Annotated in this window: 55 protein-coding genes (2 of these 55 cut by a window edge); 24 read left to right on the top strand and 31 right to left on the bottom strand. The window is 56.9% G+C overall.

Features of this window, described 5'->3' with window-relative positions; all coding sequences use genetic code 11:
* The 4 genes from blrB to creD form a co-directional block, all read left to right on the top strand.
* Window positions 1-1,323, top strand: partial view of a beta-lactam sensor histidine kinase BlrB gene (blrB, locus tag AB5Y97_RS14080; RefSeq protein ID WP_368158215.1) — the 3' portion only. 99 nt of this gene lie to the left of the window's left edge; 1,323 of the gene's 1,422 nt are visible here — the last part of the coding sequence; its start codon lies beyond the left edge, outside the window; its stop codon occupies window positions 1,321-1,323.
* An 80-nt stretch (window positions 1,324-1,403) separates the two neighbouring features.
* A complete protein-coding gene (locus tag AB5Y97_RS14075) occupies window positions 1,404-2,198 on the top strand; it encodes an OXA-12 family class D beta-lactamase OXA-912 (RefSeq protein WP_040068451.1) in 795 nt (264 codons plus the stop codon).
* 83 nt (window positions 2,199-2,281) lie between these two features.
* Window positions 2,282-2,761: a DUF1566 domain-containing protein gene (locus AB5Y97_RS14070; RefSeq protein ID WP_144716045.1), complete on the top strand. Its 480-nt coding sequence runs from the start codon at window positions 2,282-2,284 to the stop codon at window positions 2,759-2,761.
* A 117-nt stretch (window positions 2,762-2,878) separates the two neighbouring features.
* Window positions 2,879-4,228: a cell envelope integrity protein CreD gene (gene creD, locus AB5Y97_RS14065; RefSeq protein ID WP_368158213.1), complete on the top strand. Its 1,350-nt coding sequence runs from the start codon at window positions 2,879-2,881 to the stop codon at window positions 4,226-4,228.
* 52 nt (window positions 4,229-4,280) lie between these two features.
* Here creD and glmU read toward each other — a convergent pair whose 3' ends face one another.
* The 15 genes from glmU to mioC all read right to left on the bottom strand — a co-directional run bounded on the left by glmU (window position 4,281) and on the right by mioC (window position 18,067).
* Window positions 4,281-5,642 (bottom strand): bifunctional UDP-N-acetylglucosamine diphosphorylase/glucosamine-1-phosphate N-acetyltransferase GlmU, encoded by a 1,362-nt coding sequence (gene glmU / locus AB5Y97_RS14060; RefSeq protein ID WP_368158210.1) that lies wholly within the window; start codon window positions 5,640-5,642, stop codon window positions 4,281-4,283.
* Window positions 5,643-5,735: 93 nt separating this feature from the next.
* The gene (locus tag AB5Y97_RS14055) at window positions 5,736-6,164 is read right to left on the bottom strand and encodes a F0F1 ATP synthase subunit epsilon (RefSeq protein ID WP_005339345.1); all 429 of its coding nucleotides are present in this window, start codon (window positions 6,162-6,164) and stop codon (window positions 5,736-5,738) included.
* Between the two features lie 18 nt (window positions 6,165-6,182).
* Entirely contained in the window at window positions 6,183-7,571 is a 1,389-nt protein-coding gene (atpD, locus tag AB5Y97_RS14050; RefSeq protein WP_005339344.1) for a F0F1 ATP synthase subunit beta, read from the bottom strand.
* A 33-nt stretch (window positions 7,572-7,604) separates the two neighbouring features.
* Window positions 7,605-8,471: a F0F1 ATP synthase subunit gamma gene (gene atpG / locus AB5Y97_RS14045; RefSeq protein WP_005339343.1), complete on the bottom strand. Its 867-nt coding sequence runs from the start codon at window positions 8,469-8,471 to the stop codon at window positions 7,605-7,607.
* 43 nt (window positions 8,472-8,514) lie between these two features.
* The gene (gene atpA, locus AB5Y97_RS14040; protein WP_005339342.1) at window positions 8,515-10,056 is read right to left on the bottom strand and encodes a F0F1 ATP synthase subunit alpha; all 1,542 of its coding nucleotides are present in this window, start codon (window positions 10,054-10,056) and stop codon (window positions 8,515-8,517) included.
* Between the two features lie 15 nt (window positions 10,057-10,071).
* A complete protein-coding gene (gene atpH / locus AB5Y97_RS14035; protein ID WP_005339341.1) occupies window positions 10,072-10,605 on the bottom strand; it encodes a F0F1 ATP synthase subunit delta in 534 nt (177 codons plus the stop codon).
* 13 nt (window positions 10,606-10,618) lie between these two features.
* The gene (atpF, locus tag AB5Y97_RS14030) at window positions 10,619-11,089 is read right to left on the bottom strand and encodes a F0F1 ATP synthase subunit B (RefSeq protein WP_005339336.1); all 471 of its coding nucleotides are present in this window, start codon (window positions 11,087-11,089) and stop codon (window positions 10,619-10,621) included.
* Window positions 11,090-11,143: 54 nt separating this feature from the next.
* Entirely contained in the window at window positions 11,144-11,386 is a 243-nt protein-coding gene (atpE, locus tag AB5Y97_RS14025; RefSeq protein ID WP_005307205.1) for a F0F1 ATP synthase subunit C, read from the bottom strand.
* Between the two features lie 58 nt (window positions 11,387-11,444).
* Window positions 11,445-12,227 carry a F0F1 ATP synthase subunit A gene (gene atpB, locus AB5Y97_RS14020; protein WP_005339335.1) on the bottom strand — a complete coding sequence of 261 codons (783 nt, stop codon included), beginning with the start codon at window positions 12,225-12,227 and terminating at the stop codon, window positions 11,445-11,447.
* 8 nt (window positions 12,228-12,235) lie between these two features.
* Window positions 12,236-12,646, bottom strand: coding sequence for an ATP synthase subunit I (locus tag AB5Y97_RS14015; RefSeq protein WP_019445506.1), 411 nt, complete (start codon window positions 12,644-12,646; stop codon window positions 12,236-12,238).
* Between the two features lie 190 nt (window positions 12,647-12,836).
* On the bottom strand, window positions 12,837-13,745 hold the full coding sequence (locus tag AB5Y97_RS14010) for a ParB/RepB/Spo0J family partition protein (RefSeq protein ID WP_267513758.1): 909 nt from the start codon (window positions 13,743-13,745) through the stop codon (window positions 12,837-12,839).
* A complete protein-coding gene (locus tag AB5Y97_RS14005) occupies window positions 13,742-14,545 on the bottom strand; it encodes a ParA family protein (protein ID WP_005357226.1) in 804 nt (267 codons plus the stop codon). Before AB5Y97_RS14005 ends, AB5Y97_RS14010 begins: the two co-directional genes overlap by 4 nt.
* A 26-nt stretch (window positions 14,546-14,571) precedes the next feature.
* A complete protein-coding gene (gene rsmG / locus AB5Y97_RS14000; protein ID WP_088868104.1) occupies window positions 14,572-15,198 on the bottom strand; it encodes a 16S rRNA (guanine(527)-N(7))-methyltransferase RsmG in 627 nt (208 codons plus the stop codon).
* Window positions 15,199-15,219: 21 nt separating this feature from the next.
* A complete protein-coding gene (gene mnmG, locus AB5Y97_RS13995; protein ID WP_088868103.1) occupies window positions 15,220-17,109 on the bottom strand; it encodes a tRNA uridine-5-carboxymethylaminomethyl(34) synthesis enzyme MnmG in 1,890 nt (629 codons plus the stop codon).
* A gap of 508 nt (window positions 17,110-17,617) precedes the next feature.
* Window positions 17,618-18,067, bottom strand: coding sequence for an FMN-binding protein MioC (mioC, locus tag AB5Y97_RS13990; protein ID WP_005355827.1), 450 nt, complete (start codon window positions 18,065-18,067; stop codon window positions 17,618-17,620).
* Window positions 18,068-18,463: 396 nt separating this feature from the next.
* Here mioC and AB5Y97_RS13985 point away from each other — a divergent pair, with 396 nt between their 5' ends.
* The 5 genes from AB5Y97_RS13985 (at window position 18,464) to fhuB (ending at window position 25,994) form a co-directional block, all read left to right on the top strand.
* The gene (locus AB5Y97_RS13985; protein ID WP_368158207.1) at window positions 18,464-20,560 is read left to right on the top strand and encodes a TonB-dependent siderophore receptor; all 2,097 of its coding nucleotides are present in this window, start codon (window positions 18,464-18,466) and stop codon (window positions 20,558-20,560) included.
* 79 nt (window positions 20,561-20,639) lie between these two features.
* A complete protein-coding gene (locus AB5Y97_RS13980; RefSeq protein ID WP_335844225.1) occupies window positions 20,640-22,286 on the top strand; it encodes a multidrug ABC transporter permease/ATP-binding protein in 1,647 nt (548 codons plus the stop codon).
* Window positions 22,287-22,332: 46 nt separating this feature from the next.
* A complete protein-coding gene (locus AB5Y97_RS13975) occupies window positions 22,333-23,097 on the top strand; it encodes an ATP-binding cassette domain-containing protein (RefSeq protein ID WP_335844226.1) in 765 nt (254 codons plus the stop codon).
* Between the two features lie 33 nt (window positions 23,098-23,130).
* The gene (locus AB5Y97_RS13970) at window positions 23,131-24,015 is read left to right on the top strand and encodes an ABC transporter substrate-binding protein (RefSeq protein WP_335844259.1); all 885 of its coding nucleotides are present in this window, start codon (window positions 23,131-23,133) and stop codon (window positions 24,013-24,015) included.
* Window positions 24,012-25,994: a Fe(3+)-hydroxamate ABC transporter permease FhuB gene (fhuB, locus tag AB5Y97_RS13965; RefSeq protein ID WP_368158204.1), complete on the top strand. Its 1,983-nt coding sequence runs from the start codon at window positions 24,012-24,014 to the stop codon at window positions 25,992-25,994. Before AB5Y97_RS13970 ends, fhuB begins: the two co-directional genes overlap by 4 nt.
* 418 nt (window positions 25,995-26,412) lie before the next feature.
* On the opposite strand, the gene AB5Y97_RS13960 is transcribed toward fhuB, so the two are convergent.
* The 4 genes from AB5Y97_RS13960 to AB5Y97_RS13945 form a co-directional block, all read right to left on the bottom strand.
* A complete protein-coding gene (locus AB5Y97_RS13960) occupies window positions 26,413-27,732 on the bottom strand; it encodes a type II toxin-antitoxin system HipA family toxin (protein ID WP_368158202.1) in 1,320 nt (439 codons plus the stop codon).
* Window positions 27,732-27,986 carry a helix-turn-helix domain-containing protein gene (locus tag AB5Y97_RS13955; protein WP_368158200.1) on the bottom strand — a complete coding sequence of 85 codons (255 nt, stop codon included), beginning with the start codon at window positions 27,984-27,986 and terminating at the stop codon, window positions 27,732-27,734. The genes AB5Y97_RS13960 and AB5Y97_RS13955 overlap by 1 nt, the downstream gene beginning before the upstream one ends.
* Window positions 27,987-28,155: 169 nt before the next feature.
* Entirely contained in the window at window positions 28,156-28,584 is a 429-nt protein-coding gene (locus tag AB5Y97_RS13950) for a DUF86 domain-containing protein (protein WP_042013332.1), read from the bottom strand.
* The gene (locus tag AB5Y97_RS13945) at window positions 28,577-29,026 is read right to left on the bottom strand and encodes a nucleotidyltransferase domain-containing protein (RefSeq protein WP_368158198.1); all 450 of its coding nucleotides are present in this window, start codon (window positions 29,024-29,026) and stop codon (window positions 28,577-28,579) included. Before AB5Y97_RS13945 ends, AB5Y97_RS13950 begins: the two co-directional genes overlap by 8 nt.
* 446 nt (window positions 29,027-29,472) lie before the next feature.
* Between AB5Y97_RS13945 and AB5Y97_RS13940 the strand changes: the two genes are divergently transcribed.
* Complete coding sequence (locus AB5Y97_RS13940) at window positions 29,473-30,090, top strand: recombinase family protein (protein WP_103251851.1); 618 nt, start codon at window positions 29,473-29,475, stop codon at window positions 30,088-30,090.
* Here AB5Y97_RS13940 and AB5Y97_RS13935 read toward each other — a convergent pair.
* Window positions 30,087-30,410, bottom strand: a complete 324-nt coding sequence (locus tag AB5Y97_RS13935) for a hypothetical protein (protein WP_103251847.1) — start codon at window positions 30,408-30,410, stop codon at window positions 30,087-30,089. The two genes, AB5Y97_RS13940 and AB5Y97_RS13935, sit on opposite strands and share 4 nt — an antisense overlap.
* A gap of 738 nt (window positions 30,411-31,148) precedes the next feature.
* On the opposite strand from AB5Y97_RS13935, the gene hsdR reads away from it, so the two are divergent.
* From hsdR to repC, 10 genes are all read left to right on the top strand, one after another.
* The gene (hsdR, locus tag AB5Y97_RS13930; RefSeq protein ID WP_368158196.1) at window positions 31,149-33,614 is read left to right on the top strand and encodes an EcoAI/FtnUII family type I restriction enzme subunit R; all 2,466 of its coding nucleotides are present in this window, start codon (window positions 31,149-31,151) and stop codon (window positions 33,612-33,614) included.
* A 120-nt stretch (window positions 33,615-33,734) separates the two neighbouring features.
* Window positions 33,735-35,222, top strand: coding sequence for an N-6 DNA methylase (locus tag AB5Y97_RS13925; protein ID WP_160836710.1), 1,488 nt, complete (start codon window positions 33,735-33,737; stop codon window positions 35,220-35,222).
* Window positions 35,222-36,973 carry a restriction endonuclease subunit S gene (locus AB5Y97_RS13920; protein ID WP_368158193.1) on the top strand — a complete coding sequence of 584 codons (1,752 nt, stop codon included), beginning with the start codon at window positions 35,222-35,224 and terminating at the stop codon, window positions 36,971-36,973. The genes AB5Y97_RS13925 and AB5Y97_RS13920 overlap by 1 nt, the downstream gene beginning before the upstream one ends.
* A 19-nt stretch (window positions 36,974-36,992) precedes the next feature.
* The gene (locus AB5Y97_RS13915) at window positions 36,993-37,700 is read left to right on the top strand and encodes a DUF3800 domain-containing protein (RefSeq protein WP_160836714.1); all 708 of its coding nucleotides are present in this window, start codon (window positions 36,993-36,995) and stop codon (window positions 37,698-37,700) included.
* Window positions 37,694-38,179 (top strand): hypothetical protein, encoded by a 486-nt coding sequence (locus AB5Y97_RS13910; RefSeq protein WP_202395029.1) that lies wholly within the window; start codon window positions 37,694-37,696, stop codon window positions 38,177-38,179. Before AB5Y97_RS13915 ends, AB5Y97_RS13910 begins: the two co-directional genes overlap by 7 nt.
* 395 nt (window positions 38,180-38,574) lie before the next feature.
* Window positions 38,575-39,357, top strand: coding sequence for a hypothetical protein (locus AB5Y97_RS13905; RefSeq protein ID WP_160836716.1), 783 nt, complete (start codon window positions 38,575-38,577; stop codon window positions 39,355-39,357).
* Between the two features lie 20 nt (window positions 39,358-39,377).
* Window positions 39,378-39,980: a hypothetical protein gene (locus AB5Y97_RS13900; protein ID WP_160836718.1), complete on the top strand. Its 603-nt coding sequence runs from the start codon at window positions 39,378-39,380 to the stop codon at window positions 39,978-39,980.
* Between the two features lie 234 nt (window positions 39,981-40,214).
* Window positions 40,215-40,550, top strand: coding sequence for a helix-turn-helix domain-containing protein (locus AB5Y97_RS13895; RefSeq protein ID WP_042864679.1), 336 nt, complete (start codon window positions 40,215-40,217; stop codon window positions 40,548-40,550).
* Window positions 40,537-41,409, top strand: coding sequence for a helicase RepA family protein (locus AB5Y97_RS13890; protein ID WP_368158189.1), 873 nt, complete (start codon window positions 40,537-40,539; stop codon window positions 41,407-41,409). Before AB5Y97_RS13895 ends, AB5Y97_RS13890 begins: the two co-directional genes overlap by 14 nt.
* A 25-nt stretch (window positions 41,410-41,434) precedes the next feature.
* Complete coding sequence (gene repC / locus AB5Y97_RS13885) at window positions 41,435-42,235, top strand: replication protein C, IncQ-type (protein ID WP_058056544.1); 801 nt, start codon at window positions 41,435-41,437, stop codon at window positions 42,233-42,235.
* Window positions 42,236-42,436: 201 nt separating this feature from the next.
* Here the strand turns inward: repC and AB5Y97_RS13880 are convergent, their stop codons facing one another.
* From AB5Y97_RS13880 to AB5Y97_RS13840, 9 genes are all read right to left on the bottom strand, one after another.
* A complete protein-coding gene (locus tag AB5Y97_RS13880) occupies window positions 42,437-43,576 on the bottom strand; it encodes a site-specific integrase (RefSeq protein ID WP_042865407.1) in 1,140 nt (379 codons plus the stop codon).
* Window positions 43,577-43,738: 162 nt separating this feature from the next.
* On the bottom strand, window positions 43,739-45,100 hold the full coding sequence (gene mnmE / locus AB5Y97_RS13875) for a tRNA uridine-5-carboxymethylaminomethyl(34) synthesis GTPase MnmE (protein ID WP_019445516.1): 1,362 nt from the start codon (window positions 45,098-45,100) through the stop codon (window positions 43,739-43,741).
* A 99-nt stretch (window positions 45,101-45,199) separates the two neighbouring features.
* On the bottom strand, window positions 45,200-46,846 hold the full coding sequence (gene yidC, locus AB5Y97_RS13870) for a membrane protein insertase YidC (protein ID WP_005355794.1): 1,647 nt from the start codon (window positions 46,844-46,846) through the stop codon (window positions 45,200-45,202).
* A gap of 5 nt (window positions 46,847-46,851) precedes the next feature.
* Window positions 46,852-47,100, bottom strand: a complete 249-nt coding sequence (gene yidD, locus AB5Y97_RS13865) for a membrane protein insertion efficiency factor YidD (RefSeq protein WP_010672280.1) — start codon at window positions 47,098-47,100, stop codon at window positions 46,852-46,854.
* Window positions 47,067-47,426, bottom strand: coding sequence for a ribonuclease P protein component (gene rnpA / locus AB5Y97_RS13860; RefSeq protein WP_026457269.1), 360 nt, complete (start codon window positions 47,424-47,426; stop codon window positions 47,067-47,069). The genes yidD and rnpA overlap by 34 nt, the downstream gene beginning before the upstream one ends.
* A complete protein-coding gene (gene rpmH / locus AB5Y97_RS13855) occupies window positions 47,426-47,560 on the bottom strand; it encodes a 50S ribosomal protein L34 (protein WP_005307156.1) in 135 nt (44 codons plus the stop codon). The genes rnpA and rpmH overlap by 1 nt, the downstream gene beginning before the upstream one ends.
* A gap of 270 nt (window positions 47,561-47,830) precedes the next feature.
* On the bottom strand, window positions 47,831-48,565 hold the full coding sequence (locus tag AB5Y97_RS13850; RefSeq protein ID WP_005339311.1) for an amino acid ABC transporter ATP-binding protein: 735 nt from the start codon (window positions 48,563-48,565) through the stop codon (window positions 47,831-47,833).
* Between the two features lie 12 nt (window positions 48,566-48,577).
* Complete coding sequence (locus tag AB5Y97_RS13845; RefSeq protein WP_013724235.1) at window positions 48,578-49,246, bottom strand: amino acid ABC transporter permease; 669 nt, start codon at window positions 49,244-49,246, stop codon at window positions 48,578-48,580.
* Window positions 49,247-50,005: an amino acid ABC transporter substrate-binding protein gene (locus tag AB5Y97_RS13840; RefSeq protein ID WP_005339308.1), complete on the bottom strand. Its 759-nt coding sequence runs from the start codon at window positions 50,003-50,005 to the stop codon at window positions 49,247-49,249.
* 311 nt (window positions 50,006-50,316) lie between these two features.
* Here AB5Y97_RS13840 and dnaA point away from each other — a divergent pair, with 311 nt between their 5' ends.
* The 4 genes from dnaA to gyrB all read left to right on the top strand — a co-directional run bounded on the left by dnaA (window position 50,317) and on the right by gyrB (window position 56,388).
* On the top strand, window positions 50,317-51,687 hold the full coding sequence (dnaA, locus tag AB5Y97_RS13835) for a chromosomal replication initiator protein DnaA (protein WP_005339307.1): 1,371 nt from the start codon (window positions 50,317-50,319) through the stop codon (window positions 51,685-51,687).
* Window positions 51,688-51,770: 83 nt separating this feature from the next.
* On the top strand, window positions 51,771-52,874 hold the full coding sequence (gene dnaN, locus AB5Y97_RS13830) for a DNA polymerase III subunit beta (RefSeq protein WP_005339306.1): 1,104 nt from the start codon (window positions 51,771-51,773) through the stop codon (window positions 52,872-52,874).
* 2 nt (window positions 52,875-52,876) lie between these two features.
* Complete coding sequence (gene recF, locus AB5Y97_RS13825) at window positions 52,877-53,980, top strand: DNA replication/repair protein RecF (protein WP_005339305.1); 1,104 nt, start codon at window positions 52,877-52,879, stop codon at window positions 53,978-53,980.
* On the top strand, window positions 53,977-56,388 hold the full coding sequence (gene gyrB / locus AB5Y97_RS13820; protein ID WP_005357188.1) for a DNA topoisomerase (ATP-hydrolyzing) subunit B: 2,412 nt from the start codon (window positions 53,977-53,979) through the stop codon (window positions 56,386-56,388). Before recF ends, gyrB begins: the two co-directional genes overlap by 4 nt.
* 119 nt (window positions 56,389-56,507) lie before the next feature.
* Here gyrB and AB5Y97_RS13815 read toward each other — a convergent pair whose 3' ends face one another.
* Window positions 56,508-56,885, bottom strand: coding sequence for a VOC family protein (locus AB5Y97_RS13815; RefSeq protein WP_201948080.1), 378 nt, complete (start codon window positions 56,883-56,885; stop codon window positions 56,508-56,510).
* 66 nt (window positions 56,886-56,951) lie between these two features.
* On the bottom strand, window positions 56,952-57,301 hold the 3' end of the coding sequence (locus tag AB5Y97_RS13810) for a helix-turn-helix transcriptional regulator (RefSeq protein ID WP_368158188.1). Its footprint extends 355 nt past the window's final position; the window shows 350 of its 705 coding nt (coding positions 356-705); its start codon lies beyond the right edge, outside the window; its stop codon occupies window positions 56,952-56,954.

Genomic DNA, 57,301 nt, shown 5'->3' with positions numbered 1-57,301 from the left:
GTGCGCAGCGCCACCGAGGATACTCTGGTAGACATGACCCAGCTGCTGGCGCCGCTCGCCCTCGATGATCTGAAAGAGGGCAATATGATGAACGGGCGGTTGGCCAGCGCCTTCGCCCGCCTCAACCAGAATCCCATCAATGCGATGATCGATGGCCACCTCAAGCAGCAGGCGGAGTACCGCATCTATGTCACTGACCAGAAGGGTATGGTGATTTACGACTCCGACGGCACGGATCTGGGCAAGGACTATTCTCGCTGGAACGATGTCTACCGCACCCTGCGCGGCCAGTATGGCGCCCGCAGCACCCGCACCGATCCCGACGATGCCGCCAGCTCGACCATGTATGTGGCGGCGCCGCTGCGGGAAGGGGCCGAGATCATCGGCTCCCTCACCGTCGCCAAACCCAACCGCACCCTGATGCCAGCCATTGAGCGGGGGGAACAGGAGCTGCTGCGGGCCGGCGGCCAGATGCTGCTCATCTCGCTGCTGATCGGCAGCCTGCTGGTGTGGTGGCTCAACCGCGCCATCGGCAAGCTGGTGCACTATGCCGACTCGGTCAGCAAGGGGGAGGCGGCACCGCTACCACGGCTGCACACCGTCGAACTGGATCGGCTCGGCCGCTCGCTGGAAACCATGCGCCACCAGCTCGATGGCAAAAGCTACATCGAAGCCTATGTGCACAGCCTGACCCACGAGCTGAAGAGCCCGCTGGCCGCCATTCGCGGGGCAGGGGAAATTTTGGCCGAAACGCCGCCCCCCGAAGTTGCCAAACGGTTTATCGGCAACATCAATCTGGAAACCGCGCGCATGCAGCAGCTGATCGAGCGAATGCTGCAACTGGCGCGGCTGGAGTCGGGGCAGGGGCTGGATCGCCAGTCGGTGGAACCGGCAAAACTGGGCAAGCGCACCCTCGACGCCCGCCAGATCATCGCCCAGCGTCGTCAGGTGGTGCTGGTAGCCGAGCTGGCCAGTGCGCCGAAACAGAAGTGGGATCCGCTGCTGGTGGAGCAGGCCATTGGCAACCTGCTGGATAACGCCATCGACTTCTCTCCCGCCAACGGGCAAGTCACCCTGAGCGGCAGCCAGCAGGAGGAGGGCTACTGTTTTCGGGTCACCGACAGCGGCCCCGGCATTCCCGACTACGCCCTGCCGCGCATCTTCGAGCGCTTCTACTCCCTGCCGCGCCCGGACAAGGGGAAGAGCAGTGGTCTGGGGCTCAGCTTCGCCCATGAAGTAGCCCACCAGCATGGCGGTCGTCTGACCCTGAGCAACCAGCCAGAGGGAGGCGCGCTGGCGGAACTCTGGCTGCCATTCACCTAGCCCCCCCGCAACTTCACATTCCCCACACAAAGCGGCATTAGACTGCCGCTTTCTCTCATCCATTTGCTCAAGGAAATGCTATGTCCCGCCTGCTTCTCTCCAGCCTGCTGGCTGCCGGTCTGCTCGCAGCCCTGCCTGCCTCCGCCGCCAGCGGCTGCTTTCTCTATGCTGACGGCAACGGCCAGACCCTCTCCAGCGAAGGGGACTGCTCCAGCCAGCTGCCACCCGCGTCCACCTTCAAGATCCCGCTGGCGCTGATGGGTTACGACAGTGGCTATCTGGTGGATGAAGAGCATCCGGCACTGCCTTACAAACCGAGCTATGACGGCTGGCTGCCCGCCTGGCGTGAAACCACCACCCCGCGCCGCTGGGAAACCTACTCGGTGGTCTGGTTCTCCCAGCAGATCACCGAATGGCTGGGGATGGAGCGCTTCCAGCAATATGTCGACCGCTTCGACTACGGCAATCGGGATCTCTCCGGTAATCCGGGCAAACATGATGGCCTGACCCAGGCCTGGCTCAGCTCCAGCCTCGCCATCAGTCCGGAGGAGCAGGCCCGCTTCCTCGGCAAGATGCTGAGCGGCAAGCTTCCGGTCTCTGCGCAGACCCTGCAGTACACCGCCAATATCCTCAAGGTGAGCGAGATCGACGGCTGGCAGATCCACGGCAAAACCGGCATGGGCTACCCGAAGAAGCTGGATGGCAGCCTCAACCGCGATCAGCAGATCGGCTGGTTCGTCGGCTGGGCCAGCAAACCGGGCAAACAGCTGATCTTCGTCCATACCGTGGTGCAAAAGCCCGGCAAGCAGTTCGCCTCCCTCAAGGCAAAAGAGGAGGTGCTGGCCGCCCTGCCTGCACAACTTAAAAAGCAGTGAGCTCGCTTCCCGCCAGATAAACCCCGATAACCACGGTCAGCCCACCAGCGATGGGCTGACCGCCATTCGTAAACGAGACAAACATGAAATTATTTCTATTGCTGCTCTGGCTTCCGGCCAGCATGGCGCTGGCTGCCTGTGATCTCTCCGACCGCCTGACGCGGCAGGGAGAAGTCATCCATGATCGGCTAAACCACCTCGAATGGCAGGCGTGCAGCCTAGGCAGCCAGTGGCAGGAGGGGAAAGGGTGCGTGGGCACACCGGCCCTGCTGACACTGCTTGAAGCCAAGGATGAAGCAGCCCGCCTTGGCGAGGGGTGGCGACTCCCCAGCATCGAGGAGCTCTTCACCCTGCTCGACGAAGATTGCCGGGCGCCAATGACAGACCCGCGTTTCTTCTCCGATATCCATGACAACGGGGAAAATGCAGCCCCCTACTGGACCTCCAGCTCCATCGAGGAGATGCCGGAACTGGTCTACTACATCGACTTTATACACGGGCTCATCGACGGCCATACCGATCGTTTCGCGCAAGCCGCTCGGTTGGTGCGCTCCCACCCCTGAACAATCCCACGGCGCCTGATGGCGCCGTTTTTCAACAGTTCACCGCCACTTCACACAAGCCCATCACCACTTCACGCCGGACTGACAGACTCACTCCATCCAACAAGGAGACGTGTCATGGTCAAACAGATATTCACCCACAAGATATTTCTGCTGCTGTTGCTCAGCCTGTTGTTGATGGTGCCGGTGCAATCCATCATGGAGCTGAACCGGGAGCGTCAGGCTTACCGCGCACAAGCCATCAAACAGATAATGGCCAGTACGAGTGGACCGCAGCGCCTAATAGGCCCCGTAATTGTCCTCCCGTATACAAGAGAGCTGATTCTGACCAATGGTAAGGAAACTCGGAGAGAGGTAGAGACACGCTACCGCTACCTCTTGCCAGAACAGTTAACGGCCACAGCGAATATGGAGGTAACACCACGCAAACTGGGGATCTACCAAGCCCAGCTGTATCAAGCTAACGTCACTCTAACCGGCCAATTACCAGCGGTCCCTGATTGGCAGCCACCACGTGACAGCATACCCGGCCAACCCTATCTCAGCCTAATCGTCTCCGACGCTCGAGGCATCATTCAGGTACCAACCATCACCTTCGCCAACGAGCTACTGACTGTCACCCCCGGTGCACGGCTTGGCAACCGCTCCGGCGTGCATGTCCCGCTAACCACCAAACAACAGCAAGGAGGGTGGTTCGATATAAAGATTTCCCTACAGGGTATGGAAAAATTCACCCTGATTCCGGTCGGTCGTGACAGCAAACTAACCTTGTCCGGTAACTGGCCCCACCCCAACTTCCTGGGCGATTTCCTGCCCACCACCCGTACAGTAAAAGATCAAGGTTTCAATGCTGACTGGCAGACAAGTTGGTTTGCCACAGATATGGAGAATCAGTTCCCTGACATGATCCAAAGCGCCTCCAAACATCTGCCCAGCTTCAGCGTCAGTCTGGTGCAACCGGTGGATCACTATCAGCTCAACGAACGGGCAGCCAAATATGCCCTGCTGTTTATCGGCCTCACCTTTATCAGCTTCTTCATGTTCGAGCTGCTCAAGGGGCTGCGGGTTCACCCGATCCAGTACGCGCTGGTGGGCATGGGGCTGGCCATCTTCTATCTGGTACTGCTGGCCCTGACCGAACACCTCGGCTTTGGGTGGGCCTATCTGGTAGCCGCGCTGGCCAGCGTACTGCTCAACGGTTTCTACCTCAGTCATGTGCTGGGTGGCCTGAAACAGGGGATCGGCTTCGCTGCGCTGCTCGGGCTGGTCTATGCCATCCTCTACAGCCTGCTGCAGGCCGAAGAGATCGCCCTGCTGCTCGGTGCCGTGCTGTTGTTCGCCACTCTGGCACTGATCATGATGCTGACCCGCAAGCTCGACTGGTATCAGGTGATGGACTACAGCGCACCCGCGACCACATGGGCGGCCCCCCAGTCATCGACCAGTGACACCAACCATCAGTCATAAGCCCAAAAAAACCGGCGCCATCAGGCGCCGGTTCTATTTTATTGATCGGGCATCACTTCTTCTTGACCGGACGAGCCCAGTTTTTGATGTGACGCTGGGGCACCCGGGTGATCACCAACTCGTTCTCGGCCACATCCTTGGTGATGGTAGAACCCGCCCCCAGAGTCGCCCCCTTGCCGATGCGCACTGGCGCCACCAGCTGGGTATCGGAACCGACAAACACATCATCCTCGATGATGGTCTGGAATTTGTTCACCCCGTCGTAGTTGCAGGTGATGGTACCGGCACCGATATTCACCCCGGCTCCGATCTCGGCATCACCCAGATAGGTCAGATGACCGCACTTGGAACCAACCCCCAGACGGGCCTTCTTCATCTCGACGAAGTTGCCAACGTGGGCATCCTGCTCCAGCACGGCACCCGGGCGCAGACGGGCAAACGGGCCGACCGAGCACTGATCCGCCACCTGAGCCCCTTCAACGATGGAGTAGGGCTTCACTTCGGTGTGATCGCCAATGACACAATCCTTCAGCACGGCACCGGCACCGATACGGACGTGGTTGCCGAGAGTTACCTTGCCTTCGATGATGACGTTGACGTCGATCACCACCTCTTCACCGATCTCGAGGGTTCCGCGCAGATCAAAGCGGGCAGGGTCAATCAGGGTGGCACCGGCGATCATCAGCTTCTCGGCCTGCATCTGCTGATAGCTGCGCTCAAGTTGGGCCAATTGCACCCGATTGTTGGCCCCTTCCACCTCGGCAGCATGATCCGGATGTACCGCTGCAATCGGACAGCCATCGCCGTGCGCCATGGCGATCACGTCGGTCAGATAGAACTCGCCCTGAGCATTCTTGTTGTCCAGACGGGAGAGCCAGCTGCGCAGCTGACCACCGTTGGCCACCAGCACGCCGGTGTTCACCTCTCGGATCGCCAGCTGTTCGGCGTTGGCATCCTTCTGCTCGACGATGCCAACTACCTGACCATTTTCACGGACGATGCGGCCATAGCCGGTGGGGTTGTCCAGTACCACGGTCAGCAGTGCCATCCCGTTTTCAGCCTTGGCAGCCAGCAGTCGCTGCAGGGTCTCGGGCTGGATCAGCGGGGTATCGCCGTAGAGCACCAGCACATCGTCTTCATCCTTCCAGAACGGGATGGCCTGGGCGACGGCGTGACCAGTCCCCAGCTGTTGCGCCTGCAGCACCCAGTTGACATCGGCCGCCACGATCCGCTCTTTCAGCAGTTCGGCACCGTGGCCATAGACCAGATGCAGCTGCTCGGCACCGACCTGACGTGCAGTATCGATCACATGGGAAACCATGGGTTTGTTGGCTACCGGGTGGAGTACCTTGGGCAGAACGGAACGCATACGGGTACCTTTACCCGCAGCCAGGATCACGACGTTGAGGGACATAATTTGGCCTTTGGAACATGAGAAATACTCGGCGGAGTCTATCCAACGGGTAAAAAAAAAGCGACCCGAAGGTCGCTTTTTACATCACCGTTATTAGCGGTAATTCTTTTTGACGATATCGATGACTCGCAGTTGAGCCATCGCCTTGGCCAGCTCGGTGGCGGCCTGGGCGTAGTCGATATCACCATGGGAGCTGTGGATCCGCTCTTCGGCTGCGCGCTTGGCTTCCTGGGCTTTCGCCTCATCCAAGTCGTCAGCACGAATCGCGGTGTCCGCCAGCACGGTCACGGATTCAGGTTGTACTTCCAGCATACCGCCGGAGATGTACAGCACCTCTTCAGTTCCGTTCTGCTTCACCAAGCGGACCAGGCCCGGCTTGATGGCAGTCAGCAACGGAGCATGACCGTGGCGGAGACCCAACTCACCTTCGGAGCCTGATACCTGAGCGGATTGCACGCGACCGGAAAACAGTTTTCCTTCGGCGCTCACCACGTCCAGGTGAAAGGAGATCATCTCTGCCATGGGCCCTCCTGTCGAGGCTTACAGTTTCTTGGATTTCTCGACGACTTCGTCGATACCGCCAACCATGTAGAACGCCTGCTCGGGCAGATCGTCATACTCGCCTTTCAGGATGCCCTGGAAACCACGGATGGTCTCTTTCAGCGGCACGTATTTACCCGGAGAACCGGTAAACACTTCTGCTACGAAGAACGGCTGGGACAGGAAACGCTCGATCTTACGGGCACGGGCTACGGTCAGTTTGTCTTCTTCTGACAGTTCATCCATACCCAGGATGGCGATGATGTCCTTCAGCTCTTTGTAGCGCTGCAGTACGGTCTGAACGCCACGAGCGGTCTCGTAGTGCTCTTTGCCAACCACCAGCGGATCCAGCTGACGAGAGGTAGAGTCCAGCGGGTCAACGGCCGGGTAGATACCCAGTGCCGCGATTTGACGGGACAGTACGACAGTCGCATCCAGGTGGGCGAAGGTGGTCGCCGGAGACGGGTCAGTCAAGTCATCCGCAGGAACGTAAACGGCCTGTACGGAGGTGATGGAACCGGTCTTGGTGGAGGTGATACGTTCTTGCAGAACACCCATCTCCTCGGCCAGGGTCGGCTGGTAACCTACTGCGGAAGGCATACGGCCCAGCAGTGCGGATACTTCAGTACCGGCCAGGGTGTAACGGTAGATGTTATCTACGAAGAACAGTACGTCACGACCTTCGTCACGGAACTTCTCGGCCATGGTCAGGCCGGTCAGCGCAACGCGCAGACGGTTTCCGGGCGGCTCGTTCATCTGACCGTAAACCAGAGATACTTTGTCCAGTACGTTGGACTCCATCATCTCGTGGTAGAAGTCGTTACCCTCACGGGTACGCTCACCTACACCGGCAAACACAGAGTAACCACTGTGCTCGATCGCGATGTTACGGATCAGCTCCATCATGTTTACGGTTTTGCCTACACCGGCACCACCGAACAGACCAACTTTACCACCCTTGGCGAACGGGCATACCAGGTCGATAACCTTGATGCCTGTTTCCAGCAGATCGTTGCTGTTGGACTGATCTTCGTAGCTGGGGGCAGCGCGGTGGATAGACCAGCACTCTTCTTCACCGATCGGACCTTTTTCGTCGATTGGCTCGCCCAGTACGTTCATGATCCGACCCAGAGTCGCAGTACCGACCGGAACCTGGATGGATTTACCGCTATTCACTACTTCCAACCCACGACGCAGACCGTCGGAGGAGCCCATGGTGATGCAACGAACGACGCCGCCACCGATCTGTTGCTGAACTTCCAGCACCAGACCTTGGCCTTGACCTTCGCTAACGACCTTCAGTGCATCGTACACCTGGGGCACGGCATTCTGCGGGAACTCGATGTCCACCACAGCGCCGATGATTTGGACGATGAAACCGTTACTCATGTCAAATCCTCTAAACCTTTGATAACCCTTGCCTTACACCGCAGCAGCACCGGATACGATCTCTGTCAGCTCCTGGGTAATACTGGCCTGACGGGCCTTGTTGTATACCAGTTGCAGATCGTTAATCAGGTTACCGGCGTTGTCAGTCGCGGCTTGCATGGCAACCATTCGGGCTGCCTGTTCACTTGCCAAGTTTTCCACTACACCCTGGTAAACCTGAGATTCGACATAGCGAACCAGCAGGGTATCCAGCAGCTTCTTGGGATCCGGCTCATAGAGGTAATCCCAGTGGTGTTTCTTGGCGAGCTTGCTGTCTTCAGTTACGGGCAAAGGCAGCAGTTGATCGACCCGTGGTTGCTGCACCATGGTGTTGACGAACTTGTTGTACACCAGATACAGCTTGTCAATCTCACCGTTGTCGTAAGCCTTCAGCATGACCTTGACTGAACCAATCAGGTCATTGACGCTCGGACTATCGCCCAGTCCTGCGACATGAGCTTTAACCTTGGCGCCGTGCCGTTCAAAGAAGTTGGAGGCCTTGTTACCGATCAGTGCCAGGTCAACCTTGGCACCTTTCGCGCTCCATTGCTTCATATCATTGAGGGCAGCCTTGAACAGGTTGATGTTCAGACCACCACACAGGCCACGGTCGGTGGAGACGACGATGTAACCCACTCGCTTGACCTCACGTTCGATGAGGTAGGGGTGCTTGTATTCCAAGTTCCCCTGAGCGATATGGCCGATCACCTTGCGCATGGTTTCAGCGTACGGACGGCTGGCAGACATGCGTTCCTGCGCACGGCGCATTTTGCTTGCTGCCACCATTTCCATAGCGCCGGTGATCTTCTGAGTGTTTTTCACACTCCCGATCTTGTTACGTATCTCTTTTGCGCCGGCCATCTCTTACTCTCCATCAAGTGGCAGCTCACGCTGCCACACACGCTTACCAGGTCTGGGTTGCTTTGAAGCTATCCAGCAACGCAGTCAGCTTGCCAACGATCGCGTCGTTGTAGTCGGCTTTGGCATTGATTTCAGCCATCAGCTCGGCATGCTGGGTATTGGCGTAAGAGAGCAGAGCGGCTTCGAAGTCGACGATCTTGTTCAGCTCGACATCGGAGAGATAGCCTTTCTCGGCAGCGAACAGCACCAGAGACTGGTGAGCCACGCTCAGCGGAGAGTACTGCTTCTGCTTCATCAGCTCGGTCACTTTCACACCGTGATCCAGCTGCTTGCGAGTCGCCTCGTCCAGATCGGAAGAGAACTGGGCGAATGCCGCCAGTTCGCGATACTGGGCCAGCGCGGTACGGATACCACCGGACAGCTTCTTGACGATCTTGGTCTGAGCAGCACCACCTACACGGGATACGGAGATACCCGGGTCAACCGCCGGACGAATACCGGAGTTGAACAGCTGTGACGTCAGGAAGATCTGACCATCGGTGATGGAGATCACGTTGGTCGGAACGAACGCAGATACGTCACCCGCCTGGGTTTCGATGATCGGCAGCGCGGTCAGAGAGCCGGTCTTGCCTTTCACTTCACCCTTGGTGAACTTCTCTACGTACTCGGCGTTAACGCGAGCAGCACGCTCCAGCAGACGGGAGTGCAGATAGAAAACGTCACCCGGGTAAGCTTCACGTCCTGGCGGACGGCGCAGCAGCAGGGAGATCTGGCGATAAGCTACGGCCTGCTTGGACAGGTCATCATAGATGATCAGCGCGTCTTCACCGCGGTCACGGAAGTACTCACCCATGGAGCAACCGGCATACGGAGCCAGGTACTGCAGAGCAGCCGCTTCGGAGGCAGAGGCAACCACCACGATGGTGTTGGCCAGGGCGCCGTGCTCTTCCAGCTTGCGCACCACGTTGGCGATGGTGGAGGCCTTCTGGCCAATCGCAACGTAGACACACTTAATGCCGGAATCTTTCTGGTTGATGATGGTGTCGATCGCGATGGCGGTCTTACCAACCTGACGGTCACCGATGATCAGCTCACGCTGGCCACGACCGATAGGGATCATGGCATCGATGGCTTTCAGACCGGTCTGGACCGGCTGGTCAACAGACTTACGCTCGATAACGCCCGGTGCGATCACTTCGATCGGCGAGAAGCCGTCGTTGTCGATCGGACCTTTACCGTCGATCGGCTGACCCAGGGTGTTCAACACCCGGCCCAACAGACCACGACCTACCGGCACTTCCAGAATACGGCCAGTACCTTTTACTTTCATTCCTTCTGACAGACCGTCATAGGAACCCATAATCACCGCACCGACGGAGTCACGCTCCAGGTTCAATGCCAGAGCGTAGCGGTTGCCCGGCAGCTCGATCATCTCACCCTGCATGGCATCAGCCAGGCCGTGAATACGAATGATACCGTCGCTCACAGAGACGATAGTACCTTCGTTACGCGCTTCGCTCTTTACATCAAACTGCGCAATGCGCTGCTTGATCAGCTCGGCGATTTCAGTGGAATTCAGTTGCATGCTCTAATACCCCAATCAAGATTGCAGCGCGTCAGCCATGCGATCCAGCTTACCGCGGACTGTGCCGTCGATTACCAGATCACCGGCCTTGATGAGCACCCCGGCCATCAAGGACGCATCGATGCTGCAATTCAGCTTCACTTTGCGCGCGAGACGTTGTTCCAGAGAAGCCTGAATATTGGCTTTCTGCTGGTCGGTCAGTTCGATCGCCGAAATCACGTCAGCCTGAACCTCTTTATCCAGTTCAGCTTTGAACGCTACAAATTCAGCAACGACCGCCGGCAGCACACCCAAGCGACCATTCTCGGCCATCACCCGGATCAGGTTCTGGCCATGCACGTCGAGTTGCTCACCGCAGACACCGACAAACAGCGTTGCCAGCTCTTCGGCGGCCACAGAGCCGTTTACCAGGTTGTGCATGGTCTCGTTTTCCACTACTTGCGCAGCGAAACCGAGCATACCCAGCCACTGGTCAACCGCCTTGTGCTCAACGGCAAACTCGAAAGCAGCCTTGGCGTAGGGGCGAGCGATTGTAGTCAGTTCAGACATAGCCCCGTTCCCGTTACAGTTCTGCTACCAGTTTGTCGACGATGTCGCTGTTGGCAGCCTGGTCGATTTGACGCGCCAGGATCTTCTCTGCACCAGCAATGGCAAGAGCAGCAACCTGCTTACGCAGTTCTTCTTTGGCACGATGACGTTCAGCTTCGATCTCGGCACGGCCCTGAGCCAGGATTTTTTCCCGCTCAGACTGGGCACCAGCGGCAGCTTCATCAATGATCTGGGCTTTACGTTTGTTAGCCTGCTCAATGATTTCAGCAGCCTGCAGCTTGGCTTCTTTCAGCTGATCGGTGGCGTTGGCCTTGGCCAAATCCAGATCTTTCTTGGCACGTTCGGCAGAAGAGAGACCGTCAGCAATAGCTTTCTGACGGGCTTCGATGGCTGCAATCAGCGGCGGCCATACGTACTTCATGCAAAACACTACGAAGAAGAAAAAAGCAATTGCTTGGCCGAGGAGGGTGGCATTGATATTCACAGCCGATGTCCTCTTAAGTTAGTTAATGGGTTATGCCTGGAGAGTCGTAACGACTTAGCCAGCAACCGCAAACATCACGTACAGACCCAGACCAACGGCGATCATCGGGATCGCATCCACCAGACCCATTACGATGAAGAACTGGGTACGCAGAACAGGGATCAGATCCGGTTGACGAGCAGCACCTTCCAGGAACTTGCCACCCAGGATACCGATACCGATGGAAGCGCCGATAGCAGCCAGACCCATCATCATTGCAGCAGCGATGTACAGCAGGTCCATGTTCAAGTTTTCCATGAGGATCTCCAGTTATTTAGATGTAATTGATTGTATAAAAAGGATTATTTGAGTTGCATCAACCATGGTCTTCCTGCGCCATCGACAGATAGACGATGGTCAGAACCATGAAAATGAATGCCTGCAAAGTGATGATCAGGATGTGGAAAATTGCCCAAGGCACGGACAGGATCCACTGTGACCACCAGGGTAACAAACCAGCAATCAGGATAAAGATCAGTTCGCCAGCATACATGTTGCCGAACAGTCGAAGACCCAGAGAAACAGGTTTGGAAATCAGCGTAACAGTTTCCAGGATGAGGTTAACCGGGATGGCCGCCGGGTGGTTGAAAGGCTGAAGCGTCAGCTCCTTCACAAACCCGCCGATACCCTTGACCTTGATGCTGTAATACAGGATCAAGAAGAACACGCCCAAAGCCATGGACATGGTGATGTTAACGTCAGCAGAGGGAACCACACGCAGATAGGGAATACCCATCAATTGTGCAGCGTGAGGGATAAAGTCAACGGGGATCAGATCCATGAAGTTCATCAGGAAGATCCACACAAACACCGTCAGCCCCAAAGGTGCGATGACCTTGTTGCGACCGTGAAAGATGTCTTTGACGTTACCATTCACAAACTCGACCAGCATCTCCACAAAGCACTGCAGCTTACCCGGCACCCCGCTGGTAGCGTTAACGGCTACTTTGCGGAACAGCAGGATAAACAGGGCGCCTAGCACGACGGAAAATACCATTGAGTCGATATTGACCGTCCAGAACCCGGACCCGACTTGAAGGTGGGTCAGGTGGTGGGAGATATATCCCTGAGGAGTCAGGACTTCTCCGGTTGCAGACATGAGTTTTCCTAATAGTGGTTGTTAAGCGTGAATGAAACCATCCACTGTACAACGAGGGCGAGGATATAAGTGGCGAAAAACGAGACGGTAACGACCTCGACTCCCGCACCAAACATCAGGGCGAATAGACCTGTTGTAGAAATGAGCTTAATCCCTGCCCCACCATAAAAGTCCCGCAAAACCAGGCCCACACTCTCGGTTGTCACCTTGCGGCGCAGCACCCAGACAGTAAACAAGGCTTGAGGAACCCAGTACATCCCCCCTCCGTAGAGGGCGGAATAACCGGCGCTGGCACCAGTCAGGTAAAACCAGACGGCACTCATCGCCAGGATCAGGATGAGCTGACAAACGAGCATAACCAAGGCCAGTGTCAAACCTTCCAAGGCTATTTTCTGCTTCACCAACCTACCCCTGAACATTACAGAACTGTAAAAAATCGGGATCCGAAGACCCCATGTTAACAGCTCTTAAAGCCGGTCAAATTATACCCTTGAGGGCAGCTATTGCAATATGACAAAAATCCTTAATTTTTGCGGCTTTCCGCGGCAAATCAGGGTTATGGTCATATCAAAAGGAATGGATGTTTTATTACTACAAAAAGCGTAAAAATCACGATTCCGACACGCCAAAATAGCCCAATATACGGTCCAAATCGGACAAATTCTCGTAACTTATTACTAACTTCCCGCTATCCCGCTTGCCAGGCTGAAGTTGCACCTGATTGCCAATTTTTTCTGCCAGTTGGCGCTCCAGGTAGCCGATCTGCGGATCACGGGCCGGTTCGACCCAGGCTTTTGCCGGTTCGAGCGCTTTTTGCACCAGCTTCTCGGTATCGCGTACGGTCAGCCCTTTCTGGGCAACTAGCTTGGCCAGTTCAGACTGGGCCTGGCCGCTCAGGGCCAGCAGGGCACGGGCATGGCCCATGTCGAGGTCGCCATGCTCGACGAAACGCTTCACGTCGTCGTTGAGCTGGTTGAGACGCAACAGGTTGGTCACCGTGGTGCGGGACTTGCCCACCGCCTCGGCCACCTGCTGGTGGGTGAGTTCGAATTCGGTCAGCAGTCTTTGTAGTGCGACCGCCTCTTCGATGGCATTGAGGTCTTCCCGCTGAATATTCTCAATCAGCGCGATGGCGACGGCAGCCTCGTCGGGTACATCCTTGACGATGCAGGGCACCACCTCGAGCCGCGCCAGCTGGGACGCGCGCCAGCGCCGTTCACCGGCAATGATTTCGAAGGATTGTTCGCCGAGAGGACGTACCACGATGGGCTGGATCACCCCCTGAGCGCGGATGGAGTTGGCAAGCTCTTCCAGTGCATCCTGGGACATGTCCTTGCGGGGCTGGTACTTGCCGGACTGCAACCACTCCACCGGCAGCTTGCGCAGCTCGCCCTGATTGGTGGGGGCCATGGCCTCTTCAGTACGTTGATCGCTCATCACCTGTTTCTGGCGGGCAGCCGTGCTGGTACTGAGCAGGGCATCCAGCCCCTTGCCCAGTCCACGTTTTTTCGGAGTCATATGCTCTCTCGGTCTGCGATGGTCGCCTGACGTTCCTGCTCCTGGCGGCGCAGGATCTCGCCAGCCAGTGCCAAGTAGGCCTTGGCGCCCACCGATGATTTGTCATAGTGCATGGCCGGGGCACCGAAACTCGGGGCCTCAGCCAGTCTAACGTTGCGGGGAATGATGGTGCGGTAGACTTTGTCGCCAAAGTGCTGTTTTAGCTGATCGGACACATCATTGGCCAGCCGGTTGCGGTGATCGAACATGGTGCGCAGCACCCCTTCGATCTTGAGCTCCGGATTGACCACAGCGGCCAGCTTGCTGATGGTGTCGACCAGGGCGGTGAGCCCCTCCAGCGCGTAATATTCGCACTGCATGGGCACCAACACGGAGTCGGCGGCGGCCATGGCGTTCACGGTCAGCATGTTGAGAGAGGGCGGGCAGTCGATGAAGACGTAGTCGTATTTGTCCCGCACCGATGCCAGCGCATTGCGCAGGCGGATTTCGCGGGCGAAAAATTCCATCAGGCGGATTTCGGCCGCGGTCACGTCAGCATTGGCGGCGATCAGGTGATAACCCCCGGTAGTTTCGGGGATGATCACTTCGCTGATGGGGGCATCCTCGATCAGCAACTCATAGGCGGTGCGCTCGACGTCATACTTGTCGACACCGCTGCCCATGGTGGCATTGCCCTGCGGATCCAGATCGATCACCAGCACCTTGCGCCGGGTGGCAGCCATGGAGGCGGCCAGATTCACACAGGTGGTGGTTTTACCCACTCCACCCTTCTGGTTGGCTATGGCGATGACTTTTCCCACACGATCCCCTAAATGAAACTGCGACCCTATTCGGGCTGGATATGTTTGAATTCCAGCAGATGACGTTCGCCTTCCAGCTCCGGCACCCGCAACTCATGACAGGCTACCAGACGGATATTGGCAGGCAACTGGGCCAGCTCCTGCTCGGGATATTGTCCCTTGAGCGCCAGGAAACTGCCCTGTTCTGACGGCAGGTGGTGACACCAGCTCAGCATGTCCTCCAGCGAGGCAAATGCCCGACTCAGTACACCATCAAATCCCACCTCGGGTTGATACTCTTCAACCCGGGATTTGACCGGCGTCACATTGGTCAGACCCAGCTCCAGGACTACCTGACGGATGAAGTTGATCCGCTTGCCCAGACTGTCGAGCAGGACGAATTGCTTGTCCGGATTGATGATGGCCAGCGGCAATCCCGGCAGGCCGGGTCCTGTCCCCACGTCGATGAAGCGCTCACCGTGCAAGTGGGGGCTTACCACCAGGCTATCGAGGATATGCTTGACCAGCATGGCGTCCGGATCTCGCACCGAGGTGAGATTGTAAGCCTTGTTCCACTTGTGCAGCAACTCGACCAACTGCACCAGTTGGCTCTTTTGGGTATCGGTGATAACAATTTCGGCCTGCTTGAGCAGGCCGTTCAATCTTTCCAGCATATTTTCCAACGGTAAGAATCCTCAGGCGGTTTTACGCAGCAGGCCGTGTTTTTTCAGGTGAACCAGCAGGATGGAGATGGCCGCCGGGGTGATGCCGGAGATGCGGGAAGCCTGACCAATGGTCTGCGGTTTGGCATCGTTCAGCTTGGCTTTCACCTCGTTGGAGAGGCCATTCACATCGCGATAGTCCAGATCCAGCGGCAGCAAGGTGTTCTCGTTGCGCAGCTGCTTCTCCACTTCATCGTGCTGACGCTCGATGTAACCGGCGTACTTGATCTGGATCTCAACCTGTTCGGCCGCGGCAGGATCGGTCACGGAAGGGCCGACCCCTTCGATGGCCATCAGCGCATCATAGGTCACCTCGGGGCGACGCAGCAGCTCTTCCAGACTCTGTTCGCGGGTCAGCGGGGTGTTGACCAGGGAATTGACTGCCTCCAGTGACGGATGTTGCGGGTGGATCCAGGTTGAACGCATGCGCTGACGCTCCAGCTCGACCTGTTCCATCTTGGCGTTGAATTTGCTCCAGCGCTCGTCATCCACCAGACCCAGTTCGCGACCGATGGCAGTCAGGCGGATATCGGCGTTGTCTTCCCGCAGCAGCAGGCGATATTCGGCGCGGCTGGTGAACATGCGGTAAGGCTCGCGGGTCCCCAGGGTGGAGAGATCGTCCATCATCACGCCCATGTAGGCCTGATCCCGACGCGGGTTCCAGGGATCCTTGTCCTGGGCACGCAAGGCCGCGTTCAGACCGGCCATCAGGCCTTGTGCCGCCGCCTCTTCGTAACCGGTCGTGCCGTTGATCTGGCCGGCGAAGAACAGGTTTGGAATGCACTTGCTCTCCATGTTGGCCTTGAGATCCCGCGGATCGAAGAAATCATATTCGATGGCATAGCCGGGGCGGGTGATGTGAGCGTTCTCGAAGCCGCGCACAGAACGGACGATCTGCACCTGCACGTCAAACGGCAGGCTGGTAGAGATCCCGTTCGGATAGAGTTCGTGGGTGGTCAGGCCTTCCGGTTCGACGAAGATCTGGTGCGCAGTCTTGTCGGCGAAACGGGTGATCTTGTCTTCGATAGACGGGCAGTAGCGCGGGCCGATCCCCTCGATCACCCCGGCGTACATGGGGCTGCGATCCAGGTTATTGCGGATCACTTCGTGGGTACGCTCGTTGGTGTGAGTGACGTAGCAGGGCACCTGACGGGGATGCTGGCTGGCATCGCCGATAAACGAGAAGACGGGGCGCGGATCGTCGCCGTGCTGTTCCTGCATTACGGAGAAATCGACGCTGCGGGCATCGATGCGCGGCGGGGTGCCCGTCTTGAGACGATCGATGCGCAGCGGCAGTTCGCGCAGGCGCTGGGCCAGGGCGATCGAGGGAGGATCCCCGGCACGGCCGCCCTTGTAGTTTTCCATCCCTATGTGGATCAACCCGTTCAGGAAGGTACCGACCGTCAGCACCACAGTTTTGCCGCTGATGCGGATCCCGCTCTGGGTGACCACACCGGCAACACGATCCCCATCCATGATCAGATCGTCACAAGCCTGCTGGAAGATCTTCAGGTTCGGGTAGTTCTCCAGCATCTGGCGAACGACAGCCTTGTAGAGCAGGCGATCCGCCTGGGCACGAGTGGCTCGTACTGCCGGGCCCTTGGAGGAGTTGAGGGTGCGGAACTGGATCCCGCCAAGATCGATGGCACGCGCCATGATCCCGCCGAGTGCGTCAACTTCCCTGACCAGGTGTCCCTTGCCGATCCCGCCGATCGCCGGATTACAGGACATGTGTCCCAGCGTATCGATATTGTGGGTCAGCAACAGGGTGTTCATGCCCATACGGGCTGCCGCTGTTGCTGCTTCGGTTCCGGCATGACCGCCACCGACGACGATCACATCAAATTGTTCATGGTATTGCATTGGGATCACCTTGATCTGCACGCCTGAAGATCTTTATTTGCCTGGGCTAAAGGGCGGAACATTCTATCTGTTTCGCGTCCTGAGGGGAACGTCTACTTAACGTTCAGTATGAAGGGAGGATCCACTAATTAGATCTTAAGGATCTTTAGATCGATCTTTTACTGGATCTCTTATTAGGATCCGCCCTTTCTGTTGATAAGCACTTTTTGATCATAAAGATCATTAATTTAAGGACGATCCTAGCTTGTGGAAAAGCTTGGATCCTGGCCCGGTGAACGAGGGGATAACCAGGACTTTTATACACAGAGGTCTGTCGTTCTGGATCTAATACATGGATAACTATAGGTTTTGCAGAGCTTTACACCGTAGTTATGCACATTACCCCTGGGCGTTGTGGGTAACCTTGTAGAACAACTCCCCCGGATCAATCTGTTAATAACATGGTGGATAGTCGATCTGGGGATAAGTGGGGAGATCAAGCTTTTTTTCAGGATCTCCCGTACGCTGATCAGGCGATCATCGTCATCCAGTCGCGGATCCACACTTCTGCGGCATCTTCGGGGATCTCGTGTTGGGTCACATCAATGTCGAGCCGCTCGCCGATCCGGCTGGCTCCGCACTCGGCCAGCAGCCGATCCAGCGTCTTGCCACCCTGGCAAAAGGTGTCATAACTGCTGTCACCAAGGGCGATCACGCCATATTTCAATGAATTAAGATCCGGATGCTGCTCGGCAAGATCCTTGGAGAAGGGTTGCAGGTTGTCGGGCACATCCCCGGCACCATGGGTGGAAGTGACCACTAGCAGGATGGATCCCGCATCATCCAGCACCTCTGCCAGCTTGGCCGGGTTGTGGATCCGGGTCTGGTGGCCAGCCTGTTCCAGCAGGTTGGCGACGTGGTCTGCGACATATTCGGCGGCGCCCAGCATGGAGCCGACGACGAGATTGAGTTTGGCCATGGAATGGATCCTGATTTCAGACAAAGAAACGGAAAGCCGGATTCTACCGCCAAAGGGTGTGGATAAATATGGATAAAGCTTGGGGATAATGGATCCAGTCAGATAATGCCACCGGATCCATCCTGCCGATCTTTTTTCTGCTTCTTTATATTCCTCTCCATTTTCTTCTCCGCTAATAGCTCTCCTGATGGCTCCCATCTCCCGCGAAATCCTGCCAACGATGCAGCTAGATAACAATGTAGATGCAAATGATTAGCAATTATTGAATCGATTCGATCACGGCTCCTGTAGTAGGATTGCGCTGCTTTATTCGCCCATGGAACAGGGTGATGTCGTGACAAACGACCACAAATAACAATTAAAACAACATAACTCATTGATAAACGAGACTTTAATATGATTGCGCAAAAATACACTACAGGACCCGGCAAGAAGGGCGCCTTCGGCGTGCTTTCGCTCTCCGGTTTGATCGTCTCTCTGCCGCTGATGGCCGAACAAACCACCGCTGAGCTGCCCAAAGCCAGCGAAACCATGGTGGTGACCGGTACGGCCATGAAGGTGGAAGTGCCGATGGCCGAGACCCCTCGCGCCGTCTCCGTGGTTAATCGCGAGGAACTGGATCAGCACGCCGTGTTGCAGCTGGATGAAGCGATTCGCTACCGTTCCGGCGTATTGACCGGTCTCTATGGATCCGACAACAACACCGACTGGTTCAAGGTGCGTGGCTTCGATGCCGCCTCTTATCTGGATGGCAACCGCTTGTTTGGCACCGGCTACTACGTCTGGACGCCGGAACCGTTCGGTCTGGAGAGTGTGGAAGTGCTGAAGGGGCCTGCCTCGATCCTTTACGGTGAGGCGCCTCCGGGCGGGGTGATCAATGCCATCAGCAAGCGACCGACCGCCACGCCGCAAGGGCAGGTGGATCTGCAGCTTGGCAGCCGGGATCATCGTCAGGTCGGGGTGGATGTCTCTGATGCGCTCTCCGACAACAGCCGCTACCGCATGGTTGCTCTTTATAAAGAGCGTGATGGCGTGCTCACTGGCACCTATAACGATCGGGTTTATCTGGCGCCCAGCGTCACCTTCGATCTTTCGGATCGTACCAGCCTGACCCTGCTGGCCAGTTTTCTGCACGACGAAGGGGTCCCGACCAACGGCTTCTTCCCGGTCTATGGCACCCTGAATACGTCAGGTGGCCAGATTGATCCCTCTACCAACCTGAGCCAACCGGATTACGATCGCAACCGCAATACCCAGATCTCCACCGGTTACGAGCTGGCCCACCAGCTCAACCAGACCTGGGAGTTCAAGCAGAACGTCCGCTTCAACTACAACGATCTGCTGCTGCGCCAGACCTATATCTTCCCGACCTATGAAGGCACAACTGCCAGTCGTGGCCTGGTTTACCGCGATGGCAATACCAAGAGTGCCACCATGGATAACCAGATGGTGGGCTACTGGAACACCGACAGCACCGAGCAGACCTTGCTGCTGGGGGTAGATCTGCAGCGTCACGTCAATGAAGGGGTCGAGGCCGACAACTACGGTATGGGCACCATCAATACCATGAACCCGGATTACAGCGGCTTCCCCGGTTTTGACGAGTCGACCGCCACTCACCAGAAGAGCAGCAAGGGCCAGAGCGGCCTCTATGCCCAGCACCAGATCCGCTGGGACGATCGCTGGTTGTTGACTGCCGGTGGCCGTTTTGACTATGTGGAGACCCACAACACCAATACCAGCAAGGACGAGCGCCAGTACGATAACGAGCTCTCCCTCTCGGGCAGCCTGATGTATCTGGCTGACAACGGCCTCTCTCCCTACTTTGCCTATGCCGAGTCGTTCGAAGTGCTGCCGGGGATCGATCCTAACACCCGAAACTCCTACAAGCCGCTCAAGGGCAAGCTCTACGAGACCGGCGTGAAGTATGCTCCTGCCTTCCTCGACGGTTACATCAATCTGGCGCTGTTCGATCTGGCCCAGACCAACTCGCTGGTCTCTACCGGTTCCGGCCAGCAGACCCAGGCGGGTGAAGTGACCTCTCAGGGGGTTGAGCTGGAAGGGAGCGTGCAGGTGACCGATGCACTGCGTCTGACCGCTGCTTATACCTACACCGATGCCAAAACCAACGACACCGGCAGTGGCGATCGCCGTGCCAGCCTGATCCCGCGCCACCAGGCCTCCTTCTGGGGTAACTACAAGGTGCAGCAAGGGGTGGCTTCAGGTCTGGAGCTGGGTACCGGTGTGCGTTATATCGGTTCCAGCGTGGGTATTGGCGCAGTGAATGCGGACTACACCCCCATCTACGGCTCTGCCGAGGTGCCGGCCCATACCGTCTGGGATGCGATGATCGGGTATGACTTTGCCAAGAACTGGCGCGCCCAGCTCAACGTCAACAACCTGCTGGGTGAAACCTACGTGGCCAGTTGTGACTACTACTGCTACTACGGCGAGCCGCGCAGCGTAGTGGGCAGCATCAACTACCGCTGGTAATCGAAGTCGGGCGGGAACCGGATTCCCGCCCTTCTTTTCACCTGCAGTTGTTCTGATCTCTCTGGAATACCGGTCCGTTATGGAACTCTTGTCTCTGGTTTATCGCCAATATCGTTGGCCCTTTATCACCATTACCCTGCTCAGTCTGCTCAGTGCCGTCAGCGGGATTGGCGTCATTGCGTTTATCAATCAGTCTCTTATCGAATCTATAGGTGATCCGCTGCCGATCCTCGGTCAGCTGGTCGGCCTGATTGTGTTGCTGCTGGTGATCACACTCGGATCTCAGCTGGCCCTGACCACTCTCGGTCACCATTTTGTCTACCGGTTGCGCGGCCGTCTGCTCAAGCAACTGCTGGATACCGATGTCGCCCGCATCCGCCAGATTGGTCAGGGGCCGCTGCTGGCCTCCCTCTCCAGCGATATCGGCCAGATCACCATCGCCTTCGTGCGCCTGCCGGAGCTGGTGCAGGGGCTGGTGCTCACGCTGGGCTCTGCCTTTTACCTCGGCTGGCTCTCTCCTGCATTGCTCGGGGTGACTGCGCTCTGGGTCACCGTCACCATGGTGGTGGGCTGGTTGCTGGTGAACCGTGTTTATCGCCATCTCTCCCACATGCGTCAGGCCGAAGATCGGCTCTATCAGAACTATCAGGCCATCATCGCGGGCAGCAAGGAGCTGGCGCTCAACCGCGAGCGGGCTCACTTCGTTTACCACCAGCTCTATGAGCAAAATGCCCGTGACTACCGCCAGCAGATCATTCGCGCCGACACCTATCACCTGAGCGCGGTGAACTGGTCGAATATCATGATGCTGGGGGCGATCGGTCTGGTCTTCTTTCTGGCCAACGGCCTTGGCTGGGCCAACACCAATGTGGCCGCCACCTTCGCGCTGACCCTGCTGTTCCTGCGCACCCCGTTGTTGCAGGGGATTGGCGCCCTGCCGACCCTGCTTGCCGCTCAGGTGGCGTTCGACAAGATCGCCGTCCTCAATCTGGCCGAGGCGGATGCGGACTTCCCGCTGCCGCCCGCCATCCGCCCCTGGCTGCGTATCGAGCTGGAGCAGGTGAGCTTTCACTATCAGGGGGAGGGCGGTTTTGCCGTTGGCCCCATCGATCTGGTCATCGAAAAGGGGGAGCAGATCTTCATCATCGGTGGCAATGGCTCCGGCAAGTCGACCCTGGCCATGCTGCTGACCGGACTTTACCAGCCGGTATCGGGCCGGATCCTGCTGGATGGTGAGCCGATCACCGATCGCAATGGCTATCTGGCGCTCTTCTCCGCCATCTTTACCGACTATCACCTGTTCCAGCACCTGCTGGGGCCGGAACCCAAGGATGAGCTGGTGGCCGAGTGGCTGGAGCGATTGCAGATGGGCAGCAAGCTCACCATCGAGGATGGTTTTATCGCCGATATCGATCTCTCTCAAGGGCAGCGCAAGCGGGTCGCCCTGCTGCTGGCGCTGGCCGAGCAGCGCGAGGTGATGCTGTTTGACGAGTGGGCTGCGGATCAGGATCCCCAGTTCCGCCGCATCTTCTATCAGGTACTGCTGCCGCGCCTCAGGGAGATGGGCAAGACGGTGATCGCCATCAGCCACGACGATCACTACTTCCCGCTGGCCGATCGCCTGCTGGAGATGCGCCAGGGCCAGCTCACTGAGCTGACCGGGGCGCGCCGCGCCGAAGTGAGCCGCGATGCGATCGCCCATCTGGATTGCGAGGTGCCGGCTTGATACCGGCACCGATGAGACTGGCGGCAAGCCAGCACAGGAATTGCTTATGTTCGAGATGAAATCAGCCAGCTTCACGGTCAATGACCGCACGCTGCTGCACCCCACCGACCTGCGTTTCGAGCAGGGACAGGTCTATGGCCTCATCGGCCACAATGGGTCGGGCAAATCGACCCTGCTCAAGCTGCTGGCACGCCAGCAACCTCTCAGTGACGGCGAGATCCTGTTCGATGGCAAGCCGCTGCCCGACTGGGGCAACCGGGAGTTTGCCCGTCAGGTGGCCTATCTGCCCCAGCATCTGCCGAGCGCCGAGAATCTGCTCGGGCGGGAGCTGGTGGAGATGGGCCGCTACCCCTGGCGCGGCCTGCTGGGCCGGATGGGGGCGGAGGATCACCGTCAGGTCGAGCGGGCCATCGCCCTTACCCATACCGAACGCTTTGCCGATCGGCTGGTGGATACCCTCTCCGGCGGCGAGCGGGGCAGGGTCTGGCTGGCGATGCTGCTGGCGCAGGAGAGCCGCTTTATCCTGCTGGACGAGCCGCTGGCCGCGCTGGATGTGGCCCATCAGGTGGAGGTGCTGACGCTCGTCAAGCAGTTGAGCCGTCAGCTAAACCTTGGGGTCATCATCGTCATTCACGACATCAATATGGCCTCCCGCTTCTGTGATCGGCTGGTGGCGCTCCACTCCGGCCGCCTGCTTACCCACGGTGAATCTGAGGGGCTCATGACCAGCGAGACCCTGCACGCCATCTATGGCATTCCGATGGAGGTCATTCGCCACCCGGCCCATGCCCATCCTATCGCCATCGTCTGACCGGGGGCATCCTTGAACCGTTTATTGAAGAAGATGGCTCCCTGCCTTATTAGCCTGCTGCTGCCACTTGCGGCGCAGGCCGATACATCCCCGATCGCCTCTGCACCGCTACCCCGTATCGCCACCGTCGACTGGACCATTGCCGAAACCTTGCTGGCGCTCGGGGTGACGCCGCTGGCGGTGGGGGATGCAGGCCCCTATCAGGCATGGGTCGGCGAGCCACGGCTACCCGCCAGGGTGGTGGATATCGGCCTGCGCACCCAGCCCAACCGTGAGCTGCTGGCGGAGCTCAAACCCGATCGCATCCTCATCTCGCCGCTTGCGGCCCCGCTGGCGCCAACTCTTTCCCGCATCGCGCCGGTGAGCACCATCGCCCTCTATGATGGGCAAACCGATCTGTGGCAGAGACTGCACGAGGTGACCCTGACCCTCGCCCGCATGGTGGGCAAAACTGCCGAGGGCGAACGGCTGCTGGCCGGGCTGGATCGGGATCTCGCCAGCATGCAGGCCAGATTGCCTGCGGATCTGCCACCTCTGCTGGTGGTGCAGTTTATCGATGAGCGCCATGTGCGGGTGTTTGGTCGCCACAGCCTGTTCGATGCGGTGATGACGCGGCTCGGGCTGCGTAATGGTTGGCAGGAGCAGACCAATGACTGGGGTTTCTCGGTGGTCAGTATCGAGCAGTTTATGACCTTGCCAACCGCGCGGCTGGTGGTGGTCGATCCCATCCCGGTAGGGGTGAGCGAACGGCTGCAGGAGCCTGGGCTGTGGCAGCATCTGCCGCAGGTACGGCAGGCGCCCGTGCTGCATCTGCCTGCGGTCTGGAGTTTTGGCGGCGTACTTGCCGCCCGCCGTTTCGCCGGTCTGCTCAGCGATGCATTGCTGCAAGATGCCGAGCGTATGGAGGCTAGCCGATGAAGCGACTGCTCACATCGCCGCTGCTGCGGCCGGTCTCGATCCTGCTGGGGTTGATCCTCTTGCTCGCGTATTGGGAGCTGGCTCGCCAGCTGCCCGGTGCGCTCTGGTGGCAGAGCATCTTCGCCCCCAATCTGGATGATGTCAGCCAAGCGGTGGTGCATTTCAGCTGGCTACCCCGCTTGGCTGTCACCCTGTTGGCCGGGGCGGCTCTCGGGCTGGCGGGTACCCTGATGCAGCAGGTGCTGCGCAACCCGCTCGCGTCACCCACCACTCTTGGGGTGGCCTCCGGTGCCCAACTGGCGTTGATGATGGTGACCCTGTTTGCCCCCTCCTGGTTGCTGTTGGGGCGGGAGTGGATCGCCATGGCCGGTGGCAGCCTCGCGATGGCACTGGTGTTTGCCCAGGCCTGGCGTCGCCAGCTCAATCCGGTGGTCATCGTCTTTGCCGGGCTGGTGATCAACCTCTATCTGGCGGCCATCAGCATGGGGCTCCTGCTGTTCTTTCAGGAGGAGCTGAAAGGCTTGCTGGTGTGGGGCAGTGGCTCGCTAGTGCAGAACAGCTGGAGCGGGGTGAGTTACCTGTTGCCCCGCCTGCTGGCAGCCGCTTTGCTGGCCGCAGTACTGGTGCGCCCGCTGGCGGTGCTGGAGCTGGATGATGCCAGCGCCCGCAGTCTGGGGGTCTCCCTGCAGCATCTGCGTTTTGCCGGACTGGGGCTGGCGGTGTTTGTCACCGCTTGCGTGGTGAGCGTGGTGGGGCTGATCGGCTTTATCGGGCTGGCGGCGCCAGCCATGGTGCGGCTGCTCGGGATCCGCCAGCTTGGCCAGCGCCTGTTGTGGGCACCGATCCTCGGCGCCCTGCTGCTGGCGGCGACCGATCTGTTGTTGCAGAGCCTGAGCCGCTTCTGGCCAGTCTTGATCCCCACCGGCGCCATGACCGCCCTGCTGGGGGCGCCGCTGCTGCTCTGGCTGATCCCGCGCCTTGGCATCAAGTCGGGTACGCCGAAGGCAAACGCCGGCCTGCTGGTGGCTCGCCATCCGGCTCCGGCTCGCCTTATTGGCCTGTTGCTGGTCGGGTTGCTGCTGGCCGTGGTCGCCTCCCTGCTGGTTGGGCAGGGAATGACGGGCTGGAGCTGGCCAAGCTGGCTCCGCTGGCAGGCCCAGCTGGAGTGGCGGCTGCCGCGCACTCTGGCGGCGGGGGCGGCCGGTGTGCTGCTGGCGCTGGCGGGCACCCTGTTGCAGCGGGTCAGCAACAACCCGATGGCGAGCCCGGAGCTGCTGGGGGTGAGCGGTGGCACCTTTATGGGGGTGATAGCGACGGCGCTGTTGCTGCCTGCATTGCCCCTGCCGCTGATGCTGTCCGGTGGCCTGCTCGGTGCCTTCGCTTGTCTCTTGCTGCTGGTGGTGGTCAATCGCAAGCACGGCTTCCAGCCGGAGCGGATCCTGCTCTCAGGTATCGCCATCACGGCACTGTTTGAGCCGCTGCAGGCCATCGCGCTGGCCAACGGTGACCTGCGGGTGCAGCAACTGCTCTCCTGGATGTCCGGCTCCACCTACTACGTCACCCTGCCGGTGGCCTATGGGTTGGTGGTGCTGGTGCTGTTGATGCTGGCCGTCTGCCTGTTGGTGAGCCGCTGGCTCGATCTGCTGCCGATGGGGAGTGCTGTAGCGACCGCGCTTGGCATTCGCCTCAACCGTGCCCAGCTCGCCATCCTGCTGCTGGTGGCCGTGCTCACCGCCAGTGCCACCCTGGTGGTCGGGCCGCTCTCCTTCGTCGGTCTGTTGGCGCCACATATGGCCAAGCTGATGGGGTTGGTGCGGGCACGTTGGCATCTGCTTGGGGCCGCCGCTTCCGGCGCCCTGTTGATGGTGTCGGCGGACTGGGTCGGCCAGCAGATCCTCTTTCCGCAGGAGGTGCCGGTTGGGCTGGTCTCCACCCTGTTAGGGGGCGCTTACTTCATGTGGTGCCTGCGTCGCCTCTAGGTTTGTGGGCAAAAATAGACAATAAAAAGCCCGGGATAAACCCGGGCTTTTTATTGTCTGTCGTGCGGCTTACTTGCCGATGCAGAATGTAAATAATCTATTATCTTCAATATGTTAGTGACTTTTCGGGGGCCGCTTGGGGTAAAAGTAACTAAAACAGCATATTGAGAGGCCGCTCACGGGTTTCTGCTATCGTGCAGCGTTCCCACATAGTCCATTCTCGATCGTGCAGCCTTCCCATATGAATCAACGTGATGCCACCACACGCACTTAAAACCGTTTTTTAGGTGAGTTTTGAACATATTTTGAACCGACTGTAGCACCGTCCGGAACCTGGAAAGCCGCTTTACTCTTCGAACCGTGCAAGTTTCCCATAGGTAGTTTGGCTAACCGTGCAGTCATCCCACATACCGCCATTTTAATCCCAGCCCTTTATCAGCCTGGCTGAGCGGGCTTTTAGGCCCTCTAGAATGGTGCTGCTGATGGTATCGGGGAAGCCTGCTGGCAATTGCTGTGTAACGCGCTCAATAACATCATCAACGGAGTTGGCCAGTTCTGTCAGGATCTCTTCCATAGCAGAACGCTCAAATCCCACAGCTTTCGCCGTTTGGAAGAAATGACGCGGGAATATCTGCTCAATGGCGTACTTCTTTCCCTTGCTGCTTGCTAGGCCCATAGCGAGCTTGGCGTCCCTTCGGTTGAGGCCTCGACCGCCAAATACTGGATAGACAGATAGGATGTCGTAAAAAGGGGTCAGGCGAAAACGCCCTTCCGGCTCAATAAAGACCGAGAAGTTTTTTGCATGGCCATCGGTGGCCGCCAGCAGCCAGAACAGGACCTGAGATTTCATGAATAGGTAGCGATCCTGTTCTGGTGTCGCAGAGCCCAGCAAGGTTTTCATGATGTCAGTGATCCCCGGTCCTCCATGGTTCTCGTATTTCCGTGCTGACAGAACATTCAATACCTGACAGAAATCTTCTTGGGGAAGGCGCATGATCCAACTGCGATCGGCAGCGTAACGTCTGTCGAAGCGTTCCACAGCCAGTGCTTTGACCTGGCCAACCTGCATCATGAAGCAGTGAGGTACGGGTAGACCAAACTCCTTGGCAATCAGAGTGCAGAGATATTCGTTTTCTACGCTCTGGGAGAGGTCTATCGAGTAGGAGTGGCTTTCAATCTTGCCGATAGGGAGTTTGATAATGTGGGTTGTCGGCGTTGCGTTGAGTGGCAAGTACCAACGGTCATCGAGATAGAGCAGCGCAGTCTTTTCTTGCGCCCCGGCGATAGAGATCCGGAACTCCTCTTGCTCTCTGACCATCCCCAAAGGGATTCCTGATTTGTAGCTGGTCAGGATCTGCTCGAGCTCGTCATCGGAAAGTGCTTTGTAATCGATTCGCCTGACATCTGGAACGTCGTGCCCTTCGGTAACCAGCTGTAATGCCCCTACGCTATCCTGGCCAATGCAACTGAGCAGATCGAAGGGCTGGGTTGATGCCGCTTGATAGCGTGCTACAACCCTGTTTCTCACCTCCGTATTATCTGGCAGCAGGTTGTCGAAGAAGTTATAGGTTTCATCGCCCCGGTAGGCCTGATGGCGCAATGGCATGGAGAGTGAGATCGGACGGCTGCCCGGTTGTGCTAGCCATGACTCATGGTACTGAAACTGATGGGCGCCGCTGGTAGTTTTGGTGAATGTGCCTACCCGATAGCCGTTCATGTAGACAGCCAGATTGGCCATTACCACTCCTCCTTCCAGCCCGATGCCGAACTCTCGGATGACTCATTGCGGGGTTTGATATCCACTGACAATTCAAGCGCTGCGAGGATCTTGAACAGGGTTTCCAGCTTGGTGGACTCAGGATTGAGCTCGAAGCTGGAGACTGTGTCTTGCCTAATCCCCACTTTCTCGGCCACTTTGCCTTGAGAGAGCTTTTGAGAAAGCCTGGCATCCTTGATACAGGCGCTCAGCTGTTTGGCGCTGGTTACTTTCATGATTCGACAACCTGGTAGCGTGCCTTCTTCCAATTTACACGCTATGGCAGGTATATCAATGTTTACCTGCTATAGGAGGTAAATATAACTTACACGCTATAGGCGGTATTTAACACTTATCCCCTATAGCGGGTAAGAGAACGGTAAACGGAGATATGACGTCGAAGTTTCAATCAATATGGGCAGCCAACCAGTCGAGACCTTGCTCTGCAAACGTGAACAGCTGGTCGCTATAGCCTTGAGCAATGACGCTACGGATGATCTCGGGGTCAATATTCAGATAGTCGTGCACCAGCGCATTGCGAAGGCCAATGATCTTGCGCCAGCCGATTAAGGTGTCGGGGGATAGCTCACCACGCTGGGCCAGGATTTCGAATGCCTGATAGGCATCCTGTGGGGTATGACTTGCCAATGCTTTAGCCCAGTGCTTTGCCACGCCAATACACGCTTCGATAGACACTTGTAGAGTTCGCTCAGCTGCGCGGTACTCCAGATTGGAAAGCGCCCGCAGCGCCAGAATAGCCCGTATCTCTGACAGCTCGGCCTTATAGCGCGAGAGGCTGATACGTAAAGCTCCTATATAGGCGTTATCACTCATCTTTACTCCACTCCTCAGAATGATGTTTGCTGATATAGGCTTGGCGATGGGGATAACCAAGTTCCATCTGCGACATTATCCGCGCCTCCTCTTGCAAACGCCGCCCCTCATCACGGCTATAGAGAGGACGATTTGCATCTACTACCGCAAAAGCCAACGGAATCGGGGCCTGATTGATATCGACGACCGAAAGTTTCCCCTCTGCCAACCCCAGGGCACGTTGCCACTCCAGCGCGAGCAGTTCAGGGCGCAAGCGGTTTTCCAGTGCAGTACCCAGTGGTCCACTCTGTTTGATTGGATCAAAGGCCACCGCCAGATCCCAGTCGCTGGCAGAACCTGCAGTTCCCTTGGCACGGGAGCCGTAAAGCCAAAGCACCTGCACTTGGGGGTTGCTGTTGGCGAGGGTAATCAGCTGGTGAATAACATCGCTGTCGGGTTTCATATTGGTACGGCCATTTGGTCGTTTGAGACAGAGTTCTGGTTAGTATGGTGCCACATGGTTGGGCTTTTGTACGTAACTTCCAGTAGCCTGCCGCGCTGCGCTTGGCTGCTGGCTTGTTCGGTGAGTCGAAAAGATGACTCACCTCAAAGCCCAGCTTCTGTAGATTTCCTCCTTTGGCATCCCATTCAGCAGATCAGGAATGGTGAGCAACGTCGCTTAAATACTCAAATACAACTCAAAAGCGACTTTGTGATGACGGATCACATTTAAAGTTTGTGCTGTCAGATCAAAAGGCTATCGAAAGGTTGTGTTTCGAGCGTCATGTAGTGGTTCTAAAAAGGTATACCCCATAAAAACCACTTAATTCCCTCTCGAAAACCATATTGAAACCACTTATATTGAACCAATAATTTGGAACCAGTTTAAACAGACCGATGGGGTTTTCAATGTTCATTCGGGCGTATTTACGTGCATCGACAGTGGAACAGGATGCTGAGCGGGCACGAGAGCTTCTGATTGGTTTTGCTGCTGAGCATGGCCATCAGATTGCCAGTTTCTATGTGGAGAATGAGTCGGGAGCGACGCTGGACAGGCCTGAGCTTATGAGGCTGATCCGCGACGCTGCAGATCGTGACATTGTGCTGGTAGAGCAGATTGATCGTCTGGCCCGTCTCAATCAGACGGATTGGCAAACACTGAAGCAGCTTTTGGCACAGAAACAGCTCTCCATCGTTTCTCCTGAGCTTCCGACTTCCTGGGTAGCATTACAGGGGGACAGCCGCTCCGAGTTCACCTGCGCCATTTTGCAGGCTGTAAATGGCATGCTGTTGGATATGCTCGCAGCCGTCGCTCGTAAAGACTATGAAGATCGCCGTCGCAGGCAGCAGCAGGGTATTGCCAAGGCCAGAGATGAAGGGAAATACCGTGGTAGGCAGAAGGATGAGAAGAAGCGTCAGCACATCGCCAGGCTGTTGGTGACAGGCCACAGTTATTCCGCGATTCAGGAGATGCTTGGTTGCTCAAGGTACCTTATCGCCAGTGTGGCCAAGGAGGCGCGCAGTTAGCTCCAGAAGTAGTAATTTTTGATGACCGGCCCACCCTTGCGTTTTGGGCGTGGGGTTGTCTTGAGGGTTTTCGCTGTCCAGATAAGAGCGATGCTCAGCGCAGTGAACAGCCCGGCGGGCCAGTGCCAGCAGGCGAGTGCGGCAAGAGCCATTAACTGCAACCTGGCCGTGATGGGGCGCCTGGTGGCCCAGGCCAGTATTGGCCAGCACCAGTAAACCGGTGGCAGGCAGATCAGTAGCCATGCAAACAGCGTGTCGCCAAGTGCCATCAAGCCCAGCGCAACCACCGCCATGAGGGCTATATCAGCGATCGGTTTCATGGTGTCTCTCTTTTGCATGCGCCTTGTAGCTATACAGACTCCACACGAAGACAAGCGTGAAGAAGGCCAGCAAGCCTACCATTCCCCAACTGAACGCATCCATCGTGTTACTCCACCAATGAACATGATTTCAGCATGGCACCGAAGGTATTGGTGTTCAATCAACTTATTGAAAATGTTGATTTTGTTCGTTCGTGACAAAGTTGGAATACTGGAATCCAGTGGCTTATTGACCAGTGGAATCAGCGCCCTTATCCCCGGCCAATCTCTGTCCAATTCCTTTCCACATAACTATCTATCTGGAATCTTGGTGCGGATATTCCAGATAGTGGAATGTCGCTTCAGAACGAGCACCTGGAATATTGATAGGGCCCTTCCCATCTATCTGGAATGTTCGTGCTGTTTTTCGCTCTGGAATGTTGGCCACTCTGTCTGAGGTGAGTGGGAAAACCCGGTGTGCTGGAATTGATGGGGGCAGATTCCTATCTATCTGGAATCTAGGCCTCTGCATTCAGCGAGAGCCAAACCGGCTGACTTGCTATGGGACTAACTCAAGCGATGCCCTTCAACAATCATTCACTACGACCTAGTTATGCCATTGCCAGACGTTTCCTTGACCCGAAGGCATGCCATCAAGAGCAGCACCCCATGTTGCTTTATGAGTCTGAAATCAATAAAACCCGGCTGAATTTATGAGAGAATCTTGAGCAATATTGTCCCCCGACCGGAAGAGTGCTCATGGCCGAGATCAACAAAGCAACCCTCACCGAAGCCGACATCATCTCGAAATACCTGCTGCCTGCTATCAAGGCTGCTGGGTGGGATGACCTAACCCAGGTTCGCCAAGAGGTGAAGCTGCGGGATGGCAAGGTGGTGGTGCGCGGCCAGATGGCGGCACGCAAGAAGGTCAAATCGGCCGATATCGTGCTCTATCACAAGATGGGCTTGCCACTGGCGGTGATCGAGGCCAAAGCCAACAAGCATGAGATTGGCAAGGGGATGCAGCAGGGGCTCGATTATGCCCGTCTGTTGGATGTGCCGTTCGTGTTCGCCAGCAACGGCGATGGCTTCGTATTTCATGACAAGACCAATCCGGCCAAGCTGGAATCCGAGATCGCGCTGGAGGACTTCCCCAGCCCGGGCCAGCTTTGGGACAAGCTCTGCACCTGGAAGGGCTACACCCAGGCTCAGCTGCCTGTCATCAGTCAGGACTATTACTCAGATGGCAGCGGCAAATCTCCCCGCTACTACCAGCTGCAAGCCATCAACAAGACTGTCGAAGCCATCGCTGCAGGTAAACCAAAAGTATTGCTTGTGATGGCCACCGGCACCGGCAAGACCTACACCGCATTTCAGATCATCTGGCGTTTGTGGAAGGCGGGCGCCAAGAAGCGCATCCTGTTTCTGGCCGATCGCAACATTCTGGTAGATCAAACCAAGATCAATGATTTTCAGCCCTTTGGCTCGGCCATGACCAAGGTCACCGGGCGCACGATCGACCCCGCCTATGAGATCCACCTTGCCCTCTATCAGGCGCTCACCGGGCCGGAAGAGTTGCAGAAAGCCTTCAAGCAGGTCTCACCCGACTTCTTCGACCTGATCGTGGTGGATGAGTGCCATCGGGGCAGCGCCGCCGAAGACAGCGCCTGGCGCGAGATCCTCGAATACTTCTCATCGGCCACCCAGATTGGTCTCACCGCCACGCCCAAAGAGACCGAAACCGTCTCCAGCACCGATTACTTCGGTGACCCTGTTTATACCTACTCCCTCAAAGAGGGGATCGAAGATGGTTTTCTTGCCCCCTACAAGGTGGTGCGGGTTGATATCGATGTCGATCTGCAGGGATGGCGTCCCACCAAAGGGCAGATGGACAAACAGGGCAACCTGATTGAAGACCGTATCTATAACCAGAAGGATTTCGACCGCACCCTGGTGATCGACGAGCGTACTCAGCTGGTGGCCGAGACCATCACCAACTACCTCAAGAAAACCGACCCGATGGCCAAGACCATCGTGTTCTGCAATGACATCGATCATGCCGACCGGATGCGACGGGCGCTGGCGAACCTTAACCCCGAGCAGATGCTGAAAGATGATCGGTATGTGATGAAAATCACCGGCGATGATGACCTTGGCAAAGCCCAGCTCGACAACTTCATCAACCCGAAAAAGCCCTATCCGGTCATCGCTACTACCTCCGAGCTGATGACCACCGGCGTCGATGCCAAAACCTGCAAGTTGGTGGTGCTGGACCAAAACATCCAGTCCATGACCAAGTTCAAACAGATCATCGGCCGTGGCACCCGTATCGACGACAAGTACGGCAAGCTCTGGTTCACCATTCTCGACTTCAAGAAGGCCACCGAGCTGTTTGCAGATCCCCGTTTCGACGGTGAGCCGGAGCGCGTCATGGTGGTCAAACCGGCAGACATCAACAATCCGGATGAAGGCTTGGGCGATATCATCGATGGCGCCGATCCACTGCCTGCCGATGAACCCGGCGACCATGGCGATCCGTTTGCCCCCGGAGTCGATGAACAACCCGGCAGCTACACGACCGGTAGTGATGGTGGCCAGAGTGGCGCAGCTGGCCAGGGCACAGGCCCGCTGGGTGGCCCCGAGCCCGGAGTCAGCAAGTATTATGTCAACGGCGTGGCGGTCAGCGTCATCGCCGAGCGGGTGCAGTATTACGATGCCGATGGCAAGTTGGTGACCGAATCCTTCAAGGACTACACCAAGAAGACCCTGCTCAAAGAGTTTGCCACCCTCGATGCGTTCACCAAACGTTGGCAAGCCGCCGAACGCAAGCAAGCCATCATGGATGAATTGGCTCAGGCGGGCGTGCTGTGGGAGGTGTTGGAGCAGGAAGTGGGTAAGGAGCTCGACCCGTTCGACCTTATCTGCCACGTGGTATACGATCAGCCGCCACTGACCCGCCGTGAGCGGGCCAACAACGTCAAAAAGCGCAATTACTTCACCAAGTACAACGACACCGCCCAGCAGGTGCTTACCAGCCTGCTCGACAAGTATGCCGATCAGGGGGTGACCGAGATTGAGACCAAGGATGCGCTAAAAGTCGCCCCCTTTACCGAGCTGGGTCGCCCGCTGGAGTTGGCCAAGAAGGGTTTTGGTGGCCCCAAACAGTTCGAGCAGGCCATCACCGAACTGGAACAAGAAATTTACCGCGAGCAGCAGAGCGCCTGACGCCAGGGCTGCAACCGAACCACAATGCGGCCATTCCAATGATGGCCGCTTGTTTGATCGATCTTCCTGACGCATTCGCCCCTGTATTCGTCACCATTTTTGTAAAAAGCAGAGAATCCCATGTCATCCATCAGCTCAGTCATCAAATCCATTCAGGACATCATGCGCAAGGACGCCGGTATCGACGGTGATGCCCAGCGCCTCGGCCAGCTCTCCTGGCTGCTGTTTTTGAAAGTGTTCGACGCCCAGGAAGAGGAGCTGGAGTTTGAGCAGGATAACTACCGCTGCCCCATCCCCGAGCGCTTCCTGTGGCGCAACTGGGCGGCCGATAGCGAAGGATTAACCGGTGATGCCCTGCTCGATTTCGTCAACAACGATCTGTTCGACAGCCTGAAAAACCAGCCTGCCAATATCGATCTCAACCCCCGTGGCTATGTGGTGAAAGAGGCGTTCAGCGATGCCTTCAACTACATGAAAAACGGCACCCTGCTCAAGCAGGTGATCAACAAGCTTAACGAGATCGACTTTACCGACAGCAGCGAGCGCCACCTGTTTGGCGATATCTACGAGCAGATCCTGCGCGACCTGCAAAGCGCCGGTAACGCGGGCGAGTTCTACACCCCCCGCGCCGTCACCCGCTTTATGGTCAATCGTATCGACCCCAAACTCGGCGAGCGGATCATGGACCCGGCCTGCGGGACCGGCGGCTTTCTCGCCTGTGCCTTCGATCATGTCAAAGAGCACTATGTCGAGACCGCTGCCGACCACCAGACCCTCCAACAGCAGATCCTGGGGGTTGAGAAGAAGCAACTGCCACACCTCCTTTGCACCACCAATATGCTGCTGCACGGTATCGAGGTGCCGGTGCAAATTCGCCACGGCAACACCCTCGACAAGCCGCTGTCGAGCTGGGACAGCGATATCGACGTGATCCTCACCAACCCGCCCTTTGGCGGCACCGAAGAGGATGGTATCGAGCAGAACTTCCCTGCCGATCTGCGCACCCGCGAGACCGCCGACCTGTTCCTGCAGCTGATCATCGAAGTCCTGAAAAAGGGCGGTCGCGCCGCCGTGGTGCTGCCCGATGGCACCCTGTTTGGCGAAGGGGTCAAAACCAAGATCAAGCAACTGCTCACCAGCGAGTGCAACCTGCACACCATAGTGCGGCTGCCCAACGGCGTGTTTGCCCCCTATACCGGCATCAAGACCAATATCCTCTTCTTCACCAAGGGCCAGCCCACCAAGGATGTCTGGTTCTACGAGCACCCCTATCCGGCTGGGGTGAAGAACTACAGCAAGACCAAACCGATGAAGTTCGAGGAGTTCGAAGCCGAGATTGCCTGGTGGGGTGATGAGGCGGACAGTTTTGCTGCCCGGGTTGAGAACGAGCAAGCCTGGAAGGTCAGTATCAAGACCATTATCGAGCGCAACTTTAACCTCGATATCAAAAACCCCCATGTCGGCGAGCAGATAAGCCACGATCCTGACGAACTGCTGGTTCGCTATGCCTCAGAGCAGGCTGAAATCCAGACCCTGCGTGACCAGCTAAAAGCCATTTTGGGCGACGCTGTGGGCAAAGGTGCGGCCAAGCAAGGGGGGCAGGCATAATGGCGATCGAGAATCTGATTACCGACCACCTGGATCTCTGGACTGCGGCGGTGCGCCCCAAAAGCAGTGCCGGGCGCGGCAGCAACAGCAAGCTGGAACTGACCGGCATCAAAAAGCTGCGTGAGCTGATCCTGGAGCTGGCGGTGCGCGGCAAACTGGTACCGCAAGACCCCAGCGATGAACCGGCCTCAGTCCTGCTGGAACGCATTGCCATCGAAAAGGCTCGGCTGGTGAAAGAGGGGAAAATTAAAAAGCCCAAGGCCTTGCCGGAAATTAGCGAGGAAGAGAAGCCGTTTGAATTGCCGGAAGGATGGACATGGCAAAGGCTGGGCTCTATTGGGTATACTCAAACAGGTGGTACGCCAAGCAAATCAAATCCAAATTTCTTTGGAAATGATATTCCATTCATTAAACCAGGGGATATTAGTGACACTTCGATTGTTTACGACAATGAAGGTCTATCAACTCTAGGTGCTGAGCAACTTGGTAGACTAGCGCCTTCAGGTTCAATCTTGATGGTCTGTATTGGAACAATAGGGAAGTGTAATAAAATTGATAAGGTATGTGCCTTTAATCAGCAGATAAACTCGATCACCCCATACATTGAGATTTATGAGTTCTTGCATAGATGCCTAAGCAGTAGATATTTTCAAGCACTAGCTTGGGAAAACTCATCTAGCACTACAATTGCTATTTTGAATAAAGGAAAGTGGGAAGCACTACCTGTTCCACTTCCCCCTATTTTTGAACAGCATCGCATCGTTGCCAAAGTGGATGAGTTAATGGCCCTCTGCGACCAGCTGGAGCAGCGCAGCGAATCACAGCTGGCTGCCCATCAGATGCTGGTAGAGACCCTGCTCGGCTCTTTATTGCAGCCTGCGGCTGCCGCTGAGGGCTCACTGACAGACTCCTGCGATGCCGACGAGTTGGCGCAAAACTGGGCGCGGCTAAGCACTCACTTCGATACCCTATTTACCACAGAGGCCAGCATCGACGCCTTGAAACAGACAATCCTGCAACTGGCAGTGATGGGCAAGCTGGTACCACAAGACCCGAGCGATGAACCCGCCGCCGCCCTGCTGGCGCGTATCGCCGCCGAAAAAGCCCAGCTGGTCAAAGAGAAGAAAATCAAAAAAGAGAAACCGCTACCTGCGATCAGCGAAGAAGAAAAGCCGTTTAAACTGCCACAAGGGTGGGAATGGTGCCGCTTGCCTGACTTAGGTGAATTAGCACGAGGAAAATCTAAGCATCGTCCAAGAAATGACCCCAAGCTATACGTTAATGGGACTATTCCCCTTGTTCAAACTGGAGATGTAGCCCGGGCTGATGGCGTAATTGAGTCTTACACTGCTATGTATAATGAGATAGGTTTAGCTCAAAGTCAGCTGTGGCCAAAAGGAACTCTGTGCATCACAATTGCAGCAAATATTGCTGATACGGGAATATTAGGGTTTGATGCATGTTTTCCTGATAGTATTGTGGGATACACCCCTTATGAATCAAGTTTGCCAGTGGTTTATTTTGATTTATTCATCCGTACAGCAAAGGAAAATTTAGAGCGATTTGCTCCTTCTACAGCACAGAAAAATATTAATCTGGAAATATTAAGCAATATTTTAGTCCCATGCCCTCCGACTCAAGAGTTCATTCGTATTGTCAGTAGGGTCAATGATTTATTTGCAATCTGCGATCAACTTAAAGCCCGCCTGCAAACCAGCCAGCAGACCCAGCTTGCCTTGGCCGAGTGTTAGTGGAAGGAGCCCTTGCCTGATGAGCCGCATATTTAATGTCTATTGCGATGAGTCCTGCCATCTGGAGAACGATGGTCAATCGGCCATGGTGCTTGGGGCTGTATGGTGTCCGCTGGATAAGCGCCACGAGATCGTGCGTCGCTTGCGGGAGATCAAGCAAAAGCACGGGCTGGCGCCGGATTTCGAGGTGAAGTGGACCAAGGTTAGTCAGTCGAAACTCTCCTTCTATCGTGACCTGCTGGATTACTTTTTCGATGATGATGACCTTCACTTTCGTGGTCTGGTTATCCCGGATAAATCACAGCTAAATCATGAAGCGTTTGGGCAGAGTCATGACGACTGGTACTACAAAATGTATTTCGTCATGCTGAAGACGATCTTTGAGCCGCAGAATGGCTATCGAGTCTATATCGATATCAAGGACACCTTGGGGCATGAGAAGATCAGCAAGTTGCATGATGTTTTGTGCAATAACACGTATGACTACTCGAAGAAAATCATTCATCGGGTACAGCGGATCCACTCTCATGAAGCTGAGTTGCTGCAAGTTGCGGATCTTTTGATCGGAGCCCTGAGCTATCTGCATCGAGGGTTGACCAGCAGCCAAGCCAAGCTGGCGTTGATTGAAAGAATACGGCAACGAAGTGGTTACAAGCTGACACACAATACCCTTCTGCGAGAGAGCAAGTTCAATCTGATGGTCTGGTGCAGCAGGGGTGGATGGTGATGCAACCTATATGGCTACCTGACCTCATTCTGATGACCGCCTCTGGCGGTGATTGGGGGCGTTTTTTCTCTGCTGTTTATGCGGCCTTCGAACAAGACTTTGTACTCAACAAACCCGAGTTCAGAGGCAAGCGTCTTGGTTTGAAACGTTATCCTGAATATGCCGGGAAATCAGCGACCTTCTGGCACATGATTTCAACTGGAGAAGTTGAAGCAGAGCGAGAACCCGATTTACGTCGATGCGAACGCATCCGCTGGCCCAAGCCCATCATCGAGAATGATAGCGATCCTGAGCTGAAGGTGTGGGCTGAGCCTCGTGGCAAGCTGCAACGCATCCATATCTGGTTTGAAGCAGAAGGCTACCTCGTCGTGCTGGATGATCGCGGAGAATATATCCTGCCGTGGACGGCATTTTTCATCGAACATGAGCACGAACGGCGCAAGTACAACAAGCGCTGGGAACGGTATGGGAGTTATTGACTGCTAGGGGAGGGAATTAAGCTGGCCGCGCCCTCCGGAGAGGACGGGGCCGTAACTCCTTCTACGCTGACGCCAAAGGCTGGTAGATGAGATGCGCAAAGTGTAACGGTTACCCCGATGATTAGCAACCGACTGGCTGTATGGCGAAGTAATAAGGCGTGTATGCCGACACAAAGACAGATTCAAAAAAACAACCCCGGCGTAAGTTGCAAAGCAACCAAGCGGCCGGGGTCATGTTGCGGGCAACCTTAAAGAGACGCCCTCATTCAGTCAAACATTTTTACCCCATTTTGTGACGGATAGGCTGGTAGTCGAGTGGGTATTGAAGCAGGATCTCGAAGGCTTTTCAGCTATGTGAGAGCCTGCTTGAAATATCAATATTACAAGGAGTTGCGATGCTACATGCAATCCTGCATGGCAAGGCTGGCCGTATCGAGCGGGAAGGGGAATCCCTGCGCTGGCGCGACCTGTTCAAAGGCAGCGAAGATCTGCTGACTGCTACCTTCTTTGGCCGTCTGCCCCACCTATCGGACGGCGCACTGAGAGCCTTACTGCGCTTTCTACTCGGTGACAATCCGCTAGACCCGGCCACCTTTCAACGGTTGGAGTTGTGGCCAAAACTGGCATCGCTGCAGGATCGCCGTTATGTCGAGCCCGATGTGCTGCTCCACTTTGACGACGCGCTGGTGGTTATCGAGGTGAAGCCTCCGTTCGGTGGCGACCAGTATCGGGAGCAGTGGCTGGCGCAGGTCAATGCTGTGATCAGTGAAGCCGAGTTTGATGACTATGAAGACCGGCTCTATTACGTGGCTCTCGGCAATATCCCTAGCGCCCCGCTGTCTCGCCCAGAGCTGCCCGAACGCTTTGTCCAGATGACCTTGCGTGAATGGGAGCCACTGCGCCGCTATCTGCAAACTGCCTCCGAGTTTGAATCCTGCCGTCAGGATCGCGCCATTCGCGATGAGTGGCTGCAGGCGTTTGAGCTGTTTGGCATGGTCTCGGTGGTGCCTGAATGGGCACCGTTGTTTGCCTACGCAGGGCAGCTGGACCTGGATTGCGGGGTGATGTCTGAGCGGGAAACTCCCCCACCGGCTGAACCTACTGGTTGGGCTGCTCTGCTCGACTATGCCGGGACATTGCACCTCTCTCGCCCCGATTTCTCTTTTTTGAATCACTGACTTTGGCTAAGGATGCCGCCATGCAACACGATCTTGAACAGACCACCCAGCTGGTGACCCAACTGCAACAAGCCCACCGACTCGCAGCCGGTTTTTATCAGCGTATCCTCCCACTATTCGATCAGATCGCCAGTCAGGCGCTTGACGCTGAGTTCTGGTATTGGGAGCCCAGCGAAAATAGCCGCCCCTGCCGCTCAGGAACCTGCCCTTCCAGCAGCTGGGCATGGGACTATCTGCCACTGTTTGCTTCTACCCATTGTTACCGTGATTGGGGTGGCGATACGGCCGAAAAGAACGATATCACTCTGGCTTTCCGCCTTTACATTGATAGCGATTTTCGCCATACCTCAGTGCTGCGGGCAGGGGTAAAAGGCCAGCCAGACCCTCTGCAACTTGATGGCCAAGCCATTGTTGAAGTGAGTCTGTTCCGTTGTCTGGAAGATAGCGACAAGCATTTCGATGAGCTGTGGCGCCCGGTGCCTTGGCCCCTTCATCAACCGGATTGGAAGCAAAGTGAGGAGTGCGGCCAGCTCGCCTTGTGCTCCAACCATCTGCCGCTCGCTCAGCTGCTTGCCGATCCTGATGGCGTTGGCCGTTGGATCGAAGAGATGAGCCATCGTTGATCCTGTGGTTGGCTTGGGATAGCCAACCTAGTGGAGCCTGATGACTTTACTGGCGGTCTCTCGCCAAAGTGTCATTTGCCCCACCCCCTTCTTGTTTCCATCTTAAATTTCACATCCGAAAATTTTCCAGAAAACGCTGTAAGTGCCCAAAACGGGCACTTACAGCGGTCTGGATTTCGTTAGGTCCCCGGTACGCTCTTGCATGCTGATGTTTGTAACTAGGAGACAATCTGCATGCGCGAACAAAATTCGTCAGTTTTCAGTGATCCGAATGGGGCAATCCTGAAAGAGCTTTATGAGCTTAAGCAGTTGGTAATCCAGCAAGGACAGGCGCAAAAAGAGGTGCTTTCTGCCGAGGAGTGCGCTGAGTTGTTGGGGGTTTCTATCTGCTATGTGTACCGGCTGACCAGTGAAAAGCGTCTGCCGCATTACAAGCCACAAGGCAAAAAAATCTACTTCAAGCGCGTTGAGCTGCTGGACTGGCTGCTCTCCCACCGCATTTCACCAGACGCCGAACTTACTGAGCATGTAACCAAGCGTGTGCGGCAAGCTAGCCATGGGCGGTTGTGAGGTGGGTATGACACAGGATCTGATTACATCTCTCTGCCCCCAGGATCTCCGGTCGGCTTTTATTGAACCTCCGAAACCCCTCGATTTTGTCCTCCCGGGGCTGCCTGTTGGCTGCGTTGGTGCGTTGGTGTCACCGGGAGGGGTGGGCAAATCGATGTTGGCATTGCAACTAGCAATGCAGATATCCGGTGGGCCGGATTGGATTGGGCTTGGCAATCTGGGCAGGGGGGCTGTGCTCTACCTGCCTGCTGAGGACCCTTGGCCTGTACTGCACCAGCGCTTGTTTGCCTTGGGCGGAGGCCTTGATGCTGAACTTCGTGCCAACGTTGAACGAGACCTTCGTTTGATATCGCTTCAGGGAGCCAGTCCGAATGTGCTGGATAGCCATTGGTGGGAAGCGATTGCTATGTGGGCTGAGGGGGTCAGGTTGGTGGTTATCGATACACTGAGACGCTTTCACGATGCTGATGAGAATGCAGCCTGTGCTATGACACTGGTGCTGGGTCAGCTGGAACGGCTGGCCATGCTGAAGGGATGCGCTGTGTTGTTTGTACACCACACCAGTAAATCTGCGGTATTCCAAGAAGCTGGCGATCTGCAGCAGGCAAGCCGTGGTTCGTCGGTACTGGTGGACAACGTTCGCTGGCAGGCCTATCTCGCCACTATGACCAAGAAAGAGGCGCAGAAGCTGGGCGTATCGGCAGAGAAGAGCCAGCTTTACGTGCGGTTTGGGGTAAGCAAAAGCAATTATGGGCCGCCACTACCGGAGCGCTGGCTGGAGCGGAAGGAAGGTGGCGTGCTGTACCCCGCTGGTTTTGACGAAATACACTGGGCTGGGGGCAAACGTGCCTTGCTTTGAATTGACTCATGCCCGGCACGACCATATGCACTGCCTTGCTCCCGGGTTGTTTAGGGCGATCTCGAATGGCCAACGCCGCCGTGACAAGCTGGAGGTGATTTACCGTTTGGATAACGGTAATCAGATTGAGTTTTCTGGGCCAGAACCCTTGGGGGCTGACGATTTGCGCGTACTCCAAGGGTTGGTTGCCCTAGCTGGGCTTGAATCAGAAAGTGGCAAGATTGGGACTATTGCGAGTGGTGAAACCGGAGAGATATTACGAGACCTACTTCAGCTGCGTGGGATTGCCAACCAGCAGGATGTCTTGGTAGTCAAAAGCAGCTTGCGCAAACTGGCCAAGGAGATTGGTTACGCAAACCCTCGTGACACCAATACGGTGCGTCGCACTGTCGAGCGGTTGTGGAAGGTGTCGGTAATAGCACAGGTAGCAGGCTTGCGTAGTGGTTTTCGTCTGCTGGCGAACTATGCCAGCGATCCCCTGACCGATAGGCTCTTTGTGGCGCTTAATCCATTGCTGACCAATGCCATATTGGGTAATGGCCGATATACCTATATCGATCTGGCTGAGGTACGGCAACTGCGTAGTAGCACTGCCCGGATATTGCATCAGCGGCTTTGTGCCTGGATTGATTGTGGCCGCAGCAAGCCAGTAGGTTTAGATAAACTGGTCTCTTACGCTTTTCCTGATAAGTCCAGCGCGGCCACCAACCGAAAGCGGCAATCGCGAGTTCGCAAGGCACTGTATGAACTGGCTGAACTGGGTTGGTCAATCAGTGAACATGCCAAGGGGCGGTTTACCATCGGCCGGCCTGCACTATCACGATAACGGTCACAAACTATCACGAAAGTGGTCACAAAGTTCACGATAACGGTCACAAGCCAATTCAGTGAAACCCAGTTACCGCTTGGGCTGCAGGGCGATCCTGAAATCCGATCTATATTATCTAAGATAATCTAGGCCAGCGCATGGTTGCGCTGGCCTATTTGTTGGCTCTTCCTGGCCATGATCTTGTCGAGGGTGCTTCTATCACCCCAAGACATTGGGGAAATCGAGCATGGCATCTCGGCGCCGCGATTCAAGAATGTCGGCGTAGATCTCGGTGGTTCTCAGCTCACTGTGCCCCAGCAAGCGGGAAAGGGCATAGATATCGACGCCGCGGTTAAGCTGGATGACGGCGAAGGTATGACGCGCGCTGTGGAAGGTTACCTTCTTGGTTATACCCGCCTGCAACGCCCACCGGGTGAGCTCCATGTTGTGCCAAGCCGAGTATTTTAGGCCCTTGAAGATCCGCTCTGTTGCCTTGCCTGGGCGCCCCATCAGCTGCATCGCCATGTCATTCAAATCCAGGTATTGCAGGCCGCTGGTCTTTTTCTGGGTGAATACGATACGGTAATGGCCATAGAAGGGCTCCAGCTCTGCCCAGGTCAGCTTGTGAATGTCGGACCAGCGCAAGCCAGTGCAACAAGAGAACAGAAAGGCGCGCTTAAGAACGTCGTACCGGCACTCGGCCTGGGCCAGGGCTCGTACCTCGTCTTCGGTCAGGTAAACCCGTTTGTTCTTCTCCCCCTGGATTGCTTTGACACGTCGTACCGGATTATCCGGTAGCAGCCGTTCCTGCTCAGCCTGGTTCAGGGCCGCCCTTAACTTGTTGAAATAGGCACTTTGGGTGTTGCGGCTCAGTGGTGTGCCGCTTTTGGTGCGGGCCTTGTGCATCAGGTAATGCCGAAACCCCTCCAGGAACAGCTGATCTACTTCCTCGAAAGTCAGCTCCGGCAGCTTATGGTACTGGCGTAAATGCTTGAGGGCTGATATCCAGATGGAGTGGTTGCTCTTGCTGCCTGCCGCTTTTTGGTCTGTAACCTCTTGGAAGTACTCGAAGAAGCTGGCCTTGTAGGCGTTCGAGAAATCCAGATGGTGTTTACCAGTCTCGTACTCGAAGAGTCGCTTGGCGCGGATGGCTTCGGCTGCTCGCTGGGTTTCTTTGTTGTGGAGCCGCTGTGCTGGGGTACGCGGCTTGTCGTACAGGAAGAGATCCAGGGTCTCTCTGCTGCGTTTGTGCTTGCGGATGCCCGTGGTTTGGTCAAGGTAGGAGCCGGCGTAGTAGGTTAAGCGCAGAGCGCGCTTGCCTTCGGCGTCCGGTGCGCGGTATTCGATGCTGATCTTCATAAGTGTCCCCCAAAAGTACCCCAAGAGGTTACTTTGGGGTACTCTCGGGGTAAATTCTCACGAAACAAGATCAGGCAAGAATAGCCAGTAAAAAACAAAGTCCAATATTTACAATGCCTTATGTTCTCACTGGCTGCTTTTTATTGCTGATTTTTCACCACATTACTTGCCGATGCAGAAGCTGGAGAAGATACGACCCAGCAGATCGTCGGAGCTGAATTCACCGGTGATCTCGGAGAGGGACTCCTGCGCCAGGCGCAACTCTTCGGCCACCAGCTCGCCAGCCACGAACACTTCCAGCTGCTCTTTGGCTACCAGCAGGCGCTCGGCGGCACGCTCCAGCGCATCCAGATGGCGGCGGCGGGCCATAAAGCCCCCTTCGGTGTTGCCCTGGAAGCCCATGCAGGCTTTCAGGTGCTCGCGCAGGGCAGGCAGCCCCAGCTCGGTCTTGGCGGAGATGCGGTAGACGGCGTGGCCCTGCTCCTGGCTCGGTGCCAGATCCTCGCCGGTCAGGTCGGCCTTGTTGCGAATGACGGTGAGGCCGATATTTTTTGGCAACCGATCAACAAATTCCGGCCAGATCTCCCGCGGGTCAACCGCGTCTGTGGTTGTGCCATCCACCATAAACAGCACCCGGTCGGCCTGTTCGATCTCGGCCCAGGCGCGTTCGATACCGATCTGCTCCACCTTGTCCTGGGTGTCGCGCAGACCGGCGGTGTCGATGATGTGCAGCGGCATGCCATCGAGATGGATATGCTCGCGCAGCACATCGCGGGTGGTACCGGCAATCTCGGTGACGATGGCTGACTCGCGGCCCGCCAGGGCATTTAGCAGGCTCGATTTGCCGGCGTTGGGACGACCGGCGATCACCACCTTCATCCCTTCCCGTAGCAGGGCGCCCTGTTTGGCTTCCCCGCGCACGTCGTCCAGCTCGGACATGATGGCGTAGAGGTCGCCCGCCACCTTGCCGTCGGAGAGGAAGTCGATCTCCTCGTCCGGGAAGTCGATGGCCGCTTCCACATAGATGCGCAGCCGGATCAGGCTCTCCACCAGTTGCTGGATTTTGCTGGAGAACTGCCCCTGCAGGGAGTGCATGGCGCTGCGGGCGGCCTGTTCGCTGGAGGCTTCAATAAGGTCAGCGATAGCTTCGGCCTGGGCCAGATCCAGCTTGTCGTTGATGAAGGCGCGCTCGCTAAACTCGCCGGGGCGGGCAGGACGAATGCCGTCGATTTTCAGAATGCGGCGGATCAGCATGTCCATGATGACGGGGCCGCCGTGGCCCTGCAGCTCCAGCACATCCTCGCCGGTGAAGCTGTTGGGTGCTTTGAACAGCAGGGCGATGCCCTGATCCAGTACCTGGCCTTGCTCATCCTTGAACGGCAGATATTCGGCGTAGCGCACCCGCGGGAGCTTGCCGAGCACTATCCCGGCGACCTGTTCGGCGGCGGGGCCGGAGACCCGGACTATGCCGACGCCACCACGGCCTGGCGCGGTGGCCTGGGCCACGATCGTATCTGTTGTCATCTTGCTTGGCTCGTTTGTTCGCTGATAGGAAAACGTAGTGGGAGACATTGTAATAAAAAAGGCGGCCCGAAGGCCGCCTCTTTTGTCATCACGGGAAGATTAGCTGCGTGAATGCAGTCCTTTCTTCTCCAGCTGACGATAGATGATGGTCTGCTGGATGATGGAGATGACGTTGCTCACCAGCCAGTAGAGAGTCAGGCCAGCCGGGAACCAGAGGAACATGAAAGTGAAGATGATCGGCATGAACTGCATCACTTTCTGCTGCATCGGGTCGGTTACGGTGGTCGGGCTCATCTTCTGCAGATACCACATGGAGGCACCCATGAGGATTGGCAGCACGAAGAAGGGGTCCTTCACTGACAGGTCAGTGATCCACAGGGCAAACGGCGCGTGACGCAGTTCAACGGACTCCATCAGTGCCCAGTAGAGGGCGATGAAGATCGGCATCTGAACCAGGATCGGCAGGCAGCCACCCAGCGGGTTGACCTTCTCCTTCTTGTACAGCTCCATCATGCCCTGAGACATCTTCTGGCGGTCATCGCCGAAGCGCTCGCGCAGGGCCGCAATCTTGGGTTGCAGCATGCGCATCTTGGCCATGGAGGTGTACTGGGCCTTGGTCAGCGGGAACATGATGCCGCGTACCAGCAGGGTCAGCATGATGATGGCCAGACCCCAGTTCTGGACGAAACCGTGGAACACGGTCAGCAGCCAGTGCAGCGGTTGGGCGATGAACCACAGCCAGCCGTAGTCGACGGTCAGGTCGAGGTGGTTAGCCACCTTGGCCATCTGGTCTTGCAGCTTGGGACCGACCCACAGCTTGCTGGTCACTTCAGCCTGCTGGCCGGCAGCCACGTCAACCAGCGGCGCCTTGTAACCGATGATGGCCTGGCCTTTACCAGGGATCACACGGCTGTAGAAGCTGTTGGTATCGTCGGCATTTGGTGCCCAGGCAGAGACGAAGTAGTGTTGCAGCATGGCGACCCAACCACCTTTGGTGGTCTTGTTCAGGTCGGCATCCTTCATCTCGTCGAAGGTGTACTTCTTGTAGCGGGTATCTTCAGTGGAGAAGGCACCACCACGGTAAGCGCTGGCTACCATGGCATGACCTTCCTGATCCTTCGGCGTTGCTACGGTCTGCTTCAGCTGGCCATAGAACTGCACCTGAACCGGCTCGGCAGATTTGTTGTCGATCTTGTAATCAACGCCAACGGCATAGTCGCCACGCTTTAGGATGAACTCCTTGGTGAAGACCACGCCCTTGCTGTCGGTCCAGGTCATCGGAACGACGACTTGATCCTGACCATCGGCCAGCTGATAGCTGGTCTGGGCGGCTTCATAGGTAGGACGACCTTCGGCCTGACTGTCCGGACCGTTGCGACCCACCAGACCGCTCTGGGCGATATAGAGGTGCTCAGGCTTGCTGGTCAGCAGCACGAACGGTTGGTCCTTGCCCTCTTCCAGTTTGTGAGACAGCAGTTCGGCAGACACGACGTCACCACCCTGGGTATCCAGGGTCAGCTTGAGCACGTCAGAGGAGACGGTGATCAGCTTGCGTGCGGCAGTCGCGTTGGCTTGCTCGGAAACCTGAGGAATATCACCGGTCTGACCGGCTTCAGGTACGAAATGTTCGGTTTGGGCCACGGTAGTCGGGGCCGGCTTCGGAGCCTTGTCGGACTCCCACTGTTGCCAGAGCAGAAAGCTCACGAACAGCAAACCGATCAGGAGTAGATTGCGTTGTGATTCCATAGTCTTCAGTTTCTTCGCTTTGGTTGCGGAACCGGGTCATAACCACCCTCGGATAAGGGATGGCATTTTAATAGACGTTTGCTAGCTAACCAAACGCCTTTTATGAAACCGTGAAGTCGGATGGCTTCTATCGCAAATTGGGAACAAGTTGGAGTAAAACGGCAGCGCGGCCCGAGCAGAGGGCTAATGATTAGCTGATACAGGCGTATCAGTTTGATAGCTACCCATTGCAACGGCGTGACAGAGTGCGCCATAGCTTTTCCAGTAACTTGAACAGTTCCTCGTTATCCATCTCTTTCACACCGGCCTTGGCGATCACCACGATGTCGATAGCGGGCAGCTGATGTTGTTTGAGGCGGAAACTTTCCCGGACCACCCGTTTGACACGGTTACGCCAGACGGCACGCTTGAGTGCTTTTTTGGGCACAGCGAGACCAAGACGAGGGTGTTCGAGTGAATTGGGGCAGGCGAGAAGCGTAATTTGCGGGGAAGCAGCCCGGACAGGCTCGGCGAAAACGCGTTTGAAGTGTTCGGGAGTTAACAGACGTAACTCCCGAGAGAAGGTGTGCTGGGTAGGCATTAAACTACCAGACGGGCACGACCCTTGGCACGACGAGCGGCCAGAACTTTACGACCGTTGGCAGTTGCCATGCGGGCGCGGAAACCGTGAGAGCGCTTGCGCTTCAGGTTGGACGGTTGAAAAGTACGTTTCATGATTCGATTCCGTATTTCTGTACAGTTTTGATTGTCACACTTAGCCGACGCGCCAGCTATAGCGTGTGACGACTAGCAAAAGAGGCCGAATTCTAAACAGAGTTCGGCTTTTAGTCAATCCGCCGTTCCCTCTCATCCTGCCATGGTCTTGAAAAGGCCACTGCCGAGCGTGAGGATCCAGAGGATCAAGGGCTCCGGATTATACTGGCAACCCGGGGTTAAACAAGGGATCCCTCAATAAAAAAGGCGGCCAGGCCGCCAAAGAGAGAGCTATTTAAGGACTTTCCGCAAGAACTCCCGGGTACGGGGATCCTTGGGATCGACCAATATCTGATCCGGCGGGCCCTGCTCGACGATCCGCCCCCCTTCCATGAAGATCACCCGATCGGCAACATCACGAGCAAATTCAATCTCATGGGTCACCACCACCATGGTCTGGTGCTGGCGGGCCAACTCTTTCATCAGTCCCAAAACCTCGTCGACCCACTCGGGATCGAGGGCCGAGGTGGGCTCATCAAACAGGATCACCTTGGAGTGGGCCGCCATGGCGCGGCCAATGCCGACCCGTTGTTGTTGGCCACCGGAGAGGGAGGCCGGATAGGCATCCTGCTTGTCGGCGAGGCCAATGTCCTTGAGGATGCCGAGCGCTGTGGCGCGGGCCTCCGCTTTTGGCTGCTTCCAGACGGTGATCAGCCCTTCGGCGATGTTGTCGAGCGCCGTCTTGTTGGCAAACAGGGCGTAGTTCTGGAACACGAAGGAGGCCCGTTTGCGCAGCTCGATCGCCTGCTGTTCGCTGGCCTTGGCCAGATTCAGCTCAAGATCGTCGATGGCAAGGGTGCCCGCATCCGGGGTCTCCAGCAGGTTCAGGCAGCGCAACAGGGTCGACTTGCCGGTGCCGGAGGGACCGATAATGACGACAATTTCCCCCTTTTTGACCTCCAGATCGATACCGTTGAGCACCTGATTGCCGTGATATGCCTTGGAGAGGCCGGTTAGCTTGATCATGAGAGCCCTCCTTTAATAGGCACGGTTAAGACGAATTTCCAGCAGATGCTGCAAGCGGGTAAAGAAGATCACCACTACCCAGTAGATCAGCGCCACCGCCATAAAGCTCTCGAAGAACTTGAAGGAGGAGGAGGCTTCCATTTGCGCCTTGCCCATGATCTCGGCCACCCCCAGCGTGAATGCCAGCGAGGTACTCTTGATCATGTCGATGAAGTAGTTCATCAGCGACGGGGTGGCGATACGGGCCGCCTGCGGCAGGATGATCCGCTGCATCGCCTGATAACGGCTCATGCCGATACTGAGCGCCGCTTCCATCTGGCTTTTGTGAATGCCGAGGATGGCTGCGCGGATCGACTCGGCCATATAGGCGGCGAAGTGCAGGGTCAGACCGACGATGGCGGCAGTAAAGGCATCCATCCCCACGAAGATCGGGAACAGTTGCGGCAGTCCGTAGTAGAGCAGGAACAGCTGAACGAGTAGCGGTGTACCCCGAAAGAACGAGATATAGAGCATCGCCAGCCAGTGAATCGCGGGGACGCGAAACACCCGTACTATCGCCAGGGCCAGCGAGAGTACGAGTGCCAGCACGAATCCCCACAGGGCCATTTCCATCGTGGTGCCCAGGTATTTGAGCAGGATGGGAAACAGCCCCAGCGTGTATTCGAGGTCAAATTCCATCATTTATTTGTCGGTGATGTCGGAAGCGAACCATTTCTCGGAGATCTGACGCAGGGAGCCATCCTTGCGCATGGCAGTCAGTGCCTCGTCGACCTTCTTCAGCAGCGCCTGTTTCTCCGGGGTCTTCAGGAAGGGCAGGGCGTTCTCGATAGTCTCGAACGGTGCGCCAGCCTGTTGCAGCGGCAGCTTGGACTCTTTGATCAGCTGGGCGGTGGAGACGCGGTCCATCACGAAGGCATCGATGCGACCCAGGGCGACATCCTGCTCGAAGGCGGAGTCATAGGTGCGGATGTCGATCTTTTTGTTCGGGTCGTTCTTGCGCAGCAGCTCTTCGAAGTTGGAACCCAGGTTCACGGCCACCTTCTTGCCTTCCAGATCCTTGATACCGTGGATGGTGCTGTTGCCCTTGCGTACCACGATCTGGGCGCCGTCATAGACGTAAGGCTGGGAGAAGTCGTACTTCGCCTTGCGCTCGTCGGTGATGGTGATCTGGTTGGAGATGGTATCGATGCGGCCGGTTTCCAGCATGCCAAACAGGCCGGAGAAGCTGGCGGTCACGAATTCGACCTTGTAGCCGGTACGCTCGCCGATCTGGTTCCACATATCCACTTCAAAGCCCTGCAGCTTGTCCTGCTTGACGAAGGTGAACGGGAAATATTTGCCAGACATGCCGACCTTGATGGTCTCCTGGGCGATGGCCTGACCGGACAGGGTGGCGAGCAGGATGGCTGCGCCGGAAATCAGTTTGATGGATGTTTTCATGGTGTTTCTCTCTCTCAATGTCTTGTATTTGTAGTTGTAATAACTGGTTTGGCCCTGATGTTATTGGAATAAAATTTAAAAAATAAATGACATTTGGTTATATGAAATAACAGGAGAGAAGCTCGGGATCGACCAATCCGGACGGTGGATCAAGCTGTGGGTAACTTTGGGGATGAAATCCGATCCAAAGGCGCTGGATCCTTGAAAGTCAAGGATCTTATTTGCTGGATCCACCGGGCGATGGCTGGAGATCCGGCGGCTAAAAACGTAGAATAGCCGGTCTTTAGTTAATCAATCGACAGGAGTTTAGAGTGACTGCTTCGCTATGGCAGCAGTGCCTTAACCGGCTGCAAGATGAGTTGCCCTCGGCAGAATTCAGCATGTGGATCCGGCCGCTTCAAGCGGAGTTGAGTGACAATACTCTGACCCTGTATGCACCGAATCGCTTTGTTCTGGACTGGGTACGAGACAAGTATCTCATCCGGGTTAACGGCATCATCAACGAACTCTGCGGGGTCGACGGCCCCGCCCTGCGTTTTGATATAGGCAATCGTCCCCATCCTGTTGCTGTCGCCAGAGCGCCGGTACAGGGTGCCGCGCCTGTGAATAACTTGCAGAAGAGCTGGGAAAGCAAGGCTGAAGCCAAGCCCGAGCCGAACCACAAGAGCAACACCAACGTGAACTATACCTTCGAGAATTTCGTCGAGGGTAAGTCCAATCAGTTGGCGCGAGCGGCTGCCCGTCAGGTAGCGGACAATCCGGGTGGTGCTTACAACCCGCTGTTCCTCTATGGCGGCACCGGCCTTGGTAAAACCCACCTGCTGCACGCCGTTGGCAACGCCATCAAGGAGAGTAAAAAAGATGCCAAAGTCATCTATATGCACTCCGAGCGGTTTGTTCAGGACATGGTGAAAGCGCTGCAAAACAACGCCATTGAAGAGTTCAAGCGTTACTACCGCAGCGTCGATGCCCTGCTCATCGATGACATCCAGTTCTTCGCCAACAAGGAGCGCTCCCAGGAGGAGTTCTTCCATACCTTCAATGCCTTGCTGGAAGGTAACCAGCAGATCATCCTGACCTCGGATCGCTATCCGAAGGAGATCAACGGTGTCGAGGATCGCCTCAAGTCCCGCTTCGGCTGGGGCCTGACCGTGGCGATCGAACCGCCGGAGCTGGAGACCCGCGTCGCGATCCTGATGCGCAAGGCAGACGAGAACCAGATCCATCTGCCGGACGAAGTGGCCTTCTTCATCGCCAAACGTCTGCGATCCAACGTCCGTGAACTGGAAGGTGCCCTCAACCGGGTGATCGCCAACGCCAACTTCACCGGCCGTGCCATCAACATTGATTTCGTGCGCGAAGCGCTGCGCGACCTGTTGGCACTGCAGGAGAAGCTGGTCACCATCGACAATATCCAGAAGACGGTGGCGGAGTACTACAAGATCAAGCTGGCGGATCTGCTCTCCAAGCGTCGTTCCCGCTCCGTTGCCCGTCCGCGCCAACTGGCGATGGCACTGGCCAAGGAGTTGACCAACCACAGTTTGCCGGAGATAGGTGATGCCTTTGGTGGCCGTGACCACACTACCGTTCTTCATGCCTGCCGCAAGATCGAGCAGCTGAAGGAGGAGAGTCACGACATCAAGGAGGACTATTCCAACCTGATCCGTACCCTTTCTTCCTGATAACGGAATCGAGTGGACAGATGCAGCGCGAATATTCCAACCTGATCCGAATCTTTTCCTCCTAATCACAACGGAGAGCACAGATGCAGCTCGAAATTAGCCGTGAGGCCCTGTTACGTCCTCTGCAACTGGTGTCCGGCGCCCTCGGCGGCCGACCGACCCTGCCGATCCTCGGCAACGTGCTGCTTGATGTCAGCAACGGTCTGCTGTCACTGACCGGCACCGATCTCGAAGTAGAGATGATCGGTCAGGTCTATCTGAACGGGGCCAGCGAAGATGGCCGCACCACAGTACCGGCGCGCAAGCTGCTGGATATCTGCCGTGGTCTGCCGGAAGGCGCCGAGATCCGTCTCAATACCGAAGGCGAGCGCCTGATCATCCGGTCCGGTCGCTCCCGCTTCAACCTCTCGACCCTGCCGGCGACCGAGTATCCGAACATCGAAGATTGGGAATCCGTGCTCGAGTTCGATATCAGCCAGCTGGAGCTGAAGAAGCTGATCGATGCGACCCAGTTCTCCATGGCCAGCCAGGACGTGCGTTACTACCTGAACGGCATGCTGTTCGAGAGCGAAGGTCACGGTCTGCGCACCGTGGCGACCGACGGTCACCGTCTGGCCACCTGCCGCCGCGAGGTAGTAGGGGAATCGCTGCCCGATCATCAGGTTATCCTGCCGCGCAAAGGGGTACTGGAGCTGGTGCGTCTACTGGAAGCGGAAGACAAGCCGGTGCGGCTGCAGATCGGTCGCAGCAACCTGCGTGCTGCCCTCGACGGCTTCATCTTCACCTCCAAGCTGGTGGATGGCCGCTTCCCGGACTGGCGCCGCGTCATTCCGCGCAACAGCGACAAGGCCCTGATCGCCGGCCGTGAGGATCTGCGTCAGGCGTTTGCCCGCGCCGCCATCCTCTCCAACGAGAAATTCCGTGGGGTGCGTCTCAATCTGCAGGAAAACCTGCTGCGCATCACCGCCAACAACCCGGAACAGGAAGAAGCCGAAGAGCTGCTTGACGTACAATATGCCGCTGGCGAGATGGAGATCGGCTTTAACGTCTCTTATGTGCTCGACGTGCTGAATACGTTAAAATGTGACCAAATTCGGATTAGCCTGAGCGATTCCATCAGCAGTGCCATTATTGAGGATTTTGAACATCAGGATGCTCAGTACGTGGTGATGCCGATGCGGATCTAGTCGTGTCCCTGGTCAAACTCCAGCTCAGCGACTTTCGCAATATCCAGCAAGCCAGTCTCAAGCTGTCGCCCGGCCTCAACATTCTGGTCGGGTGCAATGGCAGCGGCAAGACCAGCGTGCTGGAAGCCATTCACTACCTTGGTCTGGGGCGCTCCTTTCGCACTCATTTGACCGGGCGGGTTATCCGCCAGGGGGAGAGGGCCTTTACCCTGTTTGCCCAGTGCGAGCTGGAGGGGCGTCAGGTACCGATCGGTCTTGCCAAAGACAAGAGTGGCGAGACCCAGCTCAAGATTGCCGGGGCGCAGGCCCAGCGGCTGGCCGATTTGGCGGAGTTGTTGCCGGTGCAGTTGATCCATCCCGATGGCTTCAACCTGCTGACGGGCGGGCCTCAGGCTCGCCGCGCCTGGCTCGATTGGGGCGTTTTCCATCAGGAGCCGACCTTCTTTGCCCTCTGGGGGCGAGTGCGGCGGCTGCTGAAACAGCGCAATGCGCTATTGCGCCAGAGCACTCAGTACCGCCAGCTGGCGTTCTGGGATCAGGAGCTGGTGCGGCTCGGGGGTGAGCTGGCCGAGTTTCGCGCCAGTTATTGTCAGGCCATTACGCCCCTGATCAAGGAGATGACGGCGGATTTTCTGCCGGAATTCGATATCAGTCTCGGCTTTTACCGGGGCTGGGAGAAAGATACTCCCCTCGGCGATCTGCTGGAGGCGGGGTTTGAGCGGGATCGGGCGCTGGGCTATACCGGTGTCGGTCCACAAAAAGCCGATGTGCGCCTCAAGGCGAACGGGGTGCCCGCTCAGGATATTTTGTCCCGGGGTCAGCTGAAGTTGCTGGTCTGCGCCATGCGACTGGCCCAAGGGCTCTATTTGAATCAACATAGCAGCCGTGGCTGTATTTTTTTAATTGACGATTTTGCCTCTGAACTGGATGTCGACAAGCGCCGCTTGCTGGCCGCAAGGCTGAAGCAGTGTGCGTCCCAGGTGTTTATCACCGCCATCGACACCGGTCAGCTCGCAGACATGATGGATGCGAATGACTGCAAGTTGTTCCACGTGGAACAGGGTAAAATCTCCGAAACGTTAGAGAAGGCAGAGAGTAAGCTATGAGTGAAAATACTTACGACTCCTCGAATATCAAGGTGCTGAAGGGCCTGGATGCGGTCCGCAAGCGCCCGGGGATGTATATCGGCGATACGGATGATGGCTCGGGTCTGCACCACATGGTGTTCGAGGTCGTCGATAACTCCATTGACGAGGCGCTCGCTGGCTACTGCTCCGATATTCTGGTCAAGATCCATTCCGACGGTTCTGTCTCTGTGCGTGACAATGGCCGGGGTATCCCGGTAGACATGCACGAGGAGGAGGGCCGCTCCGCCGCAGAGGTCATCATGACCGTGCTGCACGCTGGCGGTAAGTTTGATGACAACTCCTACAAGGTATCCGGCGGCCTGCACGGCGTGGGTGTCTCGGTAGTTAACGCCCTCTCTGACAAGCTGTTGCTGACCATTCGTCGTAACGGCCACGTCTACGAGCAGACCTATCATCTGGGTGAGCCGCAGGCGCCGCTCAAGCAGATTGGTGACAGCACCGGCACCGGTACCGAAGTTCGCTTCTGGCCGAGCCCTGCCATTTTCAGCGATACCCTGTTCCACTACGAGATCCTGGCCAAGCGCCTGCGCGAGCTCTCCTTCCTCAACTCCGGTGTCTCCATCCGTCTGCAAGACGAGCGTGATGGCCGCGAGGCGCATTTCTGCTACGAGGGTGGCATCAAGGCGTTTGTTGAATACCTGAACCAGAACAAGACCCCGATCCACCCGAAGGTGTTCCATTTCACCACCGAACAGGATGGCATCGGTGTGGAAGTAGCGATGCAGTGGAACGACGCCTATCAGGAAGGGGTCTACTGCTTCACCAACAACATCCCGCAGCGGGATGGTGGTACTCACCTCGTTGGTTTCCGTACCGCGCTGACCCGTACTCTGAACTCCTATATGGACAAAGAGGACTACAGCAAGAAGGCCAAGTCTGCCGCCAGTGGCGACGACGTGCGTGAAGGTCTGATTGCCGTTATCTCCGTCAAGGTGCCGGATCCCAAGTTCTCCTCCCAGACCAAAGACAAGCTGGTCTCTTCCGAAGTGAAGACTGCCGTTGAACAGGCGATGGGTGAGAAGCTGGCTGACTTCCTGCTGGAAAACCCGGGCGATGCCAAGATCGTGGTCAACAAGATCATCGATGCGGCCCGTGCCCGTGAAGCGGCCCGCAAAGCCCGCGAACTGACCCGCCGCAAAGGCGCGCTGGATATCGCCGGTCTGCCCGGCAAGCTGGCTGACTGTCAGGAAAAAGACCCGGCTCTTTCCGAACTCTACATAGTGGAAGGGGACTCTGCTGGCGGTTCCGCCAAGCAGGGTCGCAACCGTAAAAACCAGGCCATCCTGCCGCTCAAGGGTAAAATCCTGAACGTAGAGAAGGCCCGTTTCGACAAGATGATCTCCTCGCAAGAGGTGGGCACCCTGATCACCGCACTGGGTTGCGGTATCGGTCGCGACGAGTACAACCCGGACAAGCTGCGTTATCACAACATCATCATCATGACCGATGCGGACGTCGATGGTGCGCACATCCGAACCCTACTGCTGACCTTCTTCTATCGTCAGATGCCGGAAATCATCGAACGTGGCTACGTCTACATCGCCCAGCCGCCGCTCTACAAGGTGAAGAAGGGCAAGCAGGAGCAGTACCTGAAAGACGAAGACGCGCTGCTGCAGTACCAGACCGCCATGGCGCTGGATGGTGCTACCCTGCACGTCAACGAGTCTGCCCCGGCCATCGGTGGCGAGGCGCTGGAGCGTCTGGTCAACCAGCACCGCTCGGTGACTCACCTGATTACCCGCATGTCTCGTCGTGCGCCGGAAGCCGTGCTGACCCAGCTGATCTATCAGCCGGAGTTGAACGAAGCTCTGCTGAACAGCGAGAGCGATCTGCTGGCCTGGTGTCAGGGTATGGAAGCCGTGCTCAACGAGAGCAACCACGGTATCCAGTATCAGATCCAGGTTCGTCGTGACGAAGAGCGCAGCCTGTACGTGCCGCACGCCGTGGTACGTCAGCACGGTGTCGACCGCGAATATCCGCTTAGCTACGACTTCCTGCAATCCGGTGAGTACCGTCAACTGGTCTCGCTGGGCAAGGAGATCGCCAACCTGATCGAGGAAGGTGGTTTCATCAAGCGTGGCGAGAAGGTGAAGCCGGTTGCCAACTTTGTGGAAGCCGTCGAGTGGCTGATGGGCGAAGGCAAACGCGGCATCTACATCCAGCGCTATAAAGGGCTGGGCGAGATGAACCCGGACCAGCTGTGGGAAACCACCATGGATCCGGAAGCCCGCCGCATGCTGCGCGTCACCATCGACGACGCCGTAGGTGCTGACCAGCTCTTCTCCACCCTGATGGGTGATGCCGTTGAGCCCCGTCGCGACTTTATCGAGACCAACGCCCTGCGCGTAGCTAACCTCGACGTCTAATCGATGCTGTCAGCTCGATATACAAAAGCCGCTCCCTGTGAGCGGCTTTTTGTTTTTGGGAGGAAGAAGTTGCACGTTCCACGTGAAACATGAAACAGCTTGGTGTTGATGGTTCTAATTCAGCCCAGTTCTGGTGCTAGGCAGTAGAGGCGCAGACGATGGCCATCCGGATCGAGGGCCATGCAGGTGTAGCCAAACTCCATCTTGGTCGGCACTTGGATCAGGGTGAGCCCGCGCGCCAGCCACTCGGCAGACAGGCGATCGACGGCATCATCATCCGGGAGGGCGAAGGCCAGCTCCATCGCTCCGGCCGTTTGGGTCACGGCAGGTTCAACTGTGGCGCTGGACCAGAGTGCCAGTCTGGCGCCGGATTCGAACACGAACATGGCAAAGGTAGGTGACTCCTCCAACGGTTCACGCCCGAACAACTCGCGGTAGAAGAGCGCGCTGCGGGTCGGATTGGTAACGTAGAGGATGGTGAACTGGGGGACTAACATGGTGATGCTCCTTGCTGATGAGATGGCGCATTGGCGCCGACCCCCTCAGCATGGGGCTGCCTGCTGTCAGTTTCTGTCAGCAATGAATTTCGGCTGCGGGATTTGCTGGGTGGTGCGCCACTCCTTCAGCAGGCTCTCTCTGCTTTTTGGATAGCGGCAATCTTGCGGTTGCATCCGGGTGATGCGATCGACCCGAAAGTGGCGAAAGCCCTGACGCAGTTCGCACCAGGCCACCAGTACCCGTACCTGTTCGAAGTAGCCGAGGGCAAAGGGCCAGACGGTGCGCTCAGAGGCCTCATCCTTGAGATCGCGATAGATCAGGGTCACCTTGCGTTGCTGGCGGATGGCACTGCGCAGGGGGGCTTCATCGGTGAGGCGGTCGCTGCGGGAGGTGCCGATCAGCAGGGCATTGCTCT

Source organism: Aeromonas sp. R10-2 (assembly GCF_040908445.1).
Taxonomy (GTDB): Bacteria; Pseudomonadota; Gammaproteobacteria; order Enterobacterales; family Aeromonadaceae; genus Aeromonas; species Aeromonas veronii.
Note: the sequence above shows the minus strand (reverse complement) of the source record. Positions and strands in the feature narration are given on the sequence as shown.

Coding starts and splice junctions, on each gene's coding strand:
- AB5Y97_RS13970 (WP_335844259.1), top strand. CDS start 23,131: ATGGCTCCCTGCCTTATTAGCCTGCTGCTGCCACTTGCGGCGCAGGCC.
- atpH (WP_005339341.1), bottom strand. CDS start 10,605: ATGTCTGAACTGACTACAATCGCTCGCCCCTACGCCAAGGCTGCTTTC.
- mnmG (WP_088868103.1), bottom strand. CDS start 17,109: ATGCAATACCATGAACAATTTGATGTGATCGTCGTCGGTGGCGGTCAT.
- AB5Y97_RS13945 (WP_368158198.1), bottom strand. CDS start 29,026: ATGAAACCCGACAGCGATGTTATTCACCAGCTGATTACCCTCGCCAAC.
- AB5Y97_RS13980 (WP_335844225.1), top strand. CDS start 20,640: ATGGAACTCTTGTCTCTGGTTTATCGCCAATATCGTTGGCCCTTTATC.
- AB5Y97_RS13915 (WP_160836714.1), top strand. CDS start 36,993: ATGAGCCGCATATTTAATGTCTATTGCGATGAGTCCTGCCATCTGGAG.
- AB5Y97_RS13895 (WP_042864679.1), top strand. CDS start 40,215: ATGCGCGAACAAAATTCGTCAGTTTTCAGTGATCCGAATGGGGCAATC.
- yidC (WP_005355794.1), bottom strand. CDS start 46,846: ATGGAATCACAACGCAATCTACTCCTGATCGGTTTGCTGTTCGTGAGC.
- AB5Y97_RS13950 (WP_042013332.1), bottom strand. CDS start 28,584: ATGAGTGATAACGCCTATATAGGAGCTTTACGTATCAGCCTCTCGCGC.
- AB5Y97_RS13905 (WP_160836716.1), top strand. CDS start 38,575: ATGCTACATGCAATCCTGCATGGCAAGGCTGGCCGTATCGAGCGGGAA.
- repC (WP_058056544.1), top strand. CDS start 41,435: ATGCACTGCCTTGCTCCCGGGTTGTTTAGGGCGATCTCGAATGGCCAA.
- mioC (WP_005355827.1), bottom strand. CDS start 18,067: ATGGCCAAACTCAATCTCGTCGTCGGCTCCATGCTGGGCGCCGCCGAA.
- AB5Y97_RS13850 (WP_005339311.1), bottom strand. CDS start 48,565: ATGATCAAGCTAACCGGCCTCTCCAAGGCATATCACGGCAATCAGGTG.
- AB5Y97_RS13880 (WP_042865407.1), bottom strand. CDS start 43,576: ATGAAGATCAGCATCGAATACCGCGCACCGGACGCCGAAGGCAAGCGC.
- AB5Y97_RS13975 (WP_335844226.1), top strand. CDS start 22,333: ATGTTCGAGATGAAATCAGCCAGCTTCACGGTCAATGACCGCACGCTG.
- AB5Y97_RS13985 (WP_368158207.1), top strand. CDS start 18,464: ATGATTGCGCAAAAATACACTACAGGACCCGGCAAGAAGGGCGCCTTC.
- atpG (WP_005339343.1), bottom strand. CDS start 8,471: ATGGCCGGCGCAAAAGAGATACGTAACAAGATCGGGAGTGTGAAAAAC.
- AB5Y97_RS13815 (WP_201948080.1), bottom strand. CDS start 56,885: ATGTTAGTCCCCCAGTTCACCATCCTCTACGTTACCAATCCGACCCGC.
- rpmH (WP_005307156.1), bottom strand. CDS start 47,560: ATGAAACGTACTTTTCAACCGTCCAACCTGAAGCGCAAGCGCTCTCAC.
- AB5Y97_RS13955 (WP_368158200.1), bottom strand. CDS start 27,986: ATGAAAGTAACCAGCGCCAAACAGCTGAGCGCCTGTATCAAGGATGCC.
- gyrB (WP_005357188.1), top strand. CDS start 53,977: ATGAGTGAAAATACTTACGACTCCTCGAATATCAAGGTGCTGAAGGGC.
- AB5Y97_RS13845 (WP_013724235.1), bottom strand. CDS start 49,246: ATGATGGAATTTGACCTCGAATACACGCTGGGGCTGTTTCCCATCCTG.
- AB5Y97_RS13920 (WP_368158193.1), top strand. CDS start 35,222: ATGGCGATCGAGAATCTGATTACCGACCACCTGGATCTCTGGACTGCG.
- glmU (WP_368158210.1), bottom strand. CDS start 5,642: ATGTCCCTCAACGTCGTGATCCTGGCTGCGGGTAAAGGTACCCGTATG.
- AB5Y97_RS14010 (WP_267513758.1), bottom strand. CDS start 13,745: ATGACTCCGAAAAAACGTGGACTGGGCAAGGGGCTGGATGCCCTGCTC.
- AB5Y97_RS14055 (WP_005339345.1), bottom strand. CDS start 6,164: ATGGCAGAGATGATCTCCTTTCACCTGGACGTGGTGAGCGCCGAAGGA.
- AB5Y97_RS13900 (WP_160836718.1), top strand. CDS start 39,378: ATGCAACACGATCTTGAACAGACCACCCAGCTGGTGACCCAACTGCAA.
- AB5Y97_RS13890 (WP_368158189.1), top strand. CDS start 40,537: ATGGGCGGTTGTGAGGTGGGTATGACACAGGATCTGATTACATCTCTC.
- rsmG (WP_088868104.1), bottom strand. CDS start 15,198: ATGCTGGAAAGATTGAACGGCCTGCTCAAGCAGGCCGAAATTGTTATC.
- AB5Y97_RS13910 (WP_202395029.1), top strand. CDS start 37,694: ATGGTGATGCAACCTATATGGCTACCTGACCTCATTCTGATGACCGCC.
- AB5Y97_RS14075 (WP_040068451.1), top strand. CDS start 1,404: ATGTCCCGCCTGCTTCTCTCCAGCCTGCTGGCTGCCGGTCTGCTCGCA.
- AB5Y97_RS14015 (WP_019445506.1), bottom strand. CDS start 12,646: ATGTTCAGGGGTAGGTTGGTGAAGCAGAAAATAGCCTTGGAAGGTTTG.
- AB5Y97_RS13940 (WP_103251851.1), top strand. CDS start 29,473: ATGTTCATTCGGGCGTATTTACGTGCATCGACAGTGGAACAGGATGCT.
- dnaN (WP_005339306.1), top strand. CDS start 51,771: ATGCAGCTCGAAATTAGCCGTGAGGCCCTGTTACGTCCTCTGCAACTG.
- atpE (WP_005307205.1), bottom strand. CDS start 11,386: ATGGAAAACTTGAACATGGACCTGCTGTACATCGCTGCTGCAATGATG.
- rnpA (WP_026457269.1), bottom strand. CDS start 47,426: ATGCCTACCCAGCACACCTTCTCTCGGGAGTTACGTCTGTTAACTCCC.
- AB5Y97_RS13925 (WP_160836710.1), top strand. CDS start 33,735: ATGTCATCCATCAGCTCAGTCATCAAATCCATTCAGGACATCATGCGC.
- mnmE (WP_019445516.1), bottom strand. CDS start 45,100: ATGACAACAGATACGATCGTGGCCCAGGCCACCGCGCCAGGCCGTGGT.
- AB5Y97_RS13935 (WP_103251847.1), bottom strand. CDS start 30,410: ATGAAACCGATCGCTGATATAGCCCTCATGGCGGTGGTTGCGCTGGGC.
- atpB (WP_005339335.1), bottom strand. CDS start 12,227: ATGTCTGCAACCGGAGAAGTCCTGACTCCTCAGGGATATATCTCCCAC.
- creD (WP_368158213.1), top strand. CDS start 2,879: ATGGTCAAACAGATATTCACCCACAAGATATTTCTGCTGCTGTTGCTC.
- yidD (WP_010672280.1), bottom strand. CDS start 47,100: ATGGCGCACTCTGTCACGCCGTTGCAATGGGTAGCTATCAAACTGATA.
- atpA (WP_005339342.1), bottom strand. CDS start 10,056: ATGCAACTGAATTCCACTGAAATCGCCGAGCTGATCAAGCAGCGCATT.
- AB5Y97_RS13960 (WP_368158202.1), bottom strand. CDS start 27,732: ATGGCCAATCTGGCTGTCTACATGAACGGCTATCGGGTAGGCACATTC.
- AB5Y97_RS14070 (WP_144716045.1), top strand. CDS start 2,282: ATGAAATTATTTCTATTGCTGCTCTGGCTTCCGGCCAGCATGGCGCTG.
- atpD (WP_005339344.1), bottom strand. CDS start 7,571: ATGAGTAACGGTTTCATCGTCCAAATCATCGGCGCTGTGGTGGACATC.
- fhuB (WP_368158204.1), top strand. CDS start 24,012: ATGAAGCGACTGCTCACATCGCCGCTGCTGCGGCCGGTCTCGATCCTG.
- hsdR (WP_368158196.1), top strand. CDS start 31,149: ATGGCCGAGATCAACAAAGCAACCCTCACCGAAGCCGACATCATCTCG.
- AB5Y97_RS13840 (WP_005339308.1), bottom strand. CDS start 50,005: ATGAAAACATCCATCAAACTGATTTCCGGCGCAGCCATCCTGCTCGCC.